This window comes from Corynebacterium guaraldiae (genome assembly GCF_053480195.1).
In genome coordinates this window covers 284,615-341,497 of the sequence record NZ_JBRBAU010000001.1, presented here as the reverse complement: position 1 = coordinate 341,497, position 56,883 = coordinate 284,615, and the positions used below count along the sequence as shown (strand labels likewise).

The following is a 56,883-nucleotide window of genomic DNA, read 5'->3' as shown; positions in this document are numbered from 1 at the left end:
CCTCGAGTTCCTCACGGGCATCGGCAAGCGCGTACGGTTGCCATACGCTAAGCCCCAGTTTCTCGAAAGCATAAGACTCTGGAGCTTGATCTTCGTCAAGCCGAGACCCGTCGTTGAGCCTCTTCAACAGCTCGGCGCACTCGATGGCGTTCATGTGGGAGAGGGTATGGCCTTCCCATTCCACCGTGACACCGTCTTTTTCAGGGTTGGTTGCGAACTCAATGAATTCGACACCGTTGTCACCGATGTGAACCTGAATATTTGCTTGGGAGTAGTACAAGGGGCTTTCACTCGGGTGATTCTCCGGCTCCCCGAGGACCGCTACCACCTGCTCAGCATTGTCACCGAAACGGATAGTCCCTTCGCCAAACGGTAAAGCGAACTGAGCACCTTCATGCGAGGTCAACGTTATTGAGGAAGTCATCAGTATCTCCAGTAATTGCTGACTAGGCTCCGCGAGTCTGAACCAATCGTTGCGCCCAGAATAAGACGGGTTGCGTGAAAGCACAACAGGTAGTTTTCAACCAGCGTCGAATCGGGGTACGTCGCCCGAGCGTCGGGTACAACTTAGGCATGCTTTTCGACGCCCCGCCGCCACCATGCCCTCCAAGCTGTAGGGCGACGGCCACGAGTCCACCGGATTCCTCCGCACCGGTACTGGCCGGGAGCTGTTGTGTCCTAGACCGAGCGTGCTCGGCGGATGATTTCAGGAAGCTCTGCCAACACGGCGTCAATGTCCTCGTCGGTGGTGAGGCGCCCCAGGCTGAAGCGCAGGCTGCCGCGGCCGTGTTCCTCGTCGATGCCCATGGCTTCGAGCACGTGGGACATGCGGTTGACACCGGCGTGGCAGGCGGAGCCGGCGGAGGCTTCGATGCCGGCGGCGTCAAGAAGCATGATGAGGCTGTCGCCATCCGTGCCCGGGAAAGACACGTGCAGATGCGAGGCCAAGGTGGGCTCGACGGAGTTGATGATGACGTTGTCGATGCTCGACTCGATGCCGGCCTTGAGCTTGTCGCGCAGGGCAGTCAGTCGAGCGGTCTCCTGCTCCATGTCCGCGACGGACTCGTGCAGAGCTGCGGCGAGGGCGCTCGCACTAGCCACGTCCACGGTACCGGGACGAATGCCGCGTTCTTGGCCGCCGCCGAAGGCGATGGGTTGGGGTGCCGGGGTGCGGCGTGCGAGCAGCAGGCCAATGCCGCGGGGCCCGCCGAACTTGTGGGCGCTGGCCGCCAATGTGGTGGCACCCAGCTCATGGAAGTTGATGGGCAGCTTGCCGGCGACCTGTACGGCATCGATGTGCACTGGGGTGTTCTGCGCGGCGGCGCGCTCGGTGATATCCGCGACCGGCTGAATGGCACCGGTCTCGTTGTTAGCCCACATGCAGGTGGCCACCGCGGCCGGGGTATCCAAGGCGCTTAAGTCGCTGACGTGGCCAGTGGAATCAACCGGAAGCAGGTCAACGGTGGCACCATGCTCAGCGCGAAGCTTCTCCACGGTTTCGAGCACGGCGGGGTGCTCGATGGGGGTCGAAACGATTCGTTTCTCCGCCTCCGGTTCTGTGCTTTGCGCAGCGCGAAAGAGGCCCTGAATGGCGATGTTGTCGGCCTCCGTGCCGGAGGAGGTGAAGATGACCTCGATGGGTTCGCAGCCGAGAAGCTCGGCGACGGTCTCGCGGGCGTCGTCCAGCACGGAGCGTGCCTTGCGCCCCGAGGCATAGGACGCGCCCGGGTTGAGGGAACTGGCTGCCTTTGTCCACGCGTCGATCGCGCTTTGGCGCATGGGCTGGGTGGCTGCGTAATCGAGGTAGCGAGGCATTAGTTGCCGGCCCCCTTACGGGCTTCGAGCTCCTTGACCAGAGCCGGGGCGATCTCGTGGAGGTCGCCCACCACGCCGAGGTCAGCGATCTGGAAGAAAGGCTCGTCTTGATCCTGGTTGACCACGACGATGGTCTCCGAGGTCTGCATGCCGGAGGTGTGCTGGATAGCACCGGAAATACCCAGGCCGATGTAGAGCTTCGGGGAGACGGTCACGCCGGTCTGGCCCACCTGGTGGGCCGGGTCGTAGAAGCCTTCGTCCACGGCGTCGCGGGTAGCGCCGACGGCGCCACCGAGGGCGTCGGCAAGCGGCTCCACCACGTCGGCGAACTTGTCGCCCACGCCGCGGCCGCCGGCGACGACGACCTTCGCGGAGGTCAGCTCCGGACGGGCGGTCTTCTCTGCCGGGGTGAAGGAGGTGACGGTGACGTCCTTCGCGGTGGCGGCTGGCAGCTCGAAGGGAGCCGGTGCAGCGGTAACCGGCTGGGGCTCAGCAGCCACGGAGCCAGGACGCAGGGTGTAGACCACAGAGCCGGTAGCCGTGGAGGAGGTCTCGTAGGAGCCGCCGAAAATGGTGTGGTGAGCGGAGCCGTCAGCATTGATGGCGTCGACGTTGACCAGGGCGCCCGAGCCCAGGCGGGCGGCGAGGCGGCCGGCGATCTCGTTGTTGGTCGGGGTGGCGGCCAGCACGATGGGCGCCGGGTTATTGGCGGCCAGGGCGTGGAGGGCGTCGACCTCCGGGGTGACGATGCGCTGCTCATAGTCCGCAGCGGTGGCCTGGACCACCTGGGCGGCGCCCAAGTTGCCCAGCTCGGCGTCGAAGGAAGCTGCGGTGGCGGCGTCCTTGGCCACGACCACGGCGGAGACGGTACCGAGTGCGCGGGCGGCGGTAATCAGCTCGCCGGTAACGGGGCTGAGCTGCTCTGCTTCGTGCTCAACTAGGACATAAACGTGAGACATGTGTTTTCTCCTTTAACCCTCGATGAGATTCTTGGCGGCCAGGAAGTCCGCGACCTTGGCGGCAGCCACGGCTGGATCAGGATCGGTGATGACCTCACCGGCGGTGCGGGCCGGGCGCTGCGCTGAGGCGGTCACCGTGGTGGTGGACGGCACGCCGTCGATGCCCAGGTCCGCCACGGCGAGCGTGGTGACCTCAGCCTTCTTGGCGGCCATCAGGCCCTTGAAGTTGGGGAAGCGCGGCTTGTCGGCCTTATCCGTAAAGGACAGAATGGCCGGCAGGTTGGCCTCAAGTTCCCAATGGCCGTGGGCGTCCTCGCGGGTGCCGGTGGCGGTGGCGCCGGCCAGGGAGGCTGCCTTGAGCTCCGTGAGCGCGGGCAGTTGGCGGTACTCGGCCAAGAGCCCTGCGATAAGCCCGGTGGAGGCGTCCGAGGAATTATTGCCCAAGGTGATGACCTGGACCTCACCGAATTTCTCAGCCACCTTGTTGATCGCGGCGTTAAGAACCCAGGCGGTGGCCAGGGCGTCGGCGCCGGCGAGGGCGTCGTCCGTCACGTGCACGGCGTGGTCCGCGCCCATGGCCAGGGCCTTGCGCAGGGCCTCGTCGGCAGCCGCCGGGCCCATGGTAAGCGCCACGACCTCATAGCCGGCATCAGCGTTATCGTCGCGCAGGCGCAAGGCCTGTTCGACGGAGTACTCGTTGACCTCATCGATGACGTTATCCACCGAGGTGCGGTCCAACGTGTGGTCCGCCTCGAGGGTCTTCGTTGACCACGTATCCGGTACGTGCTTGACCAGAGCCACAATGACTGGCATGTGGGCACTTCCCCTTCCGTAAATTTTGAAACTATTAGGGTGCGTAATTACCTTCGGACGATACTACTCGCGGTCCACACAACACCGCGACTCCCTTCGCACCAATGCGCGTGACCACGAGGGTTTTGGCCGTTGAACCCTTAAGCTTGAGCTTCTTGCGCAACTGATCCGGGTTCACGTCTTGCCCGCGTACCAGGATTTCCAGCGAGCCAACATCATGGGCAACCATGGCCGCCTTGAGCTTCTTCATGGGGACCAACTCGATGAATTCAAATCCGGAGGTGCCGTTAGGCAGGCGGTCACCAGTGAGGTAGGCAATGCGCGGGTCCAGCTGGTGCAGGCCTTCCCGCGCGGCGTAGTGGCGCACCAGCCCGGCGCGCACGATGGCGCCGTCGGGGTCGATGAGAAAGCGGCCGATGGGGCCGGCGTCGGGAAGCTCGTGCTCTGCGATGCCGTCATCAATGACGTCCGTGGTCACTCCTTCGGGCGTGGTGTTGAGGACCACTGCCCTCTTCCCCGTTCCCAGGCCCGGGGTGTACAGGCAGGTTTCCTTCACCCCGCCGTCGAGGCTGACCACGCAGGCCAGACCTTCCCATTCGGAGTGGTCGATTCCCGGCGCGCATTTGATGGCCATCTCACCGTGGGTGTCCAGCAGATCTGCCGGTGGTGGTAGCAGTTGGTCAAGCCGGGTGATGCGGTTGCCGCCTTGGCGCCGGGCGGGATCGGCGATGCAGACCTGGGCGGTCGTCGTTGTTGTCAGCGCATCTGCGCGAAAGACGGGATGCTCAATGTTGTGCCGCGCCATGGCCACGCGCGAGGCATCCAGGTCGCTGCCCACATAAGCACCGGGGCGATAAGCCTGCCCCTCGGTGCCGATGGAGCAGGTGAGGTCGTGGACTAAGTCCACGTTGCGCTCCTGGAGGAATTGCGCGCGGTAAGCCGCCACCGCGGGTGGAGTGGCCTGTTGTGCAGAGTCGTGGTCCATAAGCCAGTCTTGCGGCAGCTTTCCGGAGCTGCGGGCTTGAATGAGCTCGGCTACGGCGCGCCCATAATCACCGAACTGGGCCTGCAGCTTGGCGACGTCCCTCAGGTGCGCCTTCTTTGTTCCCTCCAGGTCCGCCGCGGCGGCGTCGATGGCGGCTGCATTCTCGCGCAGAAAGGCGACTTCGTCCAGGGTGTAGCTCATGGTGTGCTTTTCTAGATGCGGTTGACGGGGAATGTGGTGAAGTACTCGCGGTAGCGTTCATCGTCCCGGGGATCCCCGATGATGGGGCGCAGATCGGAGAAGGAGGCATCGTCCAAGACTTCCTTGACGCTGGAATAGGACGTGAGGCGCTTGAGCTGCGCCCAGGTGGGGATGGCTAGGCGTACCAGCCCGGCGCGCCAGCCGTCGAGAACCAGTTGTGGATCGAACCAACCGGCGTCATCGGCCTCCCCTGTTTCGCCATCCGGTTCTTGGCCCTCGGGAAGCACACCGATGAAGAAGAAGGTGTCGAACCAGTGGTCATTGTCCTCACCTGCCCAGCGGGACCAGGGAAGGAACATGTCGGCGTCGACACGCATGCCGTTGTGTTCCAGGAATTCGGTAAAAGAAATCTCGTGGGATTCCAGTAGCTCGCGCTCGCGGTGATAGCGCGAGGCATCGGAGACTAGGCCGTCTTCGCGGATGGCCAGCAGCGTGCCGGCCTCTTCGAAAAGTTCCCGGGCCGCGGCGAAGACAAGGGCGTGGGCCTTGTACTTGGTGACACCCATGCGGCGTGCCATGGACACCACTGAGCGGCCTGCCCACAGTTCGCCGGAGTCCCAGGTGCGGGGTGGGAAGTCACGCGGGTCTACCCCGCCGCCGGGAAACACGACGTGGCCGGGGTAATTGCGCATGGTGCGCACGCGTTCCTGGATCCACACGCGCAGACCCTCTGCGGTATCGCGCAACAGGAGGACGGTAGCGGCCAAGCGTGCCCCATTGAAGCCGGTGGTTTCGCCAGGGTCGATGGCGTCAAGGCTGTCGTGGATGGACTGGCTCATGCAACTTTCCGTGCCCGCGAAGGAGCAGAATTCTTGGGGTGAACTAGAGATTAGCGGGTGCGCCGGGCGAAGTACCGCTCCCCAATGCGATCCACCTGGATGGGCTGGTGGAAGGCCTTGGAGAGGTTTTCCGACGTCAGGACAGAATTAATGAGTCCTTTGGCCACGACCTTACCCTCATCCAAGAGCATCGCATGCGTAAACCCGTAAGGTATTTCCTCCACGTGGTGGGTGATCATGACAATCGCCGGGGCATCCGCATCGAGCGCTAGGTCCCCGAGGTAGCCCACCAGGTCCTCGCGTCCACCCAAGTCCATGCCGGCGGAGGGCTCATCCAGGATGAGCAGCTCCGGGTTGGCCATGAGCGCGCGGGCGAGGATGACGCGCTTCTTCTCGCCTTCGGAAAGGGTGCCCCAGGTGCGCTTGGCCAAGTGGGATGCGCCGACTTGAGCCAGGATGTCATCGGCGCGGGAGAAATCCATGTCTTGGTAGTCCTCACGCCAGCGGCCGAGCACGGCATAGCCGGCGGAGACCACGAGGTCATCGACGCGCTCATTGTCCGGGATTCGGTGTTGGACGGCGGCGGAGGAAATGCCGATGGCGGCGCGCAGATCGCGCATATCCGTCTTACCTAGGCGCTCTCCCATCAGGTATGCCACGCCGGCGGAGGGAAACTCTTCGGCGGCGGCCATCCGCACCAGCGAGGTCTTGCCCGCACCGTTGGGGCCGATGATGACCCAGCGTTCGTCGAGCTCCACCTGCCAGTCGATGGGCCCCACCAGCGTGCGCCCACCCCGTCGCAGTTCGACGCCGCGGAAGTCAATCAACCAATCTTCGTCGGTGTCCATAAGTTCAGGGTTTTGCTGGCTTTGTTGCTCTGGAGTGTTCACACGCACCATTGTGGCCGAAACCTTCCGCCCCCGGTGAAACTGACACAGCCTTCCCCGGTGAAACTGCCACAGCTGCATTATTCTATGGGCATGACTCAACGCCTTGGTATCGACGATGTCCGCCCCTCCCTCTCCGGTAATGCAGCCTCGAAGGCCGTTGTCGGAGAGGTCGTTCCTGTTACCGCGCTGGTGTGGCGTGAGGGCCACGATGCCGTCGCCGCGACGCTGTCGGTGTGGAACACTGACTCCCCGTCCACTTCTGCCGTGACCATGACGGTGGACCCGGAGAACCCGGATCGGGTCCACGGCGTGTTTAGCCCGGCCACTGCCGGCCGCTGGTTCTTCCGCGTCGACGCCTGGTCCGATCCGATGTCCACCTGGCGCAACGCGGTGGTCAAGAAGATGGAGGCCGGTCAATCCGCACAGGAGCTCAGCAACGATCTCTTGCACGGCGCCGAGCTCTTCGAGGAGGCGGCAATCCAGTGCCCGAGCGACAAGGCGGATCTGCTCTTTAAGGCGGCGAAGGAGCTGAAGGATGAAACGGGGGACGTCGACAAGCGCGTGCGCACCGCGCTGTCCGACGAGGTCGCGGACGTCCTCCACCACCACCCCCTGCGGCACCTGCTGGTGGAGGGTGACATTCACGAGGTCCTCGTGGAACGCCACAAGGCCCTCTACAGCTCCTGGTACGAGCTCTTCCCACGCTCGACCGGTGGCTGGGATGACGAGGGCAACCCCGTGCACGGCACATTTAAGACCACGGCACAGGCACTCGAGCGAGTGGCAGCCATGGGTTTCGATACCGTTTACTTCCCGCCCATCCACCCCATTGGCAAGGTGCACCGCAAGGGCCGCAACAATTCGGTGGTGGCTGAGCCCGATGATGTGGGCTCGCCGTGGGCCATCCAAGATCACTCCACCACGCACCCGGACCTGGGCACCATGGAGGACTTCAAGGAGCTGGTCAAGAAGGCCGCCGACTTGGGCCTGGAGGTGGCCCTGGACCTGGCTCTGCAGGCCTCCCCGGACCACCCGTGGGCCAAGACCAACCCGGAATTTTTCACCGTCCTGGCCGATGGCACCATTGCCTACGCGGAGAACCCGCCGAAGAAGTACCAGGACATCTACCCGCTGAACTTCGATAACGACCCGGACGCCATCTACGCGGAAATCTATCGCATCGTCATGATCTGGATCGAGGCCGGCGTCCATACTTTCCGCGTGGACAACCCGCACACCAAACCGGCTAACTTCTGGAACTGGCTGATTTCCAAGGTGCATGTGACTCACCCGGAGGTCATCTTCCTCGCCGAGGCCTTCACCCGCGCTCCGCGCCTGTTCGGCCTGGCCAAGGCAGGATTTACGCAGTCCTATACCTACTTCACGTGGCAGACCTCCAAGCACGAGCTCACCGAATTCGCGCAGATGCACGTGGAGCAGGCCGATATCTGCCGCCCCAACCTCTTTGTCAATACCCCGGATATTCTCCACGAATCCCTGCAGACCGGTGGGCGCGCCATGTTCGCCATTCGCGCTACGCTGGCTGCGACTCTCTCCCCGCTGTGGGGCGTGTACTCGGGCTTCGAGCTCTACGAGCACCAGGCCGTCAAGCCGGGCAGCGAGGAATATCTCGACTCGGAGAAGTACGAGCTGCGCCCGCGCGACTTCCAGGCCGCCGTCAAGTCCGGTGATTCCCTGGAATCCTATATCCGCCTGCTCAACCTCATCCGCCGCGAAAACCCGGCCCTCCAGCAGCTGCGCACGCTGCGCTTCCACAACACGGATAACGAGGCCATCATCGCCTACTCCAAGGCCGATCCTGCTACCGGCAACGTAGTGCTGGTGGTGGTCAACCTGGATCCGCGCAATGCTCAGGAGGCCACGGTCTTTGTGGATCTGGCCGCGGTGGGCCGCCATCCGGGTGAACACTTCACGGTGCAAGACACCATCAGTGGTGCCGCCTACGAGTGGTCCGACCGCAACTTCGTGCGCCTGGAGCCGCTGCGTGACGTCGCCCACATCTTCATCCTCCCGCCAGCCCACCATGACCTACAGGAGCGCATTGCCTGGCGCCGAGTGAACGACTACCGCGCCTAGGTTCTTAGGCCCCTGAAACCCCGCGCTGAACCCGTACCCCCTTCATGGGTAGCGCGGGGTTTCTTTTCTGCCCCGCGAGCGGGTGTTGTTCGGTAATTTGGTCTTTATGAACATCCCGGCCTCAGACCTCGAACGCCTTAACAACTGCCGCCACCACGCGCCCCATGATTTTTATGGCTGGCACGACGGAACCGTCCACACTCGCCGCCCCGGTGCCGAAGCCGTCGAGCTCGTCACCGCTTCCGGCACCACCGCGATGCGCGCGGTTGGGGATGATATCTGGGAGGCCCCGCTTACCGAAGAAGCAGACTACCGTCTGCGCATCACCTACCCGGGCCAGCCCGCCATCGAGGTAGCGGACGGCTATCACTTCCTGCCCACCTTGGGAACATTGGATCAGCACCTCATCGGGGAAGGCCGCCACGAGCGCCTCTGGGAAGTACTGGGCGCAAATCTCAAGAGCTACACCACCGACCTGGGTGAGGTCGAAGGAACCGCGTTTGCCGTATGGGCGCCCAACGCGGAGGGCGTTGCCGTGGTCGGTGACTTCTGCGGCTGGAACCCTACCCAGTACCCCATGCGCAGCCTCGGCTCCACGGGCATTTGGGAGGTCTTCATCCCCGGCGTGGGCGAAGGCGAGCGCTATAAGTTTGCGGTCCACGGCAAGAACTCCCCGCGCATTGATAAGGCGGATCCCCTGGCCAAGCGCACCATTGCCCCGCCGGAGACCGCCTCCGTGGTGGCCCGCTCCAGTTTCAAATGGAGTGATGAGGAGTGGATAAGCAAGCGCACCGGGGACCTCGACGTCCCGATGAGCGTCTACGAGCTCCACGTCGGCTCCTGGAAGGTAGGCGCCAACTACAACAGCTTGCGCGAAGAACTCATCCCTTACCTGGTTGAGCACGGCTTTACCCACGTGGAGCTGCTGCCCGTGGCCGAGCACCCCTTCGGCGGTTCCTGGGGTTACCAGGTCTCCGGCTACTACGCTCCCTCCGCGCGCTGGGGCTCCCCGGATGAGCTGCGCGCGCTTATCGACGACTTGCATAACGCTGGCATCGGCGTCTTCATCGACTGGGTGCCCGCGCACTTCCCCAAGGACGAATGGGCGCTGGGCCGCTTCAACGGGCAGGCACTCTACGAGCACCTGGACCCGCGCCGCGGTGAGCAGGCCGATTGGGGCACCTACGTCTTCGACTTCGGCCGCAACGAGGTGCGCAACTTCCTCGTGGCTAACGCCCTGTACTGGGCCGAGGAGTTCCACGTGGATGGCCTGCGAGTCGACGCCGTTGCTTCCATGCTCTACCTGGACTACTCCCGCGAGGAATGGCTGCCCAATATTTACGGCGGGCGCGAGAACCTTGAGGCAGTCCAATTCCTCCAGGAGACCAACGCCACGCTAAACCGTAACCACCCGGGCGTGCTGACCATCGCCGAGGAATCCACCTCCTGGCCGGGCGTGACCGCACCGACGCACGAGGGCGGACTGGGCTTTAGCCTGAAGTGGAACATGGGCTGGATGAACGACACCCTGGAGTACTTTAAGCACGAGCCGATTCACCGCCGCTACCACCACGGTGAGCTCACCTTCTCCATGGTCTACGCCTACTCGGAGCGCTACGTACTGCCGTTTAGCCACGACGAAGTGGTCCACGGCAAGGGCTCCTTGTGGGAGCGCATGCCGGGCGATGACTGGAATAAGGCCGCGGGCCTGCGCGCGCTGTATGGCTACATGTTCTCCCACCCGGGCAAGCAGCTGATGTTCATGGGCCAGGAGTTTGGCCAGACCACCGAATGGGCAGAGGGCCACTCCGTGGACTGGTCCAATTTGGAGGGCTGGGGCAACGAGTGGCACCACGGCATTAAGCGCCTGGTGCGCGACCTCAACGCGGTGTACAAGCAACAGCCGGCCCTGTGGACACAGGACTTCACGCAGGATGGCTTCCAGTGGGTCAAGGCTGACGACGCCAACAACAACATGCTCGGCTACGTCCGCTATGGCAAGGACGGCTCCGCCTTGTTGGCAGTGTGCAACTTCTCCGGCAGCTCGGTGCCAAACTATGACCTCTGGGTGCCGCGCGATGGCGAGTGGGAGCTAGTCATCAACACAGACGACGCCGTCTACCAGGGTGCCGGCAACGACCTTGCCCACCGCGTGCGCTCCGAAGGCAACCACGTACAGCTGCACCTGCCGGCCAACTCGGTGCAGTGGTACGCCTTCCGTGGCTAAGCTGCGCGGCCTAGCGCCGAGCCTGGCTCGGCGCGTGCTCACGCTCGTCGCAAGCAAGGCCTGAGAAACACAACTGCCCCAGTTGCCAAAGTTCTGGCCAGATCTTGAATCTCGGCGGGGATCTTTGGCAACTCGGGCAGTTTTAGTTTTCAGTCCTGCGCGTGAACATCAAGGAAAGCTCGTACGCGAGCATCAATGTCATCGCGCAGCGCATCCATTCGCTCATCTCCCTCTAGGCCGCGTACGGACGGGTCCTCAATCTCCCAACGCTCAGCCACTCCGTCATAGTCGGCATCACCGACGACGATGACGTGGTCCACCGAAGATGCGAGGTCGGAATCAATCAAGGTCGGCGTACCTGCCATGTCGGCGCCGACCTTTGCAAGGGAGGTCTGCGCCTCAGCATTAACGCCCTGCTCACGATGCTGTTCAGTGGTCTTTACTCCAGCGGAGTAAATCTCCCAATCGGGGGCGTGCTTCCTGGCTAAGGCAGCCGCCATCTGGGACTTACCGCGGTTGGTATTACAAAGAAAAAGTACGGAGGTCATGCCACCCTACTGTAATCGTGTTGCGGTGTGCCAGTAGGACCAGAGCGCTAGTTCTTCTTCACCGCGTAGTACACCGGCAGGGACTTCCAGTTGAACGTCACGTCCTCGACGTTCTCGGACCAGCCGCCGACCACGTTCGGGTAGAACAGCGGGATCGAAGGAAGGTCACGCAGCAGCAGCTCTTGTGCCTGGTTGTAGAGCTTCGCGGCTTCCTCCTCATTTGCGGCGCCGTTGGCCTTGACGATGAGCTCATCAAACTCCGGGTTGGAGTACTTCGAGTCATTGGAGGCCACGCCCGTGGTGAAGTTCGGCCCTAGGAAGTTGCCCATGGAGGGATAGTCGGCGAACCACGCCGTGCGGTAGGCGCCATCCATCCGCTCGGTGCGGTAGGCATCGCGGAAGGACTTGAAGTCCGGGTAAGGGTTGCCCACGGCCTGGATTCCCAGCGTGTTGCTGATGTTGTTAGCCACGGCATCGGCCCAGTCCTTGTTATCACCATCGGTGTTGTAGTTGATCGGGAACGAGCCTTCAAAAGCACCGTACATCTTATCGGCCTCCGCCCACAGCTTCTTCGCCTCCTCCGGGTTATAGTCCAGGTTTTCCGAACCGGGCAGGCTGTCGTTGTATCCGTTCAGCACCGGTGACGTGAACTCGCGGGCCGGTGTGCGGGTGCCATGGAAGATGGTCTCCGCGATCTCCTCACGGTTGATAGCCATCGAGATTGCCTTGCGGCGCAGCGTGCCTTCTTCCCCGCTAAAGTGCGGGGTCTCCATGTGGATGGTCATCTCCAGATAGGTAGCGGCCGGCTTGGTCTCCTGACGGCCGGCCAGGTCCTGCTCATAGCTGCCGAAAGCGGACGACGGGATCGCTTCGAGCACGTCGAGGTTATTCGCCAACAGGTCCATGTAGGCCGCGCTGGAATCGGCGTAGAAGGCGAATTCGATGCCGTCGTTCTGCGCTGCGCGGTCGCCCTTGTACTCCGGGTTCGGCTCGATGATCAGGTTCTGGTTGTGGTTCCATTCCTTGATCTTGTAGGGACCGTTGGACACCGGGGTCTCGCCGAAAGCCTGTGGGTCCTCCAGCGCGGCCGCCGGAACCGGGAAGTAGGCGTTGTAGCCCAAGCGGCTCGGAAAGTCGCTCTCCGGTTGGGTGAGTTCGATGGTGAAGGTGCGCTCATCGATGACCTTGAGGCCTTCCATTTCTTTGACGCCTTCCCCGTAGCCCTTGATGGAGGAGAAGAAGCTCTCATTAAGTTGTTCATTGGCCACCGCGTAGTTCCACGTATCGACGAAAGAATCAGCCGTCACGGCTGAGCCATCAGAGAACTTCAGGTCAGGCTTGAGCGTGACCTTGTAGGTCTTCTCCCCTTCCTTGTCGATGGACTCCGCCATCTCGTTGTGCACGTTGCCGTCGGCGTCGTAGTACACCAATCCGGAAAACAGCATGTCGACGATGCGTCCGCCGCCGTTCTCATTCGTCATCGCGGGAATGAGCCCCTGCTGCGGTTCGGTACCGAGCACGCGAACATAGTTTGATCCGCCGGCACTATCGGAGCTATCGCTTCCGCAGGCGGCAAGGGTAAGAGCAAGAGAGGCGGCGCCAACAACGCCGAGGAGCTTGCGCATGAGAGTCCTCCAGAAAGAGTCAAACAACCATTGTGCTGTATCGCACAAAAAGCAATTTAACATGCCATACGTCACCTCATTGCTTGAACGCAAAAAAGACCCTCAGGAGAAGACTCAACTGAGTCATCCTGAGGGTCCAGCCCGCGACAGTCCGGGAAGGTCGCTCTCGGGCCCGGCACAAGCTGGGCACTATTTCTACGCCGTCTTTAATACAACGCGCTGGCCAGCTTCGTGCGTGCGGCCAGTACGCGCGGGTCACCGGAATCAAAGAGACCAAAGAGCTCCAAGAGGCGGGTCTTGAGCTGTTCCTTCTCATCCCCAGCGGTGCGCTTCATGGCCTCAATGAGGCGCTCGAAAGCTCGGTCAGGGGCACCGGCGACGACCTCCGCGTCGGCGGCGTCGAGCTGCTTTGCCACGTCCTCTGGGGCGGCATCGGCGGCGGCGATGGGGTCCTCGCTACGGTTAGCCGGGTCCAAACGCTTGAGCAGCAGAGTGGTGTCGCGCGCCTGTTTAATCTCGGCATTGTCCGGCACGGCGGCCAGAATCTCCTCGTAGGTAGCGATGGCAGCGTCGAAATCGCCACGGTTGAGCGCATCCTCAGCCAGGCCCAGGCGCGGATCCGCTGCTTCTTCCTCGGGGTTGTCCCCCACCACATCTTGGTCAGGCAAGCCCTTGAGCTGGGGGCCGAGCTTATCGACGATCGCCGCGATCCACTGCTCCAGGTTCTCGCGCGGCTGCTCGCCTTCGAAGTTGGTGACGGGCTGCCCGGCAGCGATGGCAACGGTAGTCGGCAGATTCTGCACACCGAAGACCTGCGCCACCTGGGGCACGACATCAGCGTTGATATAGCCCACGATGAATTTCAGCCCACCGGCGGCCGCCATCTCCTCGAAGTCCTTCTTGAGCTGCTCGGAGGCCGGGGAGCGAGGCGAGCCGATCAGAGCGATAACCGGCACCTCCGCGGAACGGCGCACCAAGTCATTCTCAAAGTTCTGCTCGGTGACCTCGAAGAAAGGGGCAATTCCTCCGCCGGAGTTAGCAGCTCCGGCAGTTGCGGATTGAGCTTGCGCCCGCGCCTCCGCCTGCTGTTTGATGGCGCCGAGGTCGAGGGCTCCTCCTACGTACGGTCCGGTCACTTATTCTCCTCCAGGTAACGATTAACGGAATCTACTTTTTGGGTTATCTGCCCGGTCACGCCTTCGCGGATATCGGCTTTAATCACCAGGCTCGTGCGGGGCGAAACCGCGCGCACGGCATCGGTGGCTTCCTTGATAACCGCGAAGACCTCATCCCACTCGCCTTCAACAAGGGTAAACATGGCATTGGTCTCATTGGGTAAGCCGGAAGCACGGACAACACGCACGGCTTCGGCGACGGCCTCGGACATCTCAGCGCGTTCATCGCCCACGACGGAGGGGGCTACGGAAAAGGCAACAATCATGCCCGCTATCCTACCGCCGCTCCCAGCAGTGCCGGTGCCAATGGCGACGGTCGTCAGCGCGCCCACCGGTATCCCGCGGCCACGCCACAATGTGCGCTACCCCAGGAGGGATGTTGTGGTTGCATCCCGGACACACGTAATACTTCTGGGCGGCGGCACTACCGACGTGCCGCATGAGAAATGGTTCGCCATTGGTCCAGCTCGGCCCTGGTACCGTCTGCGAGCCGAGGAACGAGCTTCCATCGCGCGGCAGGGAGCGCGGCTCCTCACGAATTCTGCGGTTGCGGCGTGGCACTAGAACAACCGCAGCTCGTTGGACTCGATGCCGCGCAGCTCTTGGTAGTCCAGGACGACGCAACGGATACCGCGGTCTTCCGCCAAGGTCCGCGCTTGTGGCTTGATTTCCTGCGCTGCGAACACCCCGTGGACCGGCGCTAGCAAGTCATCGCGGTTGAGCAGCTCAAGGTAGCGCGTGAGCTGCTCGACGCCATCAATTCCGCCGCGGCGCTTGACCTCGACCGCTACGAATTCATTCTTGGAGTTCTTGGCCATGATGTCCACCGGCCCGATGGCCGTGGGATATTCGCGGCGCACCAGCGAGTACTTCTCCCCCAACGTTTCGATATGTTCCGCCAACAGCTCCTGCAAGTGGGCTTCCACGCCATCCTTGACCAAGCCGGGGTCTTCTCCCAGATCCATGTCAATCTCCTGGTGGATCTGGGCGATGGTGATGCGCAGCTGCTCACCTTTCGGGTTTTCTACCAGCCACAGTTTCTCTCCTGTGTCCTCGCCGTCGATATCCTCAATCGCCGACTCCTCAAAGGTGCACGGCGGAGTCATCCAGTTCAGCGGCTTATAGGCACGGTCATCCGCATGGATGGACACCGAACCATCGGCTTTGATGAGGATGAGACGGTCCGCCATGGGAAGGTGGGCGTCGAGACGGCCTACGTAATCTACCGAGCATTGGGCGATGACAACACGCATGCCCTCTACCCTATCGTTGGGCGCTACTTCTTTGGTAAGCGGGTAGCTCGCTGGCGCATCTGGCGATAATCCAACTTCTCTTGGCGCTTCGACGGCGCCGATTCCACCCACGCATTCAAGGCCATGATTCCGTGCGCATCGGAAGCAATCTCATAGTCCCGCCCATCGATGCTAATCCGGATGATCTGGTGACCAGAGGGCATAAAAGAAGCCTCGTCATCATCCATTGGGCGGGTGCTGCCCAGTTCGATGTCGAGGCGATTAAAGCGTTTGTTGGCGCGCGGCAATACGGAGCGAAGCTTGAAGTACTCCATATACTCGCCGTCATAACGCACGAGGCCGTGGCGCCACGTATGGGAATCCTTCGAAGGAAGCCGGCGCAGAAGGATGCTCGTTCCGCGGGAACGCACCGTAAAAAACCGTACTGCGGCCAGAATGACGACAACCAGAAGAATCAGTGCGCACAGACCTAAAAGAATAGATAGCCCTTGGAGCACCTGAGAGTTCATGGGTTGATTTCCTTCACCGCGAGTAAGAAACGTTGCGTTGATTCTACCGCTCGCGGAGGAGACAATGCTAGTCCTTGCTTGACCTTGGCGCAGATCACGAAGGAACCCCACCCCCTCTTAGCGAGGGTGTGGGGTTCCTAGGTGAGAGTGGGAAGGGCGGTCATTGCTGCCCGTCGTTTCCCTCTCCGCTCATCCGTTAGCTGTTGAAGCGGCGGGCGGCGCGCAATGCGGCATCGCCACGGGACCTCGTCAGCTCGCGCTCAGACTTCAGGTCTTCCTGTGCCTGTGCTTCATCGACCTCCGAGGCCCAGATGGCCCAATCGGCGAGGACGGTGATCTTGTTCTCGGACACGGAGAGGAAGCCACCCTGGACAGCGGCGACGCGACGCTCGCCGTCGGCCGGGTGGATGGTCACTACGCCATTGTCGATCAACTGACCAACCATGGGCTCATGGCCAGGAAGCACGCCGATCTCACCCTCGGTGGTTTCAGCCGTCACCATGGTGGCCTTTCCGGTCCACAGCAGGCGCTCGACGGAAACCAATTCGGCGGTGATGTCAGCCATGTGCCTCTCCCTACTTCTTCTCGGTCAGCTTCTTGTACGCAGCCTCGACGTCGTCCAAGCCACCCAGGCCGTTGAAGGCCTGCTCCGGGTAGTGGTCGAATTCGCCGTTGCAGATGCGCTCGAAAGCATCGATGGTATCGGCCAGCGGCACGTAGGAGCCCGGCAGGCCGGTGAACTTTTCTGCGACGAAGAAGTTCTGGCCAAGGAAGCGCTCGATGCGGCGAGCACGCTGAACGGTGATCTTGTCTTCCTCAGACAGCTCGTCCATACCAAGGATGGCGATGATGTCCTGGAGCTCCTTGTTCTTCTGCAGGATACCGATGACACGCTGTGCCACCTCGTAGTGGCGCTCGCCCACGATGGACGGCTCCAGAATACGAGAGGTAGAGGTCAGCGGGTTCACTGCCGGGTAAATACCCTTCGAAGCAATACCACGGTCCAACTCGGTGGTGGCATCGAGGTGGGCGAAGGTGGTCGCCGGAGCCGGGTCGGTGTAGTCATCGGCCGGCACGTACACGGCCTGCAGGGAGGTAATGGACTTACCCTTGGTGGACGTAATACGCTCCTGCAGCACACCCATCTCATCAGCCAGGGTCGGCTGGTAACCCACGGCAGAAGGCATACGGCCCAGCAGGGTCGACACCTCAGAACCGGCCTGGGTGAAACGGAAGATGTTGTCGATGAACAGCAGCACGTCCTGGTTCTGAACATCGCGGAAGTACTCCGCCATGGTCAGGCCGGACAGAGCCACTCGCATACGGACTCCTGGCGGCTCATCCATCTGGCCGAAGACAAGTGCGGTGTCTTGAAGAACGCCCATCTCCTCCATCTCGAGGAAGAGGTCGGTGCCCTCACGGGTGCGCTCGCCGACGCCGGCGAAGACGGAGGTACCGGAGAACTCGCGTGCGATACGAGTAATCATCTCCTGGATAAGAACGGTCTTACCCACACCTGCACCACCGAAGAGGCCGATCTTGCCGCCCTTCACGTACGGGGTCAGCAGGTCGATGACCTTAATACCGGTCTCCAGGATCTCGGTCTTACCCTCCAGCTGGTCGAATGCCGGCGGCTCGCGGTGGATGCCCCACTGCTCGCCGTCGCGGCCCAGACCCGGCTGGTCAAGACAGTCACCGAGGGCGTTAAAGACGTGGCCCTTGACCACATCGCCCACCGGGACGGAAATCGGCTTGCCGGTGTCGGTCACGGCTGCACCGCGGACGAGGCCGTCGGTCGGAGCCATGGACACGGCACGGACGAGGTTGTCACCGAGGTGCTGAGCGACCTCAAGGGTGACGGTCTTTGCAACAGCCTCGAGGGAAACCTCGACGGTCAGTGCGTTGTACAGTGCCGGCAGCCCGCCACGCGGAAACTCCACGTCGACGACCGGACCGATGACACGCACCACACGGCCGGCGGTAGCCGACGACTGTGTGTTCTGCTCTTGCAGAGCTGTAGTCATAATCTAGTCACTTTCTGCGCTTTCGGCGAGCGCCCCAGCGCCACCGACGATCTCTGTGATTTCTTGGGTAATCTGCGCCTGACGGGCCTGGTTGGCCACGCGCGAGAGGTCCTTGACCAGCTCGGTTGCGTTGTCAGTTGCAGACTTCATTGCGGTACGGCGTGCGGCGGACTCGGAGGCCGAGGACTCCAAGAACATCGCAAACAGGAGGCGGGAAACGTACTGCGGAAGCAGTGCGTCCATGAGGGTGTCCGCATCCGGCTCGAAGTCGTAATCAGGAGTGATCTGATTGTTCGGCTCGGCGTCGGAAAGCGCGGACTCACCCATGTTGTAGTCCTCTTCCTCGATAACCGGTACCACCGGCAGCAGCTGCTGCACACGCGCGGTCTGGGTCAGCATGGACTCGAACTCGGTGTACACAACGTGGACCTGGTCGAAACCGCGAACGGTCTCGCCTTCCACGTGAATACCCTCGCGGGTCTTGGCCTGGCCATTGGAACCGGCAACGAAGCCGTCGATGATGTGGCGGCGCACGTCGTGCGTCTTCTCCCAGGTCGGATCCTGCGAGAATCCAGTCCAGCTGCCTGCGACCTCGGCCTCACGGAACTTGTAGAAGCCAACGCCCTTGTTGCCGGTCACGTAGCGGACGGTCTCGAAACCCTCACTCTTGAGCAGGGCTTCCAGCTCGGCCGCCTTCTTGAAGATGTTGTTGTTGTAGCCACCGCACATACCGCGGTCCGAAGAGACCACGAGAATGGCGGCCACCTTTGCATCTTCGCGTTCCCGGAGCATCGGGTGATCCAGGGACGTGTGCGCCGCCAGCTTGTTGAGCACGTTGGACAGTTCACGTGCATAAGGCTGGGACGCCTCTACCCTGGCCTGAGCCTTGGTAATGCGCGAGGTAGCAATGAGCTCCTGTGCCTTGGTGATCTTCTTGGTGGAATTGACGGACCGGATACGGTCACGCAGTTCACGAAGATTAGCCATGGTGTTCGCTCCTCCCTTCTTTATCTAGACGGTTAATTCTTAGAGCGTGCGAAACTCTATTTGGCCGTCTTGCGGGAGACGTTGAGCTCGGTCTTATTCACGTCATCCGCGGCGAGCGGGTCAACCGGTGCCTCGGTGCCGAGGTTGTTGCCCTCGGTCGTGCGGAAGGACGGAATGAAGTCCTTAGCAGCTGCAACAAGTGCATCCTTGGACTCGTCGGTCAGAGCGGTACCGCCCTGGATCTGCTCGAACACCTGCGGGGTTGCAGAGTTGAGGTGATCGTGCAGCTCCTTCTCGAAGCGGCGTACGTCCTCGACGGGAACGACGTCGAAGATGCCCTGGTCTGCGAGGAAGATGGACACCATCTGGTACTCGACAGGCTGCGGGGAGGACTCGGACTGCTTGAGCAGCTCGACGAGACGCTCACCGCGCTCCAGCTGAGCCTTGGAGGCCGGATCCAGGTCGGATGCGAAGGCCGCGAAGGCCTGCAGGTCACGGTAGGCAGCCAGCTCAAGACGCAGGTTACCGGCGACCTTCTTCATACCCTTGGTCTGTGCGGCACCACCAACACGGGAGACCGACACACCGACGTTAATTGCCGGACGGACGCCCTGGTTGAACAGGTCGGATTCCAGGAAGACCTGGCCGTCGGTAATAGAAATTACGTTGGTCGGAATGAAGGCGGAGACGTCGTTCGCCTTGGTCTCGATGATCGGCAATGCGGTCATGGAACCTGCACCCATGTCGTCGGAGAGCTTCGCAGCGCGCTCCAGCAGACGGGAGTGGAGGTAGAAGACGTCGCCCGGGTAAGCCTCGCGGCCCGGCGGACGGCGCAGAAGAAGGGAAATCGCACGGTAGGCCTCAGCCTGCTTGGTCAGATCATCGTAAATGATCAGGACGTGGTTGCCCTGGTACATCCAGTGCTGACCCAGAGCTGCACCGGAGAACGGTGCCAGCCACTTGAAGCCAGCGGCGTCGGACGCCGGAGCCGCCACGATGGTGGTGTACTCCAGTGCGCCGTGCTGCTCCAGGGTGTGGCGCACACCAGCAATGGTGGAGCCCTTCTGGCCGATGGCGACGTAGATGCAGCGAACCTGCTTGTTCTTGTCGCCAGATTCCCAGTTAGCCTTCTGGTTCAGAATGGTGTCGATACAGACAGCGGTCTTACCCGTCTTACGGTCACCAATGATCAACTGACGCTGACCGCGACCAATCGGGGTCATCGCGTCAATAGCCTTGATGCCGGTCTGCATCGGCTCTTCCACCGGCTGGCGCTGCAGCACGGACGGTGCCTGCAGCTCGAGGACGCGGTCCTCTTCAGCGGTGATCGGGCCCATGCCGTCGATCGGCTGGCCCAGGGGGTTAATTACGCGGCCGAGGAATTCCTCGCCCACAGGGATGGAGAGAACCTCGCCGGTCCTCTTGACCTCGTCGCCTTCTTTAAGCGACTCGAAGTTGCCCAAGACCACGACACCGATGGAGTTGGTGTCAAGGTTCTGTGCGACGCCAATCACGCCGCCGGGGAACTCGAGCAGCTCATTCGCCATGACGGACGGCAGGCCCGAAACCTGCGCAATACCGTCAGCTGCCGAAATGACCACGCCGACCTCCTCACGGGAGGCCTCCGCGGAGTAGCTCGAGGTGTAGTTCGCAATCGCGCTACGGATCTCGTCGGAGGAGATCGTCAGCTCCGCCATGTTCTTCCTGCTCTCGGTAGTATCTTCCAGCAATTACTTAATCGTTTCTGTCGTTTCGGCTTATGCCATCTGCGCACGAAGGCGAGCAATCTTGCCTGCCGTCGAGCCATCGATGACTTCGTCGCCGACGCGGATGGTCATACCACCGAGGAGGCTGGTGTCAACCTCAGAGTGGATGGACATCGCACGACCATAAATTTTGCCCAGCTTTTCAGCGAGTGCTGCCCGCTGGCTATCGTTCAGCTCACCCGCGGTGGTCACTCGCGCGATGGTACGGCCCTGCAGCTTGGCTGCGGTGTCCGCCAAACCGGCGAGATCATCAATCGGGTTCTGCTCCGGGCGGCCAATGGCCTGCAGCGCAAGCGCCTCAGTAACCATCGTGACCTTGCCGTAGAGCACGCTTGCCAGCAGCCCGACCTTACGATCGGACGTAGCAGTACGGTCTGAAAGCAGCTGGGTCAGTTCGCCTTCGCGGTCAAGCACGCGCGACAGGGAGAAGAGCTCGTCTTCCACCTGGCCCAGCTTGCCCTCAAACTCAGCGCCACGCAGCAGTGCGCGGCGGCCGAGGATGATGAGGCCACGGGCGATATCACGCGGCGTCGACCACTGTGCGGCGGCGGCCTCCTGCAGCACCTGGAGTGCAACCGGGGTGACCTTTCCGCCGAAAAGGGTCTGGGCCAGGGACTTGCGCTCCTCGGAGGTAGCGGCGTCGTCGGTCAGCGCGACACGCAGTTCGCGGTCACCGTCGAGGACGCGGACAACCTCGAAGAGGTCCTGGCCTGCCTGGGTAGCAGTCGCCACCGAGCGGTCGCCGGAGAGGAACTCATCCAGCTTGGACTCAACGGTAGCGAGTGCTTCGCGGCTAGCTGCCTTCATCGTTGCCTACTTTCCGGCCGGTGCCACAGTGTCGAGCTCGGACAGGAAGTTATCAATCGTGGAGGACTGCTTGGTGGCGTCCGAAAGTTCGCCGCCGAGCAGCTTCTCTGCCAGGTTGATGGAGTTCTGTCCGATGTCGGAACGCAGCTCAGACACGACCTGTGCACGAGAAGCTTCAAGCTGCTTCTCGCCGGCGGTCAGGATGCGACGAGACTCTTCCTCTGCAGCTTCCTTAGCCTCTGCCTCGATCAGCTTGCCGCGCTCGCGCGCCTGCTCGCGGATCTCCGCAGCCTCTGCTCGAGCATCAGCGAGCTGAGCATTGTACTTTTCCAGAGCGGCCTTTGCTTCGGCCTGCTGAGCCTCCGCACGCTTAAGGCCACCTTCGATCCGGTCTTCACGCTCCTGCAGCATCTTGTTGTATGCCGGAAGAACAAGCTTCCAGAACACAATCAGGATGATGGCGAACGGAATGATCGACCAGACCAAGTCGTACATCTTGGGCAGAAGGATGGAGTTGCCGCTCTCCAGCGGCAGGTGCTCACTTCCCTCTGCTGCAAGGTAGTAAATGACGTTGTTCATGGGGCTCCGTTCTTAAAGTTCGATTTACTTTGTGTAAAGCGCTCTTTAGAACAGGAAGCCTGCAACGAGGCCAATCAGGGCGAGGGCCTCAACGAAGGCGATACCCAGGAACATGGTGGTACGCAGCTGGCCGGCCATCTCCGGCTGGCGAGCCATGCCCTCGACGGTCTTGCCGACGAGGATACCGATGCCCAGACCCGGGCCGATGGTTGCGATGCCGTAGCCGATAGCGCCGAGGCCCTTGAGGGTGGACTCGTCAGCAGCCTGAGCAAGAATGATTTCGTTCATGATGAAAGTCGTTCCCTTTCAATGTTTTCCCGCGAATTGTTCCGCGGGGGAAGTGGTGATTTCTGGGGTATTTAGTTAACCGCGAGGTTCGCGTTGTTGTTAGTGCGAATCTGCATGCAGCGACAGTTCGATGTATACCGCCGTCAGCAGGGCGAAAATGTATGCCTGCAGGAAGATGACGATAATTTCGTACAGCGTGAACAGAACCGCTGCGACCAGAGTGAGGCCACTCAGTGCGGTCCAACCGTTGAACTGGAAGAAGAAGAAGTTCGTTGCCGAGTACAACAGGACCAAAATGAGGTGGCCAGCCAGGAAGTTCGCCATAAGACGAAGAGCCAGCGTGACTGGACGCATGACAAACGTAGAGAAAGCCTCAATCGGTACAACAAGCACGTGCAGCAACGGCGGAAGGTTAGGAATAACCACCGAGGACTTGACGAACTTGCCGAAGCCAAAGCGCTTTGCGCCGGCGTAAATCATGGCGATGTACGCAACGACTGCCAGCACGATTGGCATACCAATACGAGCATTCGGAGAGATGTTTAGGGCTGGAACAATAGTTGCTACGTTCCAGAACAAAACACCGAAGAAGATCGTGGCCAGGATCGGAAGGAAACGACGTCCTTCCTTACGGCCCAAAATGTCTTCTGCGATGTGAATTCGTACGAAGTCAATCGCATGCTCCGCTACGTTCTGCAATCCTTTAGGAACCAGCTTCGGGTTCCTGAAGGCGACAACAAAAAGGAGCACCAAGATAGCCGCCATAAACAGGCGGACCAGCATGATGCGATCCAAAGCGAACCAACCGTTGGCGAAATCGGCGAAAAGAAGATCGACGACTCCACCATCTTCGGTTACGTGCCCCGGGAAAAATTCTGGATCCAGTTCGGGTGCGTGAAACTCACCCTTCATGGCCAATGTCGTAACGCTCAGCGTTCTCTCCCGTGTTCGGGCCACACAGCTTGTCGAAGGCTATGTGGTGCGATGGACGTCTCAAGCTCTTTGCCCTGCTCACGGACTCCGTCGCACATCAGCGTAAACAGGGCAAGGATAAACCGTACTTTTTCGGGATAGCATGACGCTAACCCGCGGTAACCCGAAGAGAATGCTATCAGTTCGCCCTCAAGTTTTCGCACGTGGGGGCAGCGTTGTGAACCTAAAGGCACAGCCCAGCGCCGTGCGGCCGCATAAAACGCCCACATTCTGCCAAAACCCTACTAAGTGTATTTGGTCACACACCCGCGTTTTCCCACCTTGACGGGGGTAATGAGCGCCCGAAGCGGCGTCATTTCGCTACACAAAAAGCCACCCTCCCGGGGTCACCGGGAGCAGTGGCTCACTGAAAAAGGTCGAGAAAGGCTAAGACACGTAAGTCACGTTGGAGGTGACCACGCCCCATACCTCAGTTCCCAACGTCACCGCCAGCGCCAGCAGCACGGTGACGAAGAGGGCCATCGTGTCGTAGAACTCTAGGTCCTTGATCAGCAACAACACCATGATGAGGATGACGACCTTAAGCAACCAGCCACCTAGGACCACAGCCATCGTGGTCGAGGGTGTCGTGCGTGCGGTAATAAGCACCGAGGCCGCGGTAAAGAGCACGAAGCCGCCGCCGATGGCCGCGCCGACGAGTACTCCCCAAATTCCGGGCACTCCGCGAACGCCACCCCAGATGGACAGGGACGCGATGGTTACGACGATAAGGCCGATGACCCCGAGACGCAGGGCGCGCTTGAGGGGGCGACGATGATCGTCGTAGGGCGAAAGCTCTTCGGAGGTCGTTGAATCAGTCACAGCCCCATACCCTACCTCAGGAAGGATCAGTTTCCAGCACCACACTGGTAGCCCGCGGCCGACGCCCAATCTTGCCCTGGCGCAGCGGAATCAGGGTCACGCCGAAGGCCACGCCAAGCGCGAGAACCGCCAAAGCCACGGCCGCAGGGGCCGGAACGATAGAAAAGGAGACGGCCCCAAACGCCACCGCGGAGACCCATAAATAAAGCACCAGTACTGTGCGTCGGTGCGTGTGCCCCAAGGAGAGCAGCCGGTGGTGAATGTGCGCCTTATCCGCAGCGAAAGGCGAGCGCCCCTGCGATACGCGGCGAATGACGGCCCAGACAAGGTCCAGGACTGGAATAAAGACCGCGGCGACCACGACGATGACGGGTGACATCAACGCCACAATGTCCACGGTGCCGTACAAAGACATGTTGATCTTGCCGGAGGCAGACGTCGACGCCGCCGCAAGGAGCAAACCAATGAGCATCGCACCGCTATCCCCCATGAAGATGCGGGAGGGCTCAAAGTTGTGAGGTAGGAACCCGGCACACACACCAACAAGAGCGGCGGCGATAATCGCCGGCGGATACGCGGACACTGCACCGCCCTGGTCGTGCAAAACCGTCAGCGAGAAGACCAAGATGGCGCCGCCGGCGATCATGCCCAGCCCGGCCGCCAAACCGTCGAGCCCGTCGACGAAGTTAATGGCGTTAATGAGCAACACGGTAAAGAACGTAGTCAAGAGTGTCCCCTGGACCTGGTCCAGGATGACCGTAGTTCCATCGCCAAAAGGCAGGAAGAGAAGCGTCCACGTCAGCCCCAATCCGCTCATGATGGCTGCGGCGACGAGCTGACCGATGAGCTTGACCAGAGCGCTCAGCTCCACCAAGTCATCCACCACGCCCACGAGGACGATGGCTGCGGCTGACCACAGCACAGCATTCATCTCAGGCGTGACGGGCATAAAGCCGCGAGTCAAGGCTGGAAGCTGGCCCGCGAGATAGACGGCGGCCGCAAATCCCGTGAACATCGCCACCCCGCCGAGCTGCGGTGTGGGCTGGGAGTGGCTATCGCGCAGGCGAATCTCCGCCACCTGTCCGCTGCGCACTAAGAAGGTGCGCACCAGTCCGGTGGTGAGGTAGGTAAACGCCGCCGCGACAAAGATCACCAACGCTAGCTCGCGCAGCGGCACTCCGGTTCCAGCCACTGAGGTCTCCTTAAGAGGATTGGGCGCCCGGGCGGGTGCGCAAGGACTCTGCGGATACTCCGATGACCTCACCGATCTGCTCAGCGCTCAATGCGCCTTCGCGCAAAAGATAAGGGCGGGAGCCAGACAGGTCGATAATGGTGGATGGCTTGCCTACCTTTGCTTCTCCCCCGTCGAGGTAGACGGTGACGGCCTTACCCAGCTGCTGCTTGGCGGCAATCGCCGTGGTGGGTGGGGTTTGGCCGGAGATATTCGCGGAGGATACCGCCATGGGACCGACCTCGCTCAGGAGCTCGATGGCGATGGGATGCAGCGGCATGCGCAGCATCACCGTACCGCGGGTATCGCCCAAGTTCCAGGGAAGCGAAGGCGCCTGCGGCACGACGATGGATAGTCCGCCCGGCCAGAAGGCCTCGATCAGCGTTTGGGCGGTATCATCCAACGACGCGACAAGACCTTTGACGGTATCCCAGGAGCCCACGAGCACCGGTACCGGCATGTCTGGGCCGCGGTGCTTGGTGGCCAGCAGGCTAGCCACGGCGTCGTTATCAAAGGCATCGCAGCCCAGCCCGTAGAGCGTATCGGTGGGCATCACCACAAGCCGCCCCGACTTGGCCGCCTTGACGGCAAGAGCCATTCCTTCTTCGCGCTCGGCGGCGTCCGCACAGTTATAAATCTGTCCCTGCATTGGTCTCTCCTTTAATCCCGTTCCTGTCGGCTTGTCGACCAATCTTCGACCAATCTACTGTACTCCCCGCTGTGCCGTGACAAAGCGGGCGGTGCCAGTGAGATCCTTGAGTACCTCGATGTGGCTAAATCCTCCATGCGCGCGCAGGGCTTCCTGCACTTGCTGCGAGGTGTCGTCGTCGTGCTCGATGCCCACGCGGCCACCGGGGCGAAGCAGCGCGGCAATGGTCGGGATCATCGCGGTGATGGTTTCCATGCCGTCTACTCCCCCGAACACTGCCTCGTGAGGATCCTGATAAACCTCCGGTTCCAGGTCCGGGGTCTCCGGTACATATGGCGGATTCGTCAGCACGAGGTCAACGGTGCCGTGCAGCTCCGGCAAGAGGTCCGCCTCGGTGACATCCCCTTGGACCACGTGTACGGTTCCCGCCCCGCCGTGCACTGCGGTTGCGGCGTTGCGGCGGGTGTAGGCCAGGGAGGCGTCGGCAAGCTCCACCGCCCACACCTCGGCCTGCGGCACGTAGTGTGCGACGTAAAGCCCGAGCGCACCGGACCCAGCGCACAAGTCCACGACACGGGGAGATTCCGACGAGTTAGATTCCTTTGTCCCCAACGAGTTAAGTTTCGTCATCTTCCCCGAGTTAAGTTTCGTCAGAAACTTAACTCCCCAGTCGGCGAGCACCTCCGTTTCCGGGCGTGGAATGAACACGCCCGGGCCGACCTCGAGTTCGAGAGGACCGAACCACGCGACGCCCAGGATGTGTTGGAGTGGTTCGCGCGCTTCACGACGCCCCACCAACGCCCCATAGGCCACGTCAAAACCGGGGATCGGTTGCTCGTCGAGGGCGATGTCCATGTGCCCACAGTGGATGAGGTGGGCGGCCAACAGGCGCGCGTCCCATTCGGGTGAAGGCACCCCGGCAGCGCGAAGGCGCTCCGTGGCATCACGAAGCGCCTCCCTATAGGTGTGAAAAGTCACCGTTAATAACCGTGCCTTAGCCTTCTAGCCCTCGGCCTCGAGGCGCTCGGCGCGCTCCTGGGCCTGCAGGGCCTCGATGAGGTCGTGCATGTCGCCGTTGAGAACGGAGTCGAGGTTATTTGCCTTGTAGCCGATACGGTGATCGGTAATGCGGTTCTCCGGCCAGTTATAGGTGCGGATGCGCTCGGAGCGGTCCATGGTGCGCACCTGGGATGCACGCTGCTCGCCGGCCTCGGCCTCGCGTGCCTCGCGCTCCATTTGATCCAGGCGGGCTTGCAGCACCTGCAGGGCGCGCGCCTTGTTCTGGATCTGGGAGCGCTCCTTCTGACAGGTCACCACCAGGCCCGTGGGCAGGTGGGTAATGCGCACGGCGGAGTCAGTGGTGTTCACGCCCTGGCCGCCCTTACCGGAGGAGCGGTAGACGTCGACGCGGATGTCCTTGTCATCGATGTTGACTGCTTCGACTTCTTCCGGCTCCGGGTAGACCAGCACACCGGCTGCGGAGGTCTGGATGCGGCCCTGGGACTCGGTCACCGGAACGCGCTGCACGCGGTGGACGCCGCCCTCAAACTTGAACACGCTCCACGCGCCATCACGGGACGGGGTCTTGGATTTGAAGGAGATGGACATGTCTTTGACGCCGCCGAGGTCGGACTCGTTGAGGCCCAGGACCTCCCACTGGAAGCCGGCCTTGTCGGCGAAGCGCTCGTACATGCGGGCTAGGTCGCCAGCGAAAAGTGCTGCCTCTTCGCCGCCGGCGCCGGCCTTGATTTCCATGATGATGTCCTCGGAGTCCTGCTCATCGCGCGGGGCGAGCAGATCCGCAAGCTTCTCCTCCAGCTCCACGACGAGCGGTTCGAGGCGCTCAACCTCGGGCTGAAACTCGTGGTCCTCATAGGCCATCTCTTTGGCGTCAGCCAGGTCTTGGCGGGCCTGGACGAGTTCATCGTTGACAGCAACGATGGGGCGCAGTTCAGCGTAGCGCTTGGACAGCTTGCGGAACTGCTTCTGATCCCCGGCTACATCCGGGTCAGCCATCTGCATCTCGATGCCCTGGTACTCGGAGACAATATCATCAACGAGGGAAACCTGGTTCGACATTATTTGTAGTCCTCCTCATCCATATCTGCCGCCATGGGCGCAGACGAGGCCACCTGCATGAGGAATTCACCGTTGGAACGAGTCTTCTTAAGCTGCTTGATCAACAAGTCGATGGCAGCAAAGGAATCCAGGCCGGAAAGGATGCGGCGCAGCTTGGTCATGATGCGCGCCTCCTCCGGAACGAGCAGGAGCTCGTCCTTGCGGGTGCCGGACGGGTTGACGTCCACGGCCGGGAAGATCCGGCGCTCGGAGATGGCGCGGTCGAGCTTGAGCTCGGCGTTGCCGGTGCCCTTGAATTCCTCGAAGATGACCGTGTCACCGGTGGAGCCGGTCTCCACCATCGCGGTGGCGATAATGGTCAGCGAACCGCCGTTTTCGATGTTGCGGGCAGCGCCCAAGAAGCGCTTCGGGGGGTACAGGGCATTGGAGTCCACACCACCGGACAGGATGCGGCCGGAGGCCGGGGAGGAGTTGTTATAGGCGCGGCCCAGGCGGGTGATGGAATCGAGAAGGACGACGACGTCCTTGCCCTGCTCCACCAAGCGCTTGGCGCGCTCGATGGCCAGCTCCGCCACGGAGGTGTGCTCTGACGGCGGGCGGTCAAAGGTGGAAGCGATGACCTCACCGTTGACGCTGCGCTGCATGTCCGTGACCTCTTCGGGGCGCTCGTCCACGAGGACCACCATGAGGTAGCACTCCGGATTGTTCGTGGCGATGGCGTTGGCGATGTTTTGCAGGATCGTCGTCTTACCGGCCTTCGGCGGGGAGACGATGAGCGCGCGCTGGCCCTTACCAATCGGCATGATGAGGTCGATGACGCGGGTGGTGAGGATCTTCGGATCCGTCTCCAAGCGCAGGCGCTGGTTCGGGTAAAGCGGGGTGAGCTTGGAGAAGTCCGGGCGGTCCTTCGCAGTCGACGGATCCAGGCCGTTGACGGTGTCGACCTCCACCAGCTGGTTGTACTTGCGGCGGTTGCGGCCGTTGCCGTGGGTGTGGGTCGGGCCAGAAACCTTGACCTTGCCGGTCAGCGCGTCGCCGGAGCGCAGGCCCAGGCGGCGCACGAGGTTGTTGTTAACAAAGACATCGGAGCTGGCCGCGCGGTAGCCGGTGGTGCGCAGGAAGGCCACGTTGTTGTCCACGACCTCCAGGATGCCGCCGACTACCTGTACTTCATCGCCCTCGCGGATCTGCAGATCGTTGCCACCATTGCCGCCACCATCGCGGTCACGCCCGCGGCGGTTACGGCGGTTGCGGCGGTTGCGGCGGCCGCCGCCATTGTTGTCATCGTCGTTGCGGTGGTTGTCGCGGCGGTTATTGTTGTGGCCGCCACCGTTATTGCCACCGTTGCCGCCATTGCCGCGATCACCGTTATCGGAGTTGTTTCCGCCGCGGGACTGGTTGTCCTCGGACTTGCCATTATTGTCCTCGGCACCGTTGTTATTTCCGTTGCCCTTGGCCTCTTCGCGGGCCTCGCGCTCCTGGCGGCGGGCGCGGTTGCGGCGGGCGCGGCGAGCCTGGGAGCGGGACTCGTAGCGGTGCTCGTCGCTACCGTCGTTGTGCTCGGACTTATCAGCCTTGTCAGATTTGCCAGCTTCATCAGTCTGCTGCTTCGGCTGGTCCTGCTTGCGCTTCTTATCCTGCTCCGGCTGCTCGGAGTCCTGGTCTGCGGCGCCGGCAGGGCGAGAAGCCTTGCGGGTAGCGCGGCGCGGCTGTTCGTCCTTCTTGGGCTCCGCTTGGGCAGCGGCCTTCGCGCCGCGCGCCGGCACCTGGCCGGTGGTCAGTGCGGTGATGAGATCCCCCTTGCGCAGTCCGGAGACGCCGCGAAGTCCGCGCTCCGCAGCCAGCTTGCGCAATTCCGGCAGCTTCAGGGACGCGAGATCCTGTGCTGCGGTCTTGTCCGTATCGCTCACGGATATCCTTTCGTCGCTTCACCAACGCGCGCCGTCTATTCAGCCGCACCCGCACTGTGCGTGGTGCCGCTCCACGTGGGCGTTGGAAGCCAGTGTGTAATTGAGATGGTCCGCCGCCACCAGCGAGTTCACGCAACCGCGATCCCCGTGGGCGGTGGTTTTCTTTGGCTCTCCCCCCTCTCCGGCCCTGCGGAGCGGAACGTGAAGAACTCCTTGCTGCACTCCGAAAAGAACTCAAGGAAGCGGCCGCGGGTCAATCGCGGGGAGATATTTTAAGAAGGCGACTGCGAGCGTATCTCTACCCTCTCATTGCCGCGCGCACCGTTGGACTGCCATGAGTTTTTCACCGCAGGTGTGCACGCCGTGGAGGGAGCTCGGAGGTGCGAGGAAGGCTTTCCCCGCCAGTCGCGAACAACTATACCGCATCCATCCACCGCGCTCACACTGACACGGCTAAAGTGGTGCGCATGCTCTCCACAATGCAGGATATCCCGCTGTCCCTCACCCGCATCCTGGAGTACGGCTCCTCCGTTCACGGCCAAACCCAGGTAGTCACGTGGCACAGCGCCAATCCCGGCAACGAACGCGAAGAGACGACCTTCGCCGATATCGGTGCACGCGCCGCCGCTTTCGCCCACGCCCTGCATGACACGCTCGGCATCACTGGTGATGAACGCGTGGGCTCCCTGATGTGGAATTGCTCAGAGCACCTCGAAGTACTTTTTGGCACTGCCTGCAAGGGAGCGGTGTTTACGCCGCTCAACAAGCAGCTCATGAATGATCAGATCCGGCACATCATCAACCACGCCGAGGTTCGCGTCATCGTCGCAGATGCCCGGTTAGCGGAGCAGCTCGCCCGCGTACTAGACGGGGTGGAGTGCGTGCGCGCGGTGGTTTTCACGGGCGTCGACAAGCCCAGCATTGCGCTGCCGGGCAACGTTGAGATTTATAGCTACGAACAGCTTCTGGATGGGCGCTCCACCGTGTACAACTGGCCGGTGCTGGATGAGCACACCGCCGCTGCCTTGTGCTACTCCACTGGCACCACCGGCGCGCCGAAAGGTGTGCTCTACTCGCACCGCGCCCTGTTTTTGGAGGGGATGCAATTGCGCTCCTCCGACTCCCTGTGTGTGACCCACGGCGAGACCTTCCTGTGCTGCATCCCCATCTACCACGTGCTGAGCTGGGGTGTTCCCTTTGCGGCCTGGATGACGGGCACGCCGCTGGTGCTTCCCGACGCCGACGTCTCCCCCGCCACCCTGGCCAAGATCATCGCCGCCACCTCCCCACGCGTGGCGCATGGCGTGCCCACCATCTGGATCCAGCTCTTCGTGCACTACCTCAAGAACCCGCCGGAGCGTATGACGCTGACGGAGATTTTTGCCGGCGGCTCGCCAGTCCCGCCGCAGCTCATCAAGAGCTGGGAAGAACGCTACGGCGTGGACGTGGTTCACGTGTGGGGCATGGCGGAAACCACCACCGTGGGCACCGTGGCGCGCCCGCCCTCAGGTGCTTCGGGTGAAGCCCGGTGGGCCTACCGCATTTCCCAGGGGCGCTTCCCCTCCTCCCTGGAATACCGGGTGGTCAATGACGGCCACGTGGTCAACACCACGGACCGAAATGCCGGCGAGATCCAGGTGCGCGGCAACCTGGTGACCGGCTCCTACTATCACTCGCCCACCTCAGAGGACGGCGGCGCCGCCCACGAATTCCGCGGGAAAGACGTCGAAGATGCGGCCTCCAAGTTCACGGCCGATGGCTGGCTGCGTACCGGCGACGTCGGATTCGTCAACGAGGATGGCTTCCTCACCGTGGAGGATCGCGCGCGCGACGTCATCCGTTCCGGCGGCGAGTGGATCTACTCCGTCCAGTTGGAAAACCTCATCATGGCCAACCCGGTGGTGCTCGAATGTGCCGTCATTGGCTACCCCGACAAGCAGTGGGTCGAGCGCCCGCTGGCCGTCACCGTGCTTGCCGCGGATATCAGCCCCACGATTGAGACCGCCGAGCGCCTGCGTGACGGGATGCGCTCTGAGCTTCCATCGTGGATGCTGCCGGAGTACTGGACCTTCGTGAAGTCCATCGACAAGACCTCGGTGGGCAAGTTCGACAAGAAGGATCTTCGTGCCCATCTTGCCGAGGGCGCCTATAACATCATCCGGCTGAAGGGCCCGGGTGAGGCTCAACGCCTCGACGCCGAAGAAGGCGCCGCGCAATAAAGGGGCCGAGCGACTATAGATCTGCTATTACTCCGGCTAAAGTGTGGTTAATGTCTGATCGCGTCTTTCTGCCTACGCCCTCCCCGCGCGGTTCCACCCGCGGCGGTGCCGACGCAACGCCTCCGGACCTGCCGCCTGCATTAAGCGATGGTCGCCGCGACTTGCTCGACCGTTATGGACGCCAAGCGCGCGACCTTCGAGTCTCGCTGACGGATCGCTGCAACCTCCGCTGCACTTATTGCATGCCCGCCGAGGGCCTCGAGTGGATGCCCACTGAACAGACGCTCAGCGACGACGAGACCATCCGCCTCATCAGGATTGCCGTAACCCATTTGGGCATTCGCCAGGTGCGCTTTACCGGCGGCGAACCTTTGCTGCGCAAGTCGCTAGAGAAGATTATCGCCGCTACCACGCAGCTACGCACAGACGAAAAGTTGGCCCCCGCCACCGCACTGACGACCAATGGCTTGGGACTCCCCCGCCGCCTGGACGGTCTCATTGAGTCGGGGCTGGACCGCGTCAACATCTCCCTAGACACTATTGATCCTGAGCTTTATGCCCGCCTCACCCGGCGCGACAGGCTTGGCGATGTCTTCGCCGCCATCGAAGCCACCACAGCCGCCCACCGCGAAGGGCGTCTGGGCACGGTCAAAGTTAATGCCGTAGTTATGCCCGGAGTAAATGAAGAGGACATCGTCCCCTTGGCGCGCTACTGCCTCGAGCGAGGCGCGCAGCTGCGCTTCATCGAGCAGATGCCATTAGGCCCGCGCGAAGAATGGGAACGCTCCCGGATGGTCACCGCAGAAGATATTTTGGCTCGTTTGGGAGAAGAATTCGAGCTCACGCCTGTGCAGAAGCCCCGAGGCTCCGCCCCCGCCGCACTGTGGACCGCGCAAGCGCGCGATGGCTTAATACAGGTAGGCCGAATCGGCGTCATCGCATCCGTGACAAGGCCTTTCTGCGGCAATTGCGACCGCACGCGACTCACTGCGGACGGCGCTGTGCGTAATTGCTTGTTCGGCAACTCGGAGACGTCCTTGCGGGACTTGTTGCGCAGCGGCGCTAGCGACGCGGAACTCGCCGCCGCGTGGGCGGGCGAAATGTGGAAGAAGCTGCCGGGCCATGGTGTGGATGATGAAGGATTCCTCCAGCCCGATCGCCCGATGTCCGCCATCGGCGGCTAGATTGGGTGCAATGACAAGCACTGGGACTGACTTAAGCATCGAGGAGTATTTCGACCGCCTCCACGCATTGGTTCGCGTCCTGCCTGCGGAGCGCGCTCCCCTTGTACAAGGCCGCGTTCTGGCCGAGCCACTCTTCGCCCGTCTTCCCCTCCCGCCGCGGGATAATTCGGCGATGGACGGCTTCCTCATCCCAGCTCCGGCGTCACCTGATGACTTAACCACCCCATTCACGCTGCCTGTTATAGGTGATGTCCCAGCAGGCTCACCCACTCAGGTCCCGCAGCCTGGGACCGCGGTGCGAATCATGACTGGCGGGGAGGTTCCGGAGGGTTTTGATGGCCTGGTCATACCAGTAGAAAACACCGATGTTCCCCTAGGGCCCGGACCTGTGCCTGAAACCGTTACGGTGCACCACCTGCCCGACCGTAACCATATCCGGCGACGCGGTTCCCACATCGACGCCGGCCACCAACTCGCTGGATCTGCCACGCTTGTCGACGCCCCCCTTATCGCCGCCAGCCTCTCCTCCGGCGTTGACAGCGCCGTGGTTCACCGCATCCCACGAGTAACCATCATTGCCACGGGTGAGGAGCTGATCAACGGCCAGCTTTCCGATTCGAATGGGCCCATGCTCGAAGCCCTCATTTCTTCCACCGGTCTCTGCGAGATCACCCGCACGGTCTGTGGAGATTCCCCCATTGAGCTGCACCGGCGCTTCAACGCGGCCGCTGCGGATTCCGATCTCATTGTCACCACCGGCGGCGTCTCGGCCGGCGCCTTCGACGTGGTTCGCGCCGTGATTGAGGATGCCGTGGAACGCGATGATTACTGGTTCGGCCACGTCAACCAACGGCCCGGCGCGCCTCAGGGCCATGCGCTCTGGGACGGTATCCCCGTGGTGTGTTTGCCGGGCAACCCGGTGGCGGCGTTTGTCTCCGCACACCTCTACCTCACCCAACTGCTGCGCTCTCTGCGCGGACTGCCCCGCCCCGCGGGTGTCAAGGACCGGCCGTGCCTCACGGCCGTCGCCGGTGCGGACTTCCCCGAACCTCACCACCCGCTCATTCAGCCGTGCTCCATCACCATGACGGAATCCATTACCGCAAGCCCACCGCCGGGTCCGCGTATGCGCAGCCACCACGTTGCCGCCCTTCCGGGCACACACGGCTTTGCGCTGCTGACGAGTCCGGTCGCCGCCGGCGAGCAACTTACCGTCTACCCTTACTAGCTTCACAATCCGCCTCCACATCCCCACCCCTCCGTTGCTGCCAAAGATCGCGCATCTGAACACCCGGATCGGCCTACTCTTCGTCAGCTAGGCTAGGTCCACGCTAGGAAAGGATTCTTGTTTAGACATGAAGTTCACTCACCTCAATGCCGCCGGCTCCGCCTACATGGTGGACGTCACCGAAAAACAGCCCACGGTACGCACAGCTACCGCCCAAGGCGAGGTCGCGTGCTCACCAGAAGTTCTCACCGCGCTGCAGGAGGGAACCGTGCCTAAGGGCGACGTGCTTGCGGTTGCGCGTGTTGCTGGCATCGCGGCGGCCAAGAAAGTTCCTGATCTCCTTCCGCTGGCCCACACCATTGGGGTACATGGCTGTGCGGTGGATATTGAGCTGTGTGAAGACCACGTTTTCATCGAAGCCACAGTTCGCACCGCCGACCGCACCGGCGTGGAAATGGAGGCGCTCACCGCGGTGAACATCGCCGCCCTAGCGCTCATCGACATGGTAAAAGGCGTCGACCGCTCCGCCTATATCCGGCGCTGCGGCATCACCGCAAAGTCCGGCGGTCGCTCGGGTGATTGGTCCCGCGAACTGCCCGGCGCGGAAGGATAGAGAACAATGCCAGGTGTCATTGTTTTGGCGGGCGGACGCGGCACACGCATGGGAGGCGTGGACAAGGCAAGTATCACTCTCGCCGGTGAGCGCCTTATCGACCGCCTCCTGCGCCAGCTTCCTTATGGCGCGCCGGTAGCGGTCGTCTCGCCCTATCGTTTGGGCATGCCCCAGGTGTGCGAAAGCCCCCTGTTTGGCGGGCCTGCCGCAGGCATCGCTGCGGGCCATGCCGCGCTGGTCAGCTCCTCAGAGCCCACCACCGCCATCTTTGCCGTCGACGCCCCGGATTCCCCGCGTATCCTGCCTGTCCTAGAACAGGCCTTAGAAAGCTCCGATGCTGATGCCGCAGTGGCCACCCTCGATGGGCGCCTCCAACCGCTGTGCGCGCTGTGGCGCACTAAGGCCCTCACCCGCGCGCTGGAGGAGCTCGGAGATCCACGCAACAAGCCGGCCATGCACTTACTGAGGCTCGCGGGCACCATCGCCGAGGTCGAGGCAACGCCCGCAGTGCGCGATATCGACACCATGGACGAATTACGTATACGGCGCGAGCGCCTTGCTACTCAACGATAATCTGGCCGTGCTGCCCTTTCTCCGCGTTCGTCATGAGGTGGTTGACAAAGGAGTAGGTCCCCGGCTCGTTGAAGGTCATCTCCACGAATCCGCCCTGGGCAGGTAGAAGGTCGAGCGCTTGGGAGCCGGAATCCTTCGCGCCCTTAATCAGGTAGGCGCCTTCCTTGTACACGGTGTCGAATTGCTCGCCCACGACGTGGAAGCTCAATGGCAGATCCGGGCCGAGGTTGACCACCCAGATGCGCACGGTATCGCCCACCTTGGCGCGCAGCGGGGCAACATCATACTGGTTGGGATAGTAATTGAAGGCCGTGAGGTCATAGTCGCCGTCGCTGACGCGCTGCGCGTTAGCGCCCTCAGCTTCCTTACCCGCAGAGGCTAGGAAGACCTCGTTCGCCGTCATGACATACTCCGCATCAACGTCTGCCAGGGCATCCTCGCCACGCGGATCAATGATGACCGCTCCCGCCATGCCATTGGCAATGTGCAAGCTCATCGGCATGGTCGAGCAATGATACATCCAGATACCCGCCCTGTGTGCCACGAATTCATAGGTCAGCGATTCACCCGGCTGGATCGACTTCATGTTCTCATCCGGGTTGACCTCACCCGCGTGAAAGTCCACCGAGTGCCCCATCGAGCCCTCATTCTTGATGGTGATGCGGAATCTATCCCCCACCTTGCCGCGCAAGGTAGGCCCGGGTGCTTGCCCGTTGAAAAGCCACCGGGTTTGGCGCACGCCTGGGGCAACCTCGACTTCTTCCTCGGTCATCACCCACGTTTCCTCATGGAGGTCCCCTTCGGCGGGGGCAAGGGAGGCATCGACGGCGTCAAAGCCTTCGCGGGCTGCCATGCGCTCGGCATCCGAGGGTACCGTCGCCGGGGCGCCGGCGGAGCCGGTGCTTTCCGACGCCCCCGCATGCTCATGCTCACCGGATGCTGACTCGTCGACGTTGACCATGAACGTCATGCCCTGCATCTTGTGGCCGGCGATCGTGCAATAACCTTCCACGGACTCCTCGATAATTCCGGCGTCGAGCTGCACGGTCTCGCCCGGTTCCACCCGGCCCGTCTCCTCGCGCCCAATCTTCAGGTCATGAACCTGGTCACCTGTGTTGGTGAAATTCACTACGAGGTGGCTGCCTGCTGCCACGTCAATGGAGGACGGGACAAAGGCCATGCCGTCCACGGAGACGTCAACAGTCACGGCGTCGGCGGATGCCACCGTAGCTGGGTCCTGCTTACCTGTGGTCGAGTTGAACACAGCCAGTCCAATGACAGCGAGGAGCGCGACGATGATGATGAGCCAGGACGCCCACTTCTTTTCGGAATGCTCCTTCTTAACGGGCACGCTTGACATGAACTTCTCCTTGAGATGATGCGACGGCCCATGCCAGGGCCGCACTATTGGCGATGAGTCCAAGCCCCATCATGATAAGCCCAACCACAGACACACCGGCAATGCCGAGGAGGCTGAGCACGCCACCCACATTAATGAGCCCTACTCGCAGGAACCCGGCAATATGCCCGTGCGCGGGACGGGCCGTACCCGCCAGGATGGGCAGCATGTGATGGAGCACCCCGGTGACCAGCTGCAGCAGGCCGGTGCCAAGAAACGCCGGCATGAGCAGTAACGTCACCGCGCGCGGGTAGGCCCCTGCGATGGTGGCCGCGGCGTCACCGGCGCAGAGCGCCACCATCCACACCAGCCCCGCCATCGCGGACACACTAGCCGTGGTCTTCTCACCACCAAGTGCACCGGCCAGCACTGGCTGGATGATGAGCACGGCAGCAAGCACGGTGAGCAGCTGCGCCATGCCGGCAGCGCGGGTGAGCCCGGAGGCGTCGGCAAGCATGGCCACCCCCAGCCCCACGCAATGCACGGTCAAAGCCCGGCTGCACCGCGCCCGCGCAACCGCTGAGATTGGGGTTCGGGTCAACGTGGGCAGCAGCGTGATGACCGTGCCCAGGACGGTAAGCAGGCCGAAGCCCCACACCATCCCGCGTGAGTGCGCGGCCACCAACAGCGAGTAATTCCCTACCCCGTGCGCAGCCAGAATGACCAGTAGCACCGAGAACACCATGAAGCAGGCCGCCGCCAGATAAAAAGGAACGGTCACAGCGAAAGAACCAGACAAAGAGCCCCGGAGCGTGGTCCACAGCGCCCACAGGTGCCACGCAACGGCAGCGATGACGAGAGCGGAGCCGATATCCGCAAGCACACCCCAGTCGTAGCCTGCGCGATCAATGAGGAGAAGTACCAGCCCCACCTGAACCAGCCCTACCCGCGCGCCCACCCCGCGGAAGCCGACCGCCGGAGTGCGGGTGAGCGCCTCCGTGAAGTGGGTACTGAATACGAGGATCGCGGTAGTCAGCGCCCCGAGGGTAAATGGGTGGATGAGGTCCCACCACACGACGGGTGCTCCCCAAAAACTTGCCACGGTAATTCCCACGCCGACCGCGATCCAGAACGCGACAAGGCTAAAGGCAAGGGTGTGCCAGCGCCGGCGCGAAGCCAGGGAGACATCACGCAGAGGCATATCCGACATTTTTATTTGCACGGATATAATCGTAGTAAATTAGTTGCACGGGCAGCAACGCCCGCTGGCCTAAAACTCGAAAGGGATAACACCAATGAACTTGCCGCTTGTCGACGCCTCCAAAGGACACGACATCCCCACTCTCAACGCCTCCGAAATTCCCCACGCGGTGCGCCACGGCGCTATCCATGGAGCGCTGGGCACCCTCAACGTGGGCGAATCCATGATTCTCATCGCTCCGCACGACCCGCTTCCGTTGCTCAACGAGGTGGACCAGCGCGAAGAATCCTTCGACCGTGAATACCTCAAGAAGGAACCAAAGGAAGTGCATATTAAATTCACGCGGACCGCGTAAAGATGCCGTAACGTAACTGACCATGCGCCGCTTGAAAATTGCTGTCTCTGTTCTCGCCGCCGCGCTGACTGTCGCCGGCTGCTCCTCCAGCTCCGATGAACCGTTGCAGGTTTTCGCCGCCTCCTCCACGCGCGTGCTCAATGACGACCTCTCCGGCGCATCCGAAACCCCGCTGGCGTTTAACAACGGCGGCTCTTCCGCCCTAGTTCAGCAAATCAATGAAGGCGCTCCCGCGGATCTGCTCCTCACGGCTTCCCGGGAGACCATGGAGGATGCAACTGCGCAGGGCACCGTTGACACACCCGTGGCCTTAGCCAGCAACGTTATGGTCATGGTGGTGCCGAAGGGCAATCCCTTGGGACTGCGCTCCGCGGCCGACCTGGATCCCTCGGCACGCCTCGTGCTCTGCGACCCAAGCGTGCCCTGCGGTGCCATCTCCACGCGCATCATGGAGGCCAATAACTGGGACCTGCACGCTTCCTCCTTGGAGGGACAGGTAGCTGACGTCCTGGGTAAGGTCGCCTCCGGTGAGGCGGACGCCGGGTGGGTCTATTCCACCGATGCCGCCGCTAGCGAGGACGTCGAGGCCATCCCACTCGACCACGCGGAAGACTTCCGCAATGAGATCATGGGCGCGGTGGTATCTGATTCACCCCGACACGACGAAGCTCAGGATGTCCTCAACCTCCTCGACTCGGATTTTGACAACACCTGGGAAAAATTCGGTTTTACCCCGGTGGACTAAGTGTCACGCGTGATTTTGCACGAACAGCGCCCGCGGACAACGTGGCCGGTCATCGCCGCCGGCGTGCTCGCTGCGGTCTACATCCTTGCCCCGGTGCTCGCCCTCGGGCTGCGAGTTCCCTGGCCGAACCTCGCCGACACGCTGAGCGCTCCAGCGACCCATGACCTTCTCCGCGTCAGCCTTTCCGCGGCGGCGTTGTCTACCTTGCTATCCACGATCCTGGGCACCTGTCTGGCTCTGTGGCTCCAGCAGCTACGCCGTGTGTCTCACCTCGTGCGGCTGGTGGTTTACCTCCCTTTGGCCATGCCTCCCGTGGTAGGCGGGTTGGCGCTCACCGCGCTGCTCGGGCGCCGCGGACTGCTTGGCCCGGTTTTGGAGCAGGCTGGGCTGCACGTGTCTTTCGCCTTTCCCGGTGTTGTGGCAGCTCACTTATTCGTCACCCTGCCCTTCGTGGTGGTGGCGGTGGATTCTGCGCTGCGGCAGCTCGACCCCGAAGTCGTGGCCAGCGCACGGGGCATCGGGCTGAGCACAGGAACCATTCTTCGGCGCATCATCCTGCCCGCAATCCTCCCTGCCGTGTTCACCGGCGGTGCTCTGGCGTTCGCCCGCTCGCTGGGTGAATTCGGGACGACGATCACCTTCGCCGGATCCCTGCCCGGTTCTACCCGAACCATGCCCAGCGGCATCTACCTTGAGCGTGAGGTCAGCGCGGACAATGCCTATGCGCTGTCGGCCGTATTGATCGGGATAGCCATCCTCACGCTCACCGCGGCCGGAATTCCTCTGCTGCTGCGCCGCCGCCGCGAGCAAGCTGTGCGCGCTTTGCAGCCGATGGACCCGGTTGCGCTCCGCACGATGACCTCCCCGCAGGACTCTCCCCGCGATCTCTTAGCCACGGTCGGCGACACCACCACGACGTTCCGTGGCGGGCGCGTGACCGCGGTGGTTGGCCCCAACGGCGCGGGAAAGACCACGTTGATGCGTTTCATTAGCGGACGCTTGCAGGGAGCCCAGACAAATGCCGAGCGTGTGGTCATGCTCTCCCAGGACCCCGGGCTACCACCCACTGCCACCGTGGAACAAGCTTTGACCATGGTGACCAAGGATGCACAAAGGACCCAGGAGTTGCTGAACGCAGCTGGATTGCAGGAGCTGGTCCATGTTTCCGAGCTTTCCGGCGGGCAGGCCGCGCAGGTTGCCCTCCTGCGCGCACTTGCGGCGCGCCCGGAGGTCTTGGTCGTGGACGAGCCTTTTGCCGCCATGGACGTCGAATCAGCCGCCCGGTGGCGCCACCTGTTGCGCCTCTCGGCGGCCGACCGCACCACCATCATTGTCACTCACAACCGCGTGGACCTCACCACGCTGGCGGATAACATCGCTGTGATGGAAGCCGGCGAGGTCATCTCCCAAGGACCCGTGGATCAGCTACTGGAGCAGCCCACCACTCATTTCATGGCGGAGCTATCAGGCGTCAATCTGCTACGGGGTAGCCTCCGCGATGGAGTGTTCACTCCTGCTCGCAGCGGTGACCACTGGGCGGCCTTCCCCCAGAGCGCACTGAACTTCGACAACGCCGGGGCGCTGAGCGCCACAATTCTTGCTGACTTGGGCAGCTCAACCCTGGTGGAGATCGATGGCCAACGGGTGACTCTAGACCAACCGGCACACAGCAAGGCCCCCGGTGAGGTTGTGCCTGTGTTCCTCGATTCCGCTGCTTTAAGGCTTTATGCGCTGAAATAGGGGAAGAGCTGCGAGCAGATGTAAGATCCTCGTAGCATTGTCCAAGGAGAGGCCGTTTATGTCTACGTCATCTGCGCATAGCCCGCGCTCGTCTACTGAGCTGTTTCCTGACACGATGAAGCTCTCCCCCAAACAGAGCGAGGTTCTCTCAACCCTGCAGACATTCCCGCAAGGAGCACGTGCCGCCGAGATTGCACAGGAACTGGGGATGCACGTTAACACCGCGCGCGGCCACCTTGATGAGCTCGTTAACGCCGGCGCGGTGCGGGTAGTTACCGCCCCAGCGCACGGGCGCGGGCGCCCCTCCCTAATCTTCCAAGTACGAGTACCCGACAACCGTTCGGTGGCGGAGGAATACGTCACGCTGATTAGCGTCTTGGTCACAGCGCTGGCGGATAAAGAGCAGCTCAATGACTTTTCATCCGAGCAAGCACGAGAGATCGGCCGCGCGTGGGCTAAAGCCACGGCGAACAGCCGCGGTGCTGAGGCACTGGCACCGCTCTACCGGACGATGCGCGATATGGGCTTTGACCCGGTAACCTCGGTGGAGCAATTCGCCGAGGAAGGCCGCACCACAGTGCAACTCCACGCCTGCCCGTTCGTCACGGCCGGAATTCAGCCCTCCCCCTTCGTCTGCGCCATCCATGATGGTTACCTAGATCAAGCGGCTGCCGATTCCGGCGGGCGGCTTAGCCTGAAGCTCATTCCTAAAGCCGGAAACGGCGTGTGCCGAATCGATGTGGAAGAGAGCAGCTAGCTAGGCTAACCGCGCTCGACGGAGACCGGCCCGGCGACCTCCAGCTCCAGCACGCGCAGGTTCTGCCCGCGGGCATCATCGAGGATCTCCTCCTCGATGGGCTCGGTGTGCAGGACCATGACGGTGGGGCCAGCGCCGGAGAGATAGGCGGCGTAGCCGCGGTTGCGCAAGCGGTTCACCCACTCCGCGGTGACCGGCAGGACATCAGCGCGATAGGGCTGGTGCAGGCGGTCGCGGGTACCCTCCCACAGCAGGTCCGGGTAGGTGGTCAGCGCCGCCACGTTTACTGCAGTGCGGGAGACGTTGAAGGCGGCATCGGCATGCGTGACGTGCGAGGGCAGCACGCGGCGCACGGCTTGCGTCGACGCATGAAAGTCCGGTACCAAGGCCGTGGCCTTAATCCTCGGGTGCACGTCCAAGGTCGCGGCACGGTACTCCGGCAGCGAGCGGCCGTCGACAGGCACGGTCGTCCAAGAGACCACGGCGTTGCCCAACACAGAGGCAGCTGCGTTATCCGGATGCCCTTCGAACGCCGAGGACAGCTGCACAACCTGCTGTTCCGAAAGCGGGAATCCCGCTAGGCCATTGCCCGCGGCCACGCCGGCCACCGCGGCAGACGCCGAGGAGCCCAGGCCACGGGACTGCGGGATGTTGTTCGTGCACACCACGCGCAGGCCGGAGACTTCTACGTCGGCAGCCTTCAGCGCTGAGCGGATGGCCTTGACAACGAGGTGGGAGCCGTCGCGCGGCAGCTCGTCAGCGCCCTCGCCGAAGATCTCCACCTCCAGGCCGGAGCAGGTGACTTCCACCTCCACGGTGTCGTAGAGACTCAGCGCAATACCCAGGGTGTCGTAGCCCGGGCCCAGGTTGGCCGAGGATGCCGGAACCTGGACGGTGACCTTGGTGCCTACTTCGATATCGATACTCATTGTTCTCTCTGAGTCCCTATACACCCAGGCGGATGACGGAGTGAACGGCCTTGACCTCATCGAGCTCGCCGAGGGCGGCGACGATATCTTCGAGCACCGCTTCCTTCGCCGCGTGGGTCACCACGATGAGGCGAGCGGTGGCATCGCCGTCCTCCTGGCGCACGGTACGCAGGGAGACCCCGTGGCGGGCAAAGACACCGGAGATGGCAGAAAGCACGCCGGTGCGGTCTTCAACTTCCATGTCGACGTGATAACGAGTTTCCACTTCTCCGAACTCCGCAATAGGTAGGTTGGCGTAGGTGTTCTCCCCCGGCGCTTGGCCGCCGTGGACAATGTTGCGTGCCGCGCCGATGACGTCACCCAGTACAGCCGAAGCCGTCGGGTTGCCGCCGGCACCGTTGCCGTAGAACATCAGGGAACCGGCGGCCTCCGCCTCGACGAAGATCGCGTTGTAGGACTGGCTAACCGACGCCAACGGGTGATCCTTCGGGACCAGAGTCGGGTGCACGCGGGCATTGACGGATTCCGCGCCGGTTTCCTCATCAACCAAGCGTTCACAAATAGCGAGCAGCTTGATGGAATAACCGGCTTGGTTGGCGGCCGCGATATCGTCCGCGGTGATCTTGGAAATGCCCTCGCAATAGACGTCGTTGAAGGTCAGGCGGGTGTAGAACCCCAGGGAGGCCAGGATGGCAGCCTTAGAGGCGGCGTCGTGGCCCTCCACGTCCGCGGTGGGATCGGCCTCGGCGTAGCCCAGACGGGTGGCCTCAGCCAGCGCGTCCTCGTAGGAGGCGCCGGTGGTCTCCATAGCGTCCAAGATAAAGTTGGTGGTTCCGTTTACGATTCCGGAGATGCGCTGGATCTTGTCACCGGCCAGGGAACGGCGCAGCATGCCGACGACCGGGATGGCGGCAGCCACGGCGGCCTCGAAATAAAGGTCGACGTCGGCGCGCTCAGCAGCCTCCGCCAGCTCATCAGCGTGCGCGGCCACGAGGGCCTTATTGGCGGTAACCACGGATTTGCCAGCATTAAGGGCGGCGAGAACGAGCTCGCGCGGGAAGTCAATGCCGCCGATAACCTCGACGACGAGGTCGATATCATCGCGCAGGACAAGCGCCTTGGCGTCGTCGGTCAGCAGCTCCTCCGGCACGCCTGGGCGCAGCTTGTTCTTGTTGTGCACGGCAACGCCGCGGATCTCCACCGGGCCGCCGATGCGGTGCGCAAAAGCGTCCGCATTCTCCTGCACGAGGCGGAAAACCTCGGCGCCTACGGTGCCAAACCCAAGCAGCGCAATACCTACTGGTTCGCCTTCGGGCTTCTTGCTACGGTTCGTCGTCATGGTGTCCCTTTGTTGATGTTGCGTTTGATTCTTACGTGCTAGCCCATCACTATACAGAACGAGCTGTCTATTTCTATACAAAATGGCCGGCACTGGGCGCGACCGGCCATGTCATAGTGAATAAAATACGGTGAGCTGTGACAACGCCGCGCTAATCGACGTCCAACGCCAGCAAGTCCTCCACCGTCTCCCGGCGCAGCATGAGCTGGGCCTTGCCGTCGCGCACGGACACGACCGCCGGGCGCAGAGCACCGTTATAGCGCGAGGCCATCATGTACTGATAGGCGCCGGTGGTGGCGAAGGCGAGGAGATCACCGGTGGTGATATCCGAGGGGAAACGGCGCTCGTTGACCAGAATGTCACCGGACTCGCAGTGGAAGCCCACGATGCGCGAATCCACGGGCTCGCCCCGGGTGCGGCGGTTGACCACGCGCACGTCGTACTCCGAGCCATAAAGCGCTGGGCGGATGTTATCGGACATGCCGCCGTCCACGGAGAGGTAGCGGCGCATCGGCAGATCCGCCTTGCCGGTCTCCACATCCTTGACCGTGCCCACGCGGTACACGGTGACCGCAGAGGCACCCACCAGGGAGCGACCGGGTTCCACCAGTACGAAGGGCGGCGTGATGTCGAGCTCGGTGGCGGTGCGCTCCACGGCGTCGAGCAGATCCTTGGCCAGCGTGGCGACGTCGAGCGCTTCCTCGTATTCCATGTAGGGAATGCCGAAGCCGCCGCCCAAGTCCAGCTCCTCGAGGGCAACGCCGAGCTCGCAGTGGATGCGCTTGTACAGGCTGAGCACGCGCTCGGCGGCCAGCTTGAAACCATCAGCATTAAACACCGAAGACCCCACGTGGCAGTGCAGGCCCACAAGCTTAAGGTTGGCGGATTCCAGCACCTTCTGCGCGGCGTTGAAGGCGGCACCGGTGGACAGGGAAATGCCGAACTTCTGATCCTCGTGCGCCGTGGCGATGAACTCGTGGGTATGTGCATCCACGCCGGGCTTCACGCGGATCATCACCGGCTGCACGCGGCCGGCGGACGCCGCGATACTATTGAGGCGCGAGAGCTCCTCCTCGTTGTCGAGGACAACGTGCCCGATACCGTTGTCCACGCACAGCTGCAGGTACTCGTCTTCCTTGTTGTTGCCGTGGGCGGTCATGCGCTCCGCCGGGAAGCCTGCGGCCAGGGCCAGCTTGGCCTCGTTGAGGGAGGCCACGTCGAGGCACAAGCCCTCCTCGTCAACCCAGCGCACGATGCGCTTGGTGATGAATGCCTTGGAGGCATAGTGCACGTGGTCGGGCCCGCCGAAGGCTTGGGCCATATCCCGGCAGCGCGAGCGGAAGTCCTGCTCGTCGAAGACGTAGAGCGGGGTGCCGTATTCGGCGGCCAAGTCCGTCAGCGCTACACCGCCAATCGAGACCACACCATTCGAGTCTCGAGCGGCGTTGCGCGGCCACACGTGGGCCGGAAGAGAATTGAAATCAGTCATCGATACCTTTTCTTACATCTTCTCCGGCGCGCTGACCCCGACCATGGTCAAGGCATTGGCCATGACCTGGCGGGTGGCTGCAGCCAGAGCGAGGCGCGCGGAGTGGATCGGTTCGGTCTCTTCGCCTACCTTCGGCAGCACCTGGCACTGGTCATAGAAGCGGTGGAACACGGCGGCAAGCTCCTCGGCATAACGCGCGATGCGGTGCGGTTCACGCAGCGTGGCGGCGGTGGCCACAACCTCGGGGAACTCGCCCAGGGTGCGGATGAGGTCGCCTTCCTTGTCGTGGGTGAGGAGGTCGAGGGGGGCGTCGCCAAGCGCGGCAGTGTCGAAGCCCAGGTCCGTGGCCTTGCGCAGGATCGAGCAGATGCGGGCGTGGCCATACTGCACGTAGTAGACCGGGTTATCGGACGACTGGGAGGCCCACAGGCCCAAGTCAATGTCCAGGCTGGAGTCCACGGAGGAGCGCACCAGCGAGTAGCGCGCGCCGTCGACGCCGATGGCCTCGACGAGGTCATCCAAGGTGATAACGGTTCCCGCGCGCTTGGACATCTTGACCGCTTTACCGTCGCGGACCAGATTCACCATCTGGCCGATGAGCACCTCGACGGCCTCCGGGTCATAACCCAAAGCCTGGGCCGAGGCACGCAAGCGGGCGATGTAACCGTGGTGGTCAGCGCCCAGCATGTAGATGGCCAGGTCGTGGCCGCGGTCGAATTTATCGGCCACATAAGCGATATCACCGGCGATGTAGGCGGCGTTGCCGTCGGACTTGATGACCACGCGGTCCTTATCGTCGCCGTATTCGGTGGACTTCAGCCACCACGCGCCCTCGGCTTCGTAGAGCTTGCCGTTGTCCTTGAGCGTCTGGATAGCCTTCTCCACGGCACCGGATTCGAAGAGGGAATTCTCGTGGAAGTACACGTCGAAGTCCACGCCGAATTCGTGGAGGGACTCCTTGATCTGGGCAAACATCATCTCCACGCCGTCAGCGCGGAAGTTCTCCTGGACCTCGGCATCGCTGCCCTCAAGGGCGCTGGGGTTCTTCTCCACTACCGCCTGCGCGATGTCCTTGATGTAGTCTCCGCCGTAGCCATCCTCCGGGGTGGGCTCGCCCTTGGCCGCGGCCACGAGGGAGCGAGCAAAACGGTCGATCTGTCCGCCGTGATCGTTGAAGTAGTACTCGCGGGTCACGTCCGCACCGGAGGCCTCGAGCACGCGGCCGAGTGAGTCACCCACGGCGGCCCAACGGGTACCACCTAGGTGGATGGGACCAGTCGGGTTCGCGGAGACGAACTCCAGGTTGATCTTCTTGCCCTGGTAGGTGGAGTTGCTACCAAAGTCCGCACCGGCGCTAAGGACTTGGGCCACGATGGCGCCCTGGGCAGCAGCAGCGAGGCGAATGTTGAGGAATCCCGGGCCCGCGATGGATGCTTCATCGATGGCGTCATTGCCGGCGAGGGCATCCGCCAGCCACTGCGCCAGCTCGCGGGGCTGGGTGCCGGCCTTCTTGGCCACCTGGAGTGCCAGGTTGGTGGCGTAATCGCCGTGCTCCGGGTTGCGCGGGCGCTCCACGCTCACGGTCTCCGGCAGGACGGAGGAGTCCAGCTCATGCTCGGTGAGCACGGCGGCGGCAGTGTTCTTGATCAGGACGGAAAGATCTTCAGGATTCATAGGGCCAAAGTCTATCGTCTCCGCCGCTTGGAGGCGCTACCAGGTCTCAGACGTTAGCAAGGTCACTCACCCCCGTAGTGTGAATCCGGCGACACAAGCACTCGCATGGTTTTACCCTAAACTTGATATCTGAACCGATTTATTCTTTCGCCTCTCTCGCCCGGCCGAAACTTGTGGTGCCACACCGCGGGGACCACCGCAGGGACGCCGGCGGGACTCAACCTGAAGTGAGCGTTATGTCTACATTCACAATCACCACCGACGCCATAGCTGGCAACGTGGGGCTTACCGCGCTGGTGTCCACGCTGCCGCTCATCGCGTTCTTCATCATGCTCTTAGGCCTCAAGGCCCGCGCCCACACCTCGGGTGCCGTTGCACTCCTCGTAGCGCTCCTCATCGCCGTCTTCGGCATGGGCATGCCCACCGGCATGGCTCTGTCCTCCGCGGTGCGCGGCGGGCTTTTTGGACTCTTCCCCATCGTCTGGGTGATCATCACCGCCATCTGGTTCTATGAGGTCACCGTGGCCTCTGGCCGCTTTAATGACCTGCGCAAGACCTTCGATCTCTTAGGCGATGGCGATATCCGCATCCAGGCCATCCTCATCGCCTTCTGCTTCGGCGGCCTGCTTGAGGCACTCGCCGGATTCGGCGCTCCCGTCGCAATTACGGCCACCATGATCCTGGCGCTGGGAGTCAAGCCCCTAAAGGCGGCCACTACCGTGCTCATCGCCAACACCGCGCCCGTCGCCTTCGGCGCGGTGGGCATTCCGGTGACTACAGCCGGCTCCGTGGGCGGGCGCACCGCCGAGCAGACCGCTGACATCGCCGGGCTGATTTCCCTGCAGGTCCTACTCATCGCGGCCGTCGTGCCTTTCTTCATCCTCTTCATCCTCGACGGCATGCGCGGTGTCAAGGAAGCTGGCCCCGCTGCAGCCGTCATCGGCATCTCCTTCGCCATTGCGCAGTGGGCCGCGGCCACCTTCTTTGCCTACCAGCTCACCAATGTCGTGGCCTGCATCGTCTCCCTCGGCGCGGGCTTTATCTTCCTGCGCATGTGGAAGCCCAAGGGTGTCGACAGCCTGCGCGAGCGCATGGAGCTTCCTGCCCAGGATGAGGTCACGGATCTCAACGGCAGCCGCATCTGGATGGCGCTTCTCCCCTATGCCGTGGTCACCGCAGTCTTCGCCATCGCCACCGCGTGGCCGGCCATCTTTGGATTCCTCCAGATCGACGCTGCCTGGCCGCTTCTCGACGGCACCGTCTTCGACGCCGAAGGCAAAGTCATGGACACCGCGTTCAAGTTCAACGTGCTGGGCAACCCAGGATCCTTGCTGCTCATTTCCGGCATCATCGTGGCCCTTATCTACATGTCCTTCAACGAGAATGGCCGCTACGAGCTCGCTGCCTCCGCGCCGTTGGCCAAATTCGGCGAAGTTGTCTCCCGCATGAAGTTCTCCGCGCTGACCATCATCTTGGTCCTAGCGCTGGCCTACACCATGAACTACTCCGGACAGACCATCTCCATCGGCCAGTTCGTGGCTTCCGTCGGTGGCATCTTCGCGCTCTTCTCCCCTGTCCTGGGTTGGATCGGCACCGCCGTCACCGGTTCGGATACCTCCGCCAACGCGCTCTTTGCCAACCTGCAAGTCACCGCCGCCGAGCGCATCGGCGTCAACCCGGACCTGATGTTGGCCGCCAATACCTCGGGTGGCGTTGTGGGCAAGATGATTTCCCCGCAATCGCTGGCCATCGCCGCCACCGCGGTTCAGATGGAGGGCGAGGAATCCCGCATCTTCAAGGCAGTCGTGGGCTACTCCGTGGCTTTCCTTGCCGTCGTGTGTGTCATCGTCTTCCTCATGAGCAACGTGCTGGGATTCCTCGTTCCTTAATCCCCCTTCCATTTGCCCGCCGAGGTGGTCATTTGCCCGCCGAGGTGGCCCCTGCTTCTAGACCCTAGCCGCCGTGCCTGCCTCAAGCGCAGCACGGCGGCTCTTGGTTTTGCATCACTGCACGTGAGAATTTCACAACATTAGTGTTGCGTTAAAAACCCAGGTAGAACACCTATTTCGCCTCGATATTCTTGATTTTGCACGCTAAACTTAAAGACAAACCTATAAGGCATATGTCCGTCGTCCCCGACCCTCGACTTCAAGGGATACAGTCGGGCGCGCAGGGCAGAAAAGGAGCACGCGCTAATGCGAATAGCATTGTTTTCCACCTGCATCGGTGATTCCCTCTTCCCCGATGCGCACAAGGCCACGGCCCTCATTCTCTCCCGCTTAGGACATGAGGTGGTCTTCCCGGAGCAACAGACCTGCTGCGGCCAGATGCACATTAACACCGGCTACCAGGAGCAGACCTTGGGTATGATCCGCACCTACGCGGATGCCTTTGCGGATCCATCCATCGATTACGTCGTCTCCGCTTCCGGCTCCTGTGTAGGGGCCGTGCGCGAGCAGCACGAGATGATCGCAAACCGCTTCGGCACCTCCGCCGATGTGGACGGTGCAAAGAAGGCCGCCGGCAAAACTTTGGACTTGCCGGAGTTTCTTGTCGACGTCGCCGGTGTCACCAACGTCGGTGCCTTCTTCCCCCACCGCGTGACCTACCACCCTTCGTGCCACGGCCTGCGCTTCCTCAAACTGGGTGACCGCCCCTACCAGCTTCTTAAGGAGGTCGAAGGAATCGACCTCGTCCAGCTACCTAATGCTGAGGAGTGCTGTGGTTTTGGCGGCACCTTCGCCCTCAAGAACGCCGAGGTTTCTGCAGCGATGGTCGGTGACAAGACCCGCCACATCCGTGAAACCGAGGCCGAATATATTACCGGCGGTGACTCCTCCTGCCTGATGAACATTGGAGGCGCTCTGGCTCGCCAGCGCTCCGGTGTTCGCGCTATCCACCTGGCGGAAATCCTCGCCTCCACCAAGGAACACCCGTGGACTCCCACCTCCGCGGCCTACTCCAAGGAGAAGATGCTCTAATGACTTCCTTCCTCGACACCACCCCTCCCCGCGCCCCAGAAGGCTACGGCAACCTGCGTGGTTCGAAGGCGTTCGTGCCGCTGGCACACGTTGGCCTCAATAACGCCACCCAGCGCCGCAACCTGCACCACGCCACCACCACCATTCGCAACAAGCGCCAACACGCCGTGGAGGAAACCCCGGACTGGGAGCAGCTGCGTGACGCCGGTTCCGCTCTCAAGGATGACGTTGCTGTTCGCATGGGCGAACTGCTAGTCCAGTTCGAAGAGCAGGTGACCAAGCGCGGCGGCATTGTCCACTGGGCGCGCGACGCCAAGGAAGCCAACGAGATCATCGAGGGCCTCATCCGCGAGACCGGTGAGACCGACGTGGTCAAGATCAAATCCATGGCTACCCAGGAAATCGCGCTCAACGAGCACCTGGAAGAAGCCGGCATTCACGCCCAGGAGACTGACCTGGCGGAGCTCATCGTCCAGCTGGGTGAGGATAAGCCTTCCCACATTCTGGTCCCGGCCATCCACCGCAACCGCGCGGAGATTCGGGACATCTTTGTCAACAAGATGCCGAACACCGATGACTCCCTCAAGGCCGAGCCGGCGGAGTTGGCTGAGGCTTCCCGCAGCTTCCTGCGCGAGCAGTTCATGAAGGCCAAGGTCGCCATCTCCGGCGCTAACTTCGGTGTCGCAGAAACCGGCACCATCAACATCGTAGAATCTGAGGGCAATGGCCGCATGTGCCTGACCCTGCCGGAGACCCTCATTACTGTCATGGGTATTGAGAAACTGGTCCCGACCTTCCAGGACCTTGAGGTCTTCCTGCAGCTGCTGCCGCGCTCCTCCACCGCTGAGCGCATGAATCCGTACACCTCAATGTGGTCCGGTGTGACCGAAGGCGACGGCCCGCAGAACTTCCACATCGTGCTTCTGGACAATGGCCGCACCGCAGCCCTGTCCTCTCCCAAGGGCCACGAAGCACTCAAGTGCATTCGCTGCTCTGCCTGCCTCAACGTCTGCCCGGTCTACGAGCGCGCCGGCGGACACGCCTACGGCTCTGTCTACCCGGGCCCAATTGGCATCTCCCTGACGCCGCAGTTGACTGGTATGAAGGACCACAACGATCCGTCGGCAAGCTTGCCTTATGCCTGCTCCCTGTGTGGCCGTTGCGACGAAGTATGCCCGGTGCGCATCCCGCTCTCCCAAGTCATTTTGGAGAACCGCTACCAGAAGGTCACTAACGCCACCCCGCCGGTGGAGGAAAAGCTCTTCCAGGTCGTGGAGCTGGTGTGGAAGAACCCGAAGATCTGGAACCAGATCACCCACATGGTGGCGCTCGGCCGTGTCCTCGGTGGCTTCAACGGAGTCATCGACAAGCTACCGCTGTTCATGTCTGGTTGGTCCGAGGTACGCGATACTGCCGTTCCGCCGAAGAAGTCCTTCCGCCAATGGTTCAACTCTGACGAAGCTCAAGAACTCCTCGCCCAAGCCAAGAAGGAGGGCATCAAGTGACCACCGCCAAAGAGGAAATCCTCAACCGCATTGCCGCCGCCCAAAAGCAGGCCGGCCTGCCGGACCACGTAGAGATCCCGCGCGAATACCAGAAGGAAGGCACGCTCAACGAAGATGAGCTGCGTGAGATGCTCGTGGACCGCCTCGAGGACTACAAGGCTGACGTGCACGTCACCGATGAGTCCGGCCTGAACTCCACCCTCGTGGGCATCCTCAAGGAGCGCGGCTGCTCGAACGTCGTCTACGCCCCCGGCATGGACGCTGGGCTTCTCGCCGGCTTCGAGGGCACCATCACCCCGGATGACAACGCCAAGGACCCGCGTGAGCTCGACGCCGTCGACGCCGTGGTGACCGAATCCCACGTCACCTCCGCGCAGACCGGCACCATCGTGCTCGAATCCAATGAGACCTGCGGCCGTCGCGCGCTGACCTTGGTGCCGGACCGTCACGTGTGCATCGTGCGCAAGGACCAGATTGTCTACGGTGTCCCGGAGATGGTCTCCCGCATCAACCCTGAGCGCCCGGCAACGTGGATCTCGGGCCCTTCCGCGACCTCGGATATCGAGCTCTCCCGCGTGGAGGGTGTCCACGGCCCGCGCGATCTCATTGTGGTGATTGTTAAGTAGTGAGGCTTTCGGGGGCACCCGCCCTGTATGAGAGCTCGGCTCACATCACCCCTGACGCATAGGATAAGGCTCGTACCAATTTACGATTTTAGGAGCCTTGTTCTATGCGTCTTTCTCGCGTTTTAGGTTCGGTTCTAGGACCTGTAACCATCGCCGCTGGCTTGGTTGCGGCACCTGCCGTTGCTCACGCCGACCAACCCGCCATCAACTGGGGCCCGTGCCCGGAAGGGGTCACCGAAGAGCGCGCCGAATGCGGCCACGTGACCGTGCCGACCTACCATAATGCTCCCGAGAAGGGCACTATCGACGTCGGCCTTATCCGGTTGAAGGCCACGGGCGAGCGCCAAGGCACTCTGTTCACCAACCCGGGCGGTCCAGGCGGTGACGCGTATAGCTGGGTCAACTTCGCTGCCTGGCCTGAGGAAGTCAAACAAGGATACGACATCATCGGCGTTCAACCGCGTGGTTTGCGCGAGTCCGCACAGGTGAACTGCTCGTCAACTGAGGCGGGCGGAAACCCTCTAGAACAGCTGACAAAGATCGGCTCCATTACCCGCGATGACTGCGAGAAGAACACTCCGGGCTACACCGATTCCCTGACCACGGAGAACACCGCCAAGGACTGGGATGTCGTGCGCCAGGCGCTTGGTGAGGAGAAGATCAACATCTTCGGCCTCTCCTACGGCACCTTCTTGGGGTCCACGTACTCCACGCTCTATCCGGAGCACACCGACAAGGTCGTGCTGGACTCCGGAATGAACCCCAACATGGCGTGGAACCAGATTTTCGCTTCTCAGCAGGCTGGTTATGAGAATGCTCTGCATGACTTCTTTAGCTATGTGGCGAAGAACGACGCCACCTACCACGCCGGCACGACACCGCTGAAGGCCTACGAGCGCTGGTCTCAGATTGTGGCCGCGGAGGCGGGCGTGCGCCCCACCGTGCTTCCTCCGAACGCTCAGATTGGTGACCTCCCGCCGGGGCTCGAGTTTGCCGGCCAGCCCGGCGCCAATGTCATGACTGCGACCGGTGAGCTGCGCGTACAGGCAGAGCACCTCGCGGGCAAGGTCCAGAACCCGCAGGCTGTTCAGGCCACTTCGCCGACGCTCACCGCTACCCGTGACCTCCTTCCCCGCCCGGAGTCGTGGGACTCCCTAGCCAAGCACATTGGCGGCGTCGAAGCCATCAACTTTGAGGCGCAGGCCGCACAACAGGGCGAGCAGGACCCGCAAAAGGTCCAGCAAGAGATTCTCAACTCCATGAGCATGCAGAACATCATCATGTGCAATGAGAACACTGCGCCGACGGATCCGGCCTTCATACCGGCCTTCCTCTGGTCTAACTATGTCACGGTTGACCCGTTCTCACTGTTCAACGCGATGTATGCCTCCGGCGCCGGTTGCTCCGGCCGCGCACCGATCACTACCCCGATTGCCGTTTCTGGTGACAAGCTGCAGACCAAGCCGCTGCAGCTGCAGGCTACCGGTGACCCGCAGACCCCATACGCTTTCTACCGCGGCCTGTCTGACCCGATGCAATCCCGCGTGGTAACCGTCCACGGCCCAGGTCACGGGCACTTCGCGGTGGGCAACAAGGCTGTTGACCAGATTGTGGTTGACTACCTGCGCACTGGCGAGGTCCACACCGCGGATGCCCCGGGCTTCTTTGACCAGCCCCAGGAACAGCCGGCCCAGTAAGCGCCCCAGCGAAAAACTCGAAGCAGTGGCTACTCCGGCCGCTGCTTCTTTCCCACCACACCCCCATCGGCGCTAGGCCAATTACTGCGCTTCAGTCTTTATAGGTTAGAATCGCATCGTTGGCATTTCGCCAGCAATGCCCTTGTAGCTCAGCGGATTAGAGCATCGGTTTCCGGTACCGAAGGTCGCAGGTTCGATCCCTGTCAGGGGCACTTTTTCATGCCCACCTATCGCGAATCGGCCAGTACGCCCCGGCCCACCTTTCACGACGCCACGTTTGCGGGTGGGCGGCTTGGCGCATTTTGCATCTCCCCAGACCTGAAACCCGCAACCTGCAGGTGGGCGTCGTCAAGCGCCCTCCGGCACCAAACCACTCACTTGGAAGTTTCGGGATCGAGGTCTGGGGATATGGAACTAGTGCAAGCGCGCCTTAATATCCGCAACCACTTCTTCCGGGTTCTTCGCCGAAGCAATGAGAGAACTCCGACCCCATTCAATGCGCACCGTCGGCCCAGAGACGATATAGGCTGGTGCGCCATCGACGATGCGCGGGCCCGCACCTTCTTTAAGCCCCGTCTCCGGACCGATACTCACCCCGGTGATCTCGCGCAGGAGAATTCTCTTTGTGAAGACGCCAAAGACGGACACCGCAACCTCGCCATCGTTGACGGCGATCTTCACCCGCATCAGAAGGCAGGCCACGGTTGCAATGATGACTAGGGCACCAAATAGGATTGCTGCCCACGTGGAATCAATCATCGTGGGCACCACCGCTGCCACGACGGCAAGGCCAACGACTATTCCCATCCACAGGAGCGGACCGTTGAGATAGCGAATGTAGATGCGAGAGTCCATGGAGTTCAGGCTATCGGATTAGCGCTCTCTCGGACGAATACGCCCTTCGCGCTCACCGAAAGGACGGGCGGCGGCTGATCAAGGAACGACGGTGAGCGCGAAGGGTGTAGGAGTCATCATGCCTCGAGACATCGCACTCGGAGATTAATTCTCAGGCTTAGCAGTGGCTCAAGCCGCCTGATGGATCCACGGCACGAGTTAGAGAGATGAGCCTGGTGATAAAGAGGAAGCCCCAGCAGGCAAATCTGCTGGGGCTTAAAGTCAAGCTGTTCTCCCCCTGCCAGGCGGCAGCGAGGGAGCGAACCAGGTTACTGGGTGATGTACTGGTTGACGATCGGCTGGGTGATGTCCAAGGTGCCGTGCTCGATGTAGTACATGCCGAACATCATGGCGCCCAGCATCACCACGGAGAGAAGCATGGAGGGAATCCACTGAACGAAGACGGATACCCAGCCGTCAGCCTTGTCACGTGCAGCTGCTTCGCGCTGTTCCTGAGCCAAATCGCGCTCGACCATTATGTTTTGTCCTTTCACTTAGCTCCCCTAGCCAGATGGCGCTCTCGCTCAAGCTGCCTCTGAAAAGCGCGGGGATGCTCGCCCTTTAACACAGAGTATCTTAGCAGTTTAAACAGAACCGCCCGTAGTTAAACCCAGTAAATTTAGCCGCCATCCACCTTTAGTATGACACCGACTGTGGGTTAGACCCCAGGGTCTTCGTTGTTGTTGAGCGCTTCGACGAATCCCTCGCGGTCTTGGAACATACGCTCAATGTCCTCATCCGCGCCGATAATCCACAGCTGCGAGGCGTCATCGAAGGTCAGCGCGCCCTCCGGGTGCTGCTCGAGGGCCGCCTCAAGCGCGGTGGCTTGTTCCTCGGAGAGCTCATCCAGATCATCGACCGGGCCGACTTGAGCGCTGAGCTCTTTCAGCGGAGTAATATCGTACGTAGCGTACTGGCGCTCGGGATGCTCAAACAGTTCTTGTCCCATCATGGTGCGGACAGATCACCTCCAGGTGAGTAAACGGTCGAAAACTAACACTACCCGTACGAAGCACAACTAGTCGGTGTGAATACCCAAGCGCTCATCCGGCACGAAGCCGTCATATCCTGGAAGGTTGCTTTCTGAAAGGACGCCCTCGCAGAAACGCAGGACCGCCGGAGCGTCGGCAGGATCGAGGTGATCAAAAACCATGCGGCGCACGGACTCGACGTGCTCAGGTACCGCCGCCTCTAGACGCTCCCGGCCGGACTTCGTCATGACGACCTCCACGCCACGCGCATCGCCCGCACACTTTTCCTTGCGCACCAAACCCCGTTTTTCCATGCGGGTGATTTGGTGGGAGGCGCGGGAGCGGTCCCACTCCAACTCCGTGCATAATTCGCGCAGGCGCCGCGTGTGCTCGGGTGCTTCCGAAAGAGAAACAAGCACCGAAAACTCCGCGGCCGAGATATCGCCGCAGGCCAACAGGGTTTCCTCCATACCGCGATTGATCTTGCGAATGCTAGCTAGAATGTGGCGCCACAGGTCCTGTTCGCTTTCGGTGAGCCATCGAGTGTCCGCTGTCATGGCTCATACCCTACACTCCGGGACTTAAGCCCTTGTAAGTTTCTCCATATCTAGCTCCATTCGCCCAGGCACCCAGGAGTAGCGCTGCGGCATACAGGTCAGCACGATGACCTGAGTGCTTTTCCCAGCCTTACTGAACAGCGCCGCCATGAGCTGAAGGCGCTGGGAGTCCGTGGAACCCAACGCATCATCGATCAAAACAGGCACCGGTTCATCG

At 62.0% G+C, this 56,883-nt stretch carries 55 protein-coding genes and 1 tRNA gene (2 of these 56 only partly in view); 17 read left to right on the top strand and 39 right to left on the bottom strand.

Going from position 1 to position 56,883, the window contains the following annotated elements:
• The 7 genes from ACUY3D_RS01550 to ACUY3D_RS01520 form a co-directional block, all read right to left on the bottom strand.
• A protein-coding gene (locus ACUY3D_RS01550) for a hypothetical protein (RefSeq protein ID WP_448240198.1) crosses the window boundary here: on the bottom strand, positions 1-424 show its 5' portion. 122 nt of this gene lie to the left of the window's left edge; only the first 424 of its 546 coding nucleotides appear in the window; its start codon is at positions 422-424; its stop codon lies beyond the left edge, outside the window.
• A 254-nt stretch (positions 425-678) separates the two neighbouring features.
• Complete coding sequence (locus ACUY3D_RS01545) at positions 679-1,815, bottom strand: cysteine desulfurase family protein (RefSeq protein WP_448240197.1); 1,137 nt, start codon at positions 1,813-1,815, stop codon at positions 679-681.
• Positions 1,815-2,774 carry an electron transfer flavoprotein subunit alpha/FixB family protein gene (locus tag ACUY3D_RS01540; RefSeq protein WP_448240196.1) on the bottom strand — a complete coding sequence of 320 codons (960 nt, stop codon included), beginning with the start codon at positions 2,772-2,774 and terminating at the stop codon, positions 1,815-1,817. The genes ACUY3D_RS01545 and ACUY3D_RS01540 overlap by 1 nt, the downstream gene beginning before the upstream one ends.
• 12 nt (positions 2,775-2,786) lie before the next feature.
• Positions 2,787-3,587, bottom strand: coding sequence for an electron transfer flavoprotein subunit beta/FixA family protein (locus ACUY3D_RS01535; RefSeq protein ID WP_269948181.1), 801 nt, complete (start codon positions 3,585-3,587; stop codon positions 2,787-2,789).
• A gap of 34 nt (positions 3,588-3,621) precedes the next feature.
• Positions 3,622-4,773, bottom strand: coding sequence for a THUMP-like domain-containing protein (locus ACUY3D_RS01530; RefSeq protein WP_448240195.1), 1,152 nt, complete (start codon positions 4,771-4,773; stop codon positions 3,622-3,624).
• Positions 4,774-4,784: 11 nt separating this feature from the next.
• Entirely contained in the window at positions 4,785-5,612 is an 828-nt protein-coding gene (locus ACUY3D_RS01525) for an NUDIX hydrolase (RefSeq protein WP_070525210.1), read from the bottom strand.
• Positions 5,613-5,662: 50 nt separating this feature from the next.
• Positions 5,663-6,460 (bottom strand): ABC transporter ATP-binding protein, encoded by a 798-nt coding sequence (locus ACUY3D_RS01520; RefSeq protein WP_369815762.1) that lies wholly within the window; start codon positions 6,458-6,460, stop codon positions 5,663-5,665.
• 132 nt (positions 6,461-6,592) lie between these two features.
• On the opposite strand from ACUY3D_RS01520, the gene ACUY3D_RS01515 reads away from it, so the two are divergent.
• A complete protein-coding gene (locus tag ACUY3D_RS01515; RefSeq protein ID WP_167595744.1) occupies positions 6,593-8,599 on the top strand; it encodes a maltotransferase domain-containing protein in 2,007 nt (668 codons plus the stop codon).
• A gap of 106 nt (positions 8,600-8,705) precedes the next feature.
• Complete coding sequence (gene glgB / locus ACUY3D_RS01510) at positions 8,706-10,826, top strand: 1,4-alpha-glucan branching protein GlgB (protein ID WP_448240194.1); 2,121 nt, start codon at positions 8,706-8,708, stop codon at positions 10,824-10,826.
• Positions 10,827-10,975: 149 nt separating this feature from the next.
• On the opposite strand, the gene ACUY3D_RS01505 is transcribed toward glgB, so the two are convergent.
• The 21 genes from ACUY3D_RS01505 to rho all read right to left on the bottom strand — a co-directional run bounded on the left by ACUY3D_RS01505 (position 10,976) and on the right by rho (position 30,050).
• Positions 10,976-11,374, bottom strand: coding sequence for an arsenate reductase/protein-tyrosine-phosphatase family protein (locus tag ACUY3D_RS01505; RefSeq protein WP_448240193.1), 399 nt, complete (start codon positions 11,372-11,374; stop codon positions 10,976-10,978).
• A gap of 47 nt (positions 11,375-11,421) precedes the next feature.
• Positions 11,422-12,999: a peptide ABC transporter substrate-binding protein gene (locus tag ACUY3D_RS01500; RefSeq protein ID WP_448240192.1), complete on the bottom strand. Its 1,578-nt coding sequence runs from the start codon at positions 12,997-12,999 to the stop codon at positions 11,422-11,424.
• A 206-nt stretch (positions 13,000-13,205) separates the two neighbouring features.
• A complete protein-coding gene (locus tag ACUY3D_RS01495; protein ID WP_448240191.1) occupies positions 13,206-14,135 on the bottom strand; it encodes a tetratricopeptide repeat protein in 930 nt (309 codons plus the stop codon).
• Positions 14,132-14,440, bottom strand: coding sequence for a thiamine-binding protein (locus ACUY3D_RS01490; protein ID WP_070525199.1), 309 nt, complete (start codon positions 14,438-14,440; stop codon positions 14,132-14,134). The genes ACUY3D_RS01495 and ACUY3D_RS01490 overlap by 4 nt, the downstream gene beginning before the upstream one ends.
• Positions 14,441-14,450: 10 nt before the next feature.
• Positions 14,451-14,735 carry an Rv1322 family protein gene (locus ACUY3D_RS01485; RefSeq protein WP_144269012.1) on the bottom strand — a complete coding sequence of 95 codons (285 nt, stop codon included), beginning with the start codon at positions 14,733-14,735 and terminating at the stop codon, positions 14,451-14,453.
• Positions 14,735-15,427, bottom strand: a complete 693-nt coding sequence (gene nucS / locus ACUY3D_RS01480) for an endonuclease NucS (RefSeq protein WP_010187052.1) — start codon at positions 15,425-15,427, stop codon at positions 14,735-14,737. Before nucS ends, ACUY3D_RS01485 begins: the two co-directional genes overlap by 1 nt.
• A 23-nt stretch (positions 15,428-15,450) precedes the next feature.
• Complete coding sequence (locus ACUY3D_RS01475) at positions 15,451-15,936, bottom strand: DUF2550 domain-containing protein (RefSeq protein WP_070624897.1); 486 nt, start codon at positions 15,934-15,936, stop codon at positions 15,451-15,453.
• Between the two features lie 196 nt (positions 15,937-16,132).
• Entirely contained in the window at positions 16,133-16,501 is a 369-nt protein-coding gene (locus ACUY3D_RS01470; protein ID WP_046648936.1) for a F0F1 ATP synthase subunit epsilon, read from the bottom strand.
• Positions 16,502-16,511: 10 nt separating this feature from the next.
• On the bottom strand, positions 16,512-17,960 hold the full coding sequence (atpD, locus tag ACUY3D_RS01465) for a F0F1 ATP synthase subunit beta (RefSeq protein ID WP_070528745.1): 1,449 nt from the start codon (positions 17,958-17,960) through the stop codon (positions 16,512-16,514).
• A gap of 3 nt (positions 17,961-17,963) precedes the next feature.
• Positions 17,964-18,947 carry a F0F1 ATP synthase subunit gamma gene (locus ACUY3D_RS01460; RefSeq protein ID WP_070531166.1) on the bottom strand — a complete coding sequence of 328 codons (984 nt, stop codon included), beginning with the start codon at positions 18,945-18,947 and terminating at the stop codon, positions 17,964-17,966.
• A gap of 56 nt (positions 18,948-19,003) precedes the next feature.
• Positions 19,004-20,644 (bottom strand): F0F1 ATP synthase subunit alpha, encoded by a 1,641-nt coding sequence (gene atpA, locus ACUY3D_RS01455; protein WP_070528750.1) that lies wholly within the window; start codon positions 20,642-20,644, stop codon positions 19,004-19,006.
• A gap of 60 nt (positions 20,645-20,704) precedes the next feature.
• Positions 20,705-21,520 carry a F0F1 ATP synthase subunit delta gene (locus ACUY3D_RS01450; RefSeq protein WP_070563259.1) on the bottom strand — a complete coding sequence of 272 codons (816 nt, stop codon included), beginning with the start codon at positions 21,518-21,520 and terminating at the stop codon, positions 20,705-20,707.
• Between the two features lie 6 nt (positions 21,521-21,526).
• On the bottom strand, positions 21,527-22,099 hold the full coding sequence (locus ACUY3D_RS01445) for a F0F1 ATP synthase subunit B (RefSeq protein ID WP_046648931.1): 573 nt from the start codon (positions 22,097-22,099) through the stop codon (positions 21,527-21,529).
• Between the two features lie 45 nt (positions 22,100-22,144).
• Complete coding sequence (locus ACUY3D_RS01440) at positions 22,145-22,387, bottom strand: ATP synthase F0 subunit C (protein ID WP_010187073.1); 243 nt, start codon at positions 22,385-22,387, stop codon at positions 22,145-22,147.
• A gap of 99 nt (positions 22,388-22,486) precedes the next feature.
• Positions 22,487-23,299: a F0F1 ATP synthase subunit A gene (gene atpB, locus ACUY3D_RS01435; protein ID WP_070525178.1), complete on the bottom strand. Its 813-nt coding sequence runs from the start codon at positions 23,297-23,299 to the stop codon at positions 22,487-22,489.
• 447 nt (positions 23,300-23,746) lie between these two features.
• Entirely contained in the window at positions 23,747-24,181 is a 435-nt protein-coding gene (locus tag ACUY3D_RS01430) for a Cg1360 family ATP-synthase-associated protein (RefSeq protein WP_070525176.1), read from the bottom strand.
• Positions 24,182-24,197: 16 nt separating this feature from the next.
• Positions 24,198-25,373, bottom strand: coding sequence for an MraY family glycosyltransferase (locus ACUY3D_RS01425; RefSeq protein ID WP_070525174.1), 1,176 nt, complete (start codon positions 25,371-25,373; stop codon positions 24,198-24,200).
• Between the two features lie 10 nt (positions 25,374-25,383).
• On the bottom strand, positions 25,384-26,061 hold the full coding sequence (locus tag ACUY3D_RS01420; RefSeq protein WP_448240189.1) for an L-threonylcarbamoyladenylate synthase: 678 nt from the start codon (positions 26,059-26,061) through the stop codon (positions 25,384-25,386).
• 54 nt (positions 26,062-26,115) lie between these two features.
• Entirely contained in the window at positions 26,116-27,039 is a 924-nt protein-coding gene (prmC, locus tag ACUY3D_RS01415) for a peptide chain release factor N(5)-glutamine methyltransferase (protein WP_269948175.1), read from the bottom strand.
• Positions 27,040-27,063: 24 nt separating this feature from the next.
• The gene (gene prfA / locus ACUY3D_RS01410; protein ID WP_046648926.1) at positions 27,064-28,140 is read right to left on the bottom strand and encodes a peptide chain release factor 1; all 1,077 of its coding nucleotides are present in this window, start codon (positions 28,138-28,140) and stop codon (positions 27,064-27,066) included.
• The gene (gene rho / locus ACUY3D_RS01405; RefSeq protein ID WP_448240187.1) at positions 28,140-30,050 is read right to left on the bottom strand and encodes a transcription termination factor Rho; all 1,911 of its coding nucleotides are present in this window, start codon (positions 30,048-30,050) and stop codon (positions 28,140-28,142) included. Before rho ends, prfA begins: the two co-directional genes overlap by 1 nt.
• Positions 30,051-30,517: 467 nt before the next feature.
• Between rho and ACUY3D_RS01400 the strand changes: the two genes are divergently transcribed.
• The 5 genes from ACUY3D_RS01400 to mobA all read left to right on the top strand — a co-directional run bounded on the left by ACUY3D_RS01400 (position 30,518) and on the right by mobA (position 35,867).
• Positions 30,518-32,269, top strand: a complete 1,752-nt coding sequence (locus tag ACUY3D_RS01400) for a long-chain fatty-acid--CoA ligase (RefSeq protein WP_448240185.1) — start codon at positions 30,518-30,520, stop codon at positions 32,267-32,269.
• 50 nt (positions 32,270-32,319) lie between these two features.
• Positions 32,320-33,453: a GTP 3',8-cyclase MoaA gene (gene moaA / locus ACUY3D_RS01395; RefSeq protein ID WP_448240184.1), complete on the top strand. Its 1,134-nt coding sequence runs from the start codon at positions 32,320-32,322 to the stop codon at positions 33,451-33,453.
• A gap of 10 nt (positions 33,454-33,463) precedes the next feature.
• A complete protein-coding gene (locus ACUY3D_RS01390) occupies positions 33,464-34,681 on the top strand; it encodes a molybdopterin molybdotransferase MoeA (protein WP_070563236.1) in 1,218 nt (405 codons plus the stop codon).
• Between the two features lie 127 nt (positions 34,682-34,808).
• A complete protein-coding gene (gene moaC / locus ACUY3D_RS01385; RefSeq protein ID WP_046648922.1) occupies positions 34,809-35,294 on the top strand; it encodes a cyclic pyranopterin monophosphate synthase MoaC in 486 nt (161 codons plus the stop codon).
• Between the two features lie 6 nt (positions 35,295-35,300).
• The gene (gene mobA, locus ACUY3D_RS01380) at positions 35,301-35,867 is read left to right on the top strand and encodes a molybdenum cofactor guanylyltransferase (RefSeq protein WP_154762053.1); all 567 of its coding nucleotides are present in this window, start codon (positions 35,301-35,303) and stop codon (positions 35,865-35,867) included.
• On the opposite strand, the gene ACUY3D_RS01375 is transcribed toward mobA, so the two are convergent.
• A complete protein-coding gene (locus tag ACUY3D_RS01375; RefSeq protein ID WP_070525155.1) occupies positions 35,854-37,227 on the bottom strand; it encodes a multicopper oxidase domain-containing protein in 1,374 nt (457 codons plus the stop codon). The genes mobA and ACUY3D_RS01375 overlap by 14 nt on opposite strands.
• On the bottom strand, positions 37,208-38,407 hold the full coding sequence (locus ACUY3D_RS01370; protein WP_154762052.1) for a beta-carotene 15,15'-monooxygenase: 1,200 nt from the start codon (positions 38,405-38,407) through the stop codon (positions 37,208-37,210). The genes ACUY3D_RS01375 and ACUY3D_RS01370 overlap by 20 nt, the downstream gene beginning before the upstream one ends.
• Positions 38,408-38,501: 94 nt before the next feature.
• Here ACUY3D_RS01370 and ACUY3D_RS01365 point away from each other — a divergent pair, with 94 nt between their 5' ends.
• From ACUY3D_RS01365 to ACUY3D_RS01350, 4 genes are read left to right on the top strand one after another with little or no spacing between them, the layout of a single operon-like run.
• Positions 38,502-38,762, top strand: coding sequence for a DUF2249 domain-containing protein (locus tag ACUY3D_RS01365; RefSeq protein ID WP_070531183.1), 261 nt, complete (start codon positions 38,502-38,504; stop codon positions 38,760-38,762).
• 22 nt (positions 38,763-38,784) lie between these two features.
• Complete coding sequence (gene modA, locus ACUY3D_RS01360) at positions 38,785-39,507, top strand: molybdate ABC transporter substrate-binding protein (protein ID WP_144675914.1); 723 nt, start codon at positions 38,785-38,787, stop codon at positions 39,505-39,507.
• Between the two features lie 9 nt (positions 39,508-39,516).
• Positions 39,517-41,247 (top strand): ATP-binding cassette domain-containing protein, encoded by a 1,731-nt coding sequence (locus ACUY3D_RS01355; protein WP_448240183.1) that lies wholly within the window; start codon positions 39,517-39,519, stop codon positions 41,245-41,247.
• 58 nt (positions 41,248-41,305) lie between these two features.
• Complete coding sequence (locus ACUY3D_RS01350; RefSeq protein WP_046648916.1) at positions 41,306-42,004, top strand: helix-turn-helix transcriptional regulator; 699 nt, start codon at positions 41,306-41,308, stop codon at positions 42,002-42,004.
• A 5-nt stretch (positions 42,005-42,009) separates the two neighbouring features.
• On the opposite strand, the gene thrB is transcribed toward ACUY3D_RS01350, so the two are convergent.
• The 4 genes from thrB to argS form a co-directional block, all read right to left on the bottom strand.
• On the bottom strand, positions 42,010-42,933 hold the full coding sequence (thrB, locus tag ACUY3D_RS01345) for a homoserine kinase (RefSeq protein ID WP_101736603.1): 924 nt from the start codon (positions 42,931-42,933) through the stop codon (positions 42,010-42,012).
• Between the two features lie 16 nt (positions 42,934-42,949).
• Complete coding sequence (locus tag ACUY3D_RS01340; protein ID WP_154762051.1) at positions 42,950-44,272, bottom strand: homoserine dehydrogenase; 1,323 nt, start codon at positions 44,270-44,272, stop codon at positions 42,950-42,952.
• A 151-nt stretch (positions 44,273-44,423) separates the two neighbouring features.
• The gene (gene lysA / locus ACUY3D_RS01335; protein WP_070525143.1) at positions 44,424-45,761 is read right to left on the bottom strand and encodes a diaminopimelate decarboxylase; all 1,338 of its coding nucleotides are present in this window, start codon (positions 45,759-45,761) and stop codon (positions 44,424-44,426) included.
• 12 nt (positions 45,762-45,773) lie between these two features.
• A complete protein-coding gene (gene argS / locus ACUY3D_RS01330) occupies positions 45,774-47,435 on the bottom strand; it encodes an arginine--tRNA ligase (RefSeq protein WP_448240182.1) in 1,662 nt (553 codons plus the stop codon).
• Between the two features lie 236 nt (positions 47,436-47,671).
• Between argS and ACUY3D_RS01325 the strand changes: the two genes are divergently transcribed.
• From ACUY3D_RS01325 to ACUY3D_RS01300, 6 genes are all read left to right on the top strand, one after another.
• Complete coding sequence (locus tag ACUY3D_RS01325; protein ID WP_448240181.1) at positions 47,672-49,324, top strand: L-lactate permease; 1,653 nt, start codon at positions 47,672-47,674, stop codon at positions 49,322-49,324.
• Between the two features lie 306 nt (positions 49,325-49,630).
• Positions 49,631-50,416 (top strand): (Fe-S)-binding protein, encoded by a 786-nt coding sequence (locus tag ACUY3D_RS01320; RefSeq protein ID WP_070708381.1) that lies wholly within the window; start codon positions 49,631-49,633, stop codon positions 50,414-50,416.
• Complete coding sequence (locus tag ACUY3D_RS01315; RefSeq protein ID WP_250223777.1) at positions 50,416-51,921, top strand: LutB/LldF family L-lactate oxidation iron-sulfur protein; 1,506 nt, start codon at positions 50,416-50,418, stop codon at positions 51,919-51,921. The genes ACUY3D_RS01320 and ACUY3D_RS01315 overlap by 1 nt, the downstream gene beginning before the upstream one ends.
• The gene (locus ACUY3D_RS01310) at positions 51,918-52,547 is read left to right on the top strand and encodes a LutC/YkgG family protein (protein ID WP_144014730.1); all 630 of its coding nucleotides are present in this window, start codon (positions 51,918-51,920) and stop codon (positions 52,545-52,547) included. Before ACUY3D_RS01315 ends, ACUY3D_RS01310 begins: the two co-directional genes overlap by 4 nt.
• Before the next feature lie 104 nt (positions 52,548-52,651).
• Complete coding sequence (locus ACUY3D_RS01305; RefSeq protein ID WP_070597091.1) at positions 52,652-54,244, top strand: alpha/beta hydrolase; 1,593 nt, start codon at positions 52,652-52,654, stop codon at positions 54,242-54,244.
• Positions 54,245-54,382: 138 nt separating this feature from the next.
• Positions 54,383-54,456 (top strand) — tRNA-Arg (locus tag ACUY3D_RS01300).
• A gap of 202 nt (positions 54,457-54,658) precedes the next feature.
• Here ACUY3D_RS01300 and ACUY3D_RS01295 read toward each other — a convergent pair.
• The 5 genes from ACUY3D_RS01295 to ACUY3D_RS01275 all read right to left on the bottom strand — a co-directional run.
• Positions 54,659-55,099, bottom strand: a complete 441-nt coding sequence (locus ACUY3D_RS01295; protein WP_101736594.1) for a hypothetical protein — start codon at positions 55,097-55,099, stop codon at positions 54,659-54,661.
• 308 nt (positions 55,100-55,407) lie between these two features.
• Positions 55,408-55,614: a hypothetical protein gene (locus tag ACUY3D_RS01290; protein WP_154737117.1), complete on the bottom strand. Its 207-nt coding sequence runs from the start codon at positions 55,612-55,614 to the stop codon at positions 55,408-55,410.
• Between the two features lie 182 nt (positions 55,615-55,796).
• The gene (locus ACUY3D_RS01285; protein ID WP_070597093.1) at positions 55,797-56,090 is read right to left on the bottom strand and encodes a molecular chaperone GrpE; all 294 of its coding nucleotides are present in this window, start codon (positions 56,088-56,090) and stop codon (positions 55,797-55,799) included.
• A 66-nt stretch (positions 56,091-56,156) separates the two neighbouring features.
• Entirely contained in the window at positions 56,157-56,666 is a 510-nt protein-coding gene (locus ACUY3D_RS01280) for a MarR family winged helix-turn-helix transcriptional regulator (protein WP_070597094.1), read from the bottom strand.
• Between the two features lie 24 nt (positions 56,667-56,690).
• On the bottom strand, positions 56,691-56,883 hold the final stretch of the coding sequence (locus ACUY3D_RS01275) for an AAA family ATPase (RefSeq protein ID WP_448240180.1). 2,384 nt of this gene lie beyond the right edge of the window; 193 of the gene's 2,577 nt are visible here — the last part of the coding sequence; the start codon falls outside the window, past its right edge; it ends in the stop codon at positions 56,691-56,693.

Excerpts from the sequence above, each read along its gene's own strand:
- ACUY3D_RS01545 (WP_448240197.1), bottom strand. The coding sequence starts at position 1,815 with ATGCCTCGCTACCTCGATTACGCAGCCACCCAGCCCATGCGCCAAAGC.
- ACUY3D_RS01540 (WP_448240196.1), bottom strand. The coding sequence starts at position 2,774 with ATGTCTCACGTTTATGTCCTAGTTGAGCACGAAGCAGAGCAGCTCAGC.
- ACUY3D_RS01535 (WP_269948181.1), bottom strand. The coding sequence starts at position 3,587 with ATGCCAGTCATTGTGGCTCTGGTCAAGCACGTACCGGATACGTGGTCA.
- ACUY3D_RS01530 (WP_448240195.1), bottom strand. The coding sequence starts at position 4,773 with ATGAGCTACACCCTGGACGAAGTCGCCTTTCTGCGCGAGAATGCAGCC.
- ACUY3D_RS01525 (WP_070525210.1), bottom strand. The coding sequence starts at position 5,612 with ATGAGCCAGTCCATCCACGACAGCCTTGACGCCATCGACCCTGGCGAA.
- ACUY3D_RS01520 (WP_369815762.1), bottom strand. The coding sequence starts at position 6,460 with ATGGACACCGACGAAGATTGGTTGATTGACTTCCGCGGCGTCGAACTG.
- ACUY3D_RS01515 (WP_167595744.1), top strand. The coding sequence starts at position 6,593 with ATGACTCAACGCCTTGGTATCGACGATGTCCGCCCCTCCCTCTCCGGT.
- glgB (WP_448240194.1), top strand. The coding sequence starts at position 8,706 with ATGAACATCCCGGCCTCAGACCTCGAACGCCTTAACAACTGCCGCCAC.
- ACUY3D_RS01505 (WP_448240193.1), bottom strand. The coding sequence starts at position 11,374 with ATGACCTCCGTACTTTTTCTTTGTAATACCAACCGCGGTAAGTCCCAG.
- ACUY3D_RS01500 (WP_448240192.1), bottom strand. The coding sequence starts at position 12,999 with ATGCGCAAGCTCCTCGGCGTTGTTGGCGCCGCCTCTCTTGCTCTTACC.
- ACUY3D_RS01490 (WP_070525199.1), bottom strand. The coding sequence starts at position 14,440 with ATGATTGTTGCCTTTTCCGTAGCCCCCTCCGTCGTGGGCGATGAACGC.
- nucS (WP_010187052.1), bottom strand. The coding sequence starts at position 15,427 with ATGCGTGTTGTCATCGCCCAATGCTCGGTAGATTACGTAGGCCGTCTC.
- ACUY3D_RS01475 (WP_070624897.1), bottom strand. The coding sequence starts at position 15,936 with ATGAACTCTCAGGTGCTCCAAGGGCTATCTATTCTTTTAGGTCTGTGC.
- ACUY3D_RS01470 (WP_046648936.1), bottom strand. The coding sequence starts at position 16,501 with ATGGCTGACATCACCGCCGAATTGGTTTCCGTCGAGCGCCTGCTGTGG.
- atpD (WP_070528745.1), bottom strand. The coding sequence starts at position 17,960 with ATGACTACAGCTCTGCAAGAGCAGAACACACAGTCGTCGGCTACCGCC.
- ACUY3D_RS01460 (WP_070531166.1), bottom strand. The coding sequence starts at position 18,947 with ATGGCTAATCTTCGTGAACTGCGTGACCGTATCCGGTCCGTCAATTCC.
- atpA (WP_070528750.1), bottom strand. The coding sequence starts at position 20,644 with ATGGCGGAGCTGACGATCTCCTCCGACGAGATCCGTAGCGCGATTGCG.
- ACUY3D_RS01450 (WP_070563259.1), bottom strand. The coding sequence starts at position 21,520 with ATGAAGGCAGCTAGCCGCGAAGCACTCGCTACCGTTGAGTCCAAGCTG.
- ACUY3D_RS01445 (WP_046648931.1), bottom strand. The coding sequence starts at position 22,099 with ATGAACAACGTCATTTACTACCTTGCAGCAGAGGGAAGTGAGCACCTG.
- ACUY3D_RS01440 (WP_010187073.1), bottom strand. The coding sequence starts at position 22,387 with ATGAACGAAATCATTCTTGCTCAGGCTGCTGACGAGTCCACCCTCAAG.
- atpB (WP_070525178.1), bottom strand. The coding sequence starts at position 23,299 with ATGAAGGGTGAGTTTCACGCACCCGAACTGGATCCAGAATTTTTCCCG.
- ACUY3D_RS01420 (WP_448240189.1), bottom strand. The coding sequence starts at position 26,061 with ATGCAGGGACAGATTTATAACTGTGCGGACGCCGCCGAGCGCGAAGAA.
- prfA (WP_046648926.1), bottom strand. The coding sequence starts at position 28,140 with ATGTCGAACCAGGTTTCCCTCGTTGATGATATTGTCTCCGAGTACCAG.
- ACUY3D_RS01400 (WP_448240185.1), top strand. The coding sequence starts at position 30,518 with ATGCTCTCCACAATGCAGGATATCCCGCTGTCCCTCACCCGCATCCTG.
- moaA (WP_448240184.1), top strand. The coding sequence starts at position 32,320 with ATGTCTGATCGCGTCTTTCTGCCTACGCCCTCCCCGCGCGGTTCCACC.
- ACUY3D_RS01390 (WP_070563236.1), top strand. The coding sequence starts at position 33,464 with ATGACAAGCACTGGGACTGACTTAAGCATCGAGGAGTATTTCGACCGC.
- moaC (WP_046648922.1), top strand. The coding sequence starts at position 34,809 with ATGAAGTTCACTCACCTCAATGCCGCCGGCTCCGCCTACATGGTGGAC.
- mobA (WP_154762053.1), top strand. The coding sequence starts at position 35,301 with ATGCCAGGTGTCATTGTTTTGGCGGGCGGACGCGGCACACGCATGGGA.
- ACUY3D_RS01375 (WP_070525155.1), bottom strand. The coding sequence starts at position 37,227 with ATGTCAAGCGTGCCCGTTAAGAAGGAGCATTCCGAAAAGAAGTGGGCG.
- ACUY3D_RS01370 (WP_154762052.1), bottom strand. The coding sequence starts at position 38,407 with ATGCCTCTGCGTGATGTCTCCCTGGCTTCGCGCCGGCGCTGGCACACC.
- ACUY3D_RS01365 (WP_070531183.1), top strand. The coding sequence starts at position 38,502 with ATGAACTTGCCGCTTGTCGACGCCTCCAAAGGACACGACATCCCCACT.
- modA (WP_144675914.1), top strand. The coding sequence starts at position 38,785 with ATGCGCCGCTTGAAAATTGCTGTCTCTGTTCTCGCCGCCGCGCTGACT.
- ACUY3D_RS01350 (WP_046648916.1), top strand. The coding sequence starts at position 41,306 with ATGTCTACGTCATCTGCGCATAGCCCGCGCTCGTCTACTGAGCTGTTT.
- thrB (WP_101736603.1), bottom strand. The coding sequence starts at position 42,933 with ATGAGTATCGATATCGAAGTAGGCACCAAGGTCACCGTCCAGGTTCCG.
- ACUY3D_RS01340 (WP_154762051.1), bottom strand. The coding sequence starts at position 44,272 with ATGACGACGAACCGTAGCAAGAAGCCCGAAGGCGAACCAGTAGGTATT.
- lysA (WP_070525143.1), bottom strand. The coding sequence starts at position 45,761 with ATGACTGATTTCAATTCTCTTCCGGCCCACGTGTGGCCGCGCAACGCC.
- argS (WP_448240182.1), bottom strand. The coding sequence starts at position 47,435 with ATGAATCCTGAAGATCTTTCCGTCCTGATCAAGAACACTGCCGCCGCC.
- ACUY3D_RS01325 (WP_448240181.1), top strand. The coding sequence starts at position 47,672 with ATGTCTACATTCACAATCACCACCGACGCCATAGCTGGCAACGTGGGG.
- ACUY3D_RS01320 (WP_070708381.1), top strand. The coding sequence starts at position 49,631 with ATGCGAATAGCATTGTTTTCCACCTGCATCGGTGATTCCCTCTTCCCC.
- ACUY3D_RS01315 (WP_250223777.1), top strand. The coding sequence starts at position 50,416 with ATGACTTCCTTCCTCGACACCACCCCTCCCCGCGCCCCAGAAGGCTAC.
- ACUY3D_RS01305 (WP_070597091.1), top strand. The coding sequence starts at position 52,652 with ATGCGTCTTTCTCGCGTTTTAGGTTCGGTTCTAGGACCTGTAACCATC.
- ACUY3D_RS01295 (WP_101736594.1), bottom strand. The coding sequence starts at position 55,099 with ATGGACTCTCGCATCTACATTCGCTATCTCAACGGTCCGCTCCTGTGG.
- ACUY3D_RS01290 (WP_154737117.1), bottom strand. The coding sequence starts at position 55,614 with ATGGTCGAGCGCGATTTGGCTCAGGAACAGCGCGAAGCAGCTGCACGT.
- ACUY3D_RS01285 (WP_070597093.1), bottom strand. The coding sequence starts at position 56,090 with ATGATGGGACAAGAACTGTTTGAGCATCCCGAGCGCCAGTACGCTACG.
- ACUY3D_RS01280 (WP_070597094.1), bottom strand. The coding sequence starts at position 56,666 with ATGACAGCGGACACTCGATGGCTCACCGAAAGCGAACAGGACCTGTGG.